Source organism: Microbacterium keratanolyticum, assembly GCF_016907255.1.
Lineage (GTDB): Bacteria > Actinomycetota > Actinomycetes > Actinomycetales > Microbacteriaceae > Microbacterium > Microbacterium keratanolyticum.
The window spans coordinates 1-56,278 of the sequence record NZ_JAFBBQ010000001.1; the positions used below are offsets into that span (position 1 = coordinate 1).

Here is a 56,278-nt window from a genome sequence, read left to right on the forward strand (position 1 = left end):
CTCATACTCATCAGCCAGCGTCACCAGGCGCGCGATGGACTGCTCATCCCGTGGCACCGTCTCGACAGGCACCGCGAGCATCCCATCGGGATCGCACCGTGCGACGCCGACGCGTGCCTTCCCGACGTCGATGCCGAGACGCACTCCGCGCCGGAAGTCACTCACGCGCGACGCAGCTCCGCTTCGATGGCCGAGAACGCGGCCGGCAGAGCCGAGGCATCCGCCCCGCCGCCCTGTGCGACATCGTCTCGTCCGCCACCGCCGCCGCCGAGAACACCCGCGGCGATCTTCGCGAGGGCGCCCGCCTTGGCACCGGCCGCCCGTGCCGCATCATTCGTCGCGATGACGACCATCGGCCGCCCGGCCGCGACACCTGCGACAGCCACGACAGCAGCATCCGATCCCAGACGCTCACGCACGGCAAGAGCCAGCTCGCGCACGTCATCCGCCGACCCGACCTCACCGACCGACTGCCCCACGAACTGGTGGGAGCCGACACGCGTGGCGGTCTCCGCGAGAGCCGGAACCTGTCCGGCGCGTTCCTTCGCTTCGAACTGGGCGATGCGCTTCTCTGCGGCTTTGAGCTGCGCGGCGAGCTCGGCGATGCGGTCAGGAAGCTGCTCACGCGGCGTCTTCAGCGACGAGGTCAGCTGCGACACGATCGCACGCTCGGCAGCCAGTTCACGGAAGGCGTCCTGACCGACAAGGGCTTCGATACGTCGGTTGGATGCGCCGACGGATGCTTCGCCGACGAGGTTGATGAGACCGATCTCCGCGCTCGTGCTGACGTGCGTTCCCGCACACAGCTCACGCGACCAGGGGCCGCCGATGTCGACCATGCGCACGACGGAGCCGTACTTCTCGCCGAACAGTGCCATCGCACCGGCTTCCTTCGCCTCATCGAGCGACATGACGCGCGTCGTGACCTCGAGCGACTCCTGAACGGCGCGGTTCGCGATCTCCTCGATCTCGGTGCGGGTCTCGGCGGACAGCGCCTGACCCCAGGAGAAGTCGAAGCGCAGGTATCCTGCGCGGTTCAGCGAGCCGGATTGCGTCGCCGTCTTACCGAGCGTGTCGCGAAGGGCCGCGTGCACGAGGTGGGTCGCCGAGTGCGCCTGACGCGCGGCACGGCGGTTCGCGGCATCCACGACGGTCGTGGCCGTATCGCCGACGGCGACGCGTCCCTGACGGACCTCCACCGTGTGGCTGATGAGCCCCGGAACCGGTCGCTGCACGTCCAGCACATCGAGCACGAAACCGGGTCCGACGATCGTGCCCTTGTCAGCCACCTGACCACCGGACTCCGCATACAGCGTCGTTTCGGCGAGAACGATCTCGACGACCTGACCTTCGCTCGCGCTCGTCGCGGCCTGGCCGTCGACGAGCAGCCCCAGCACGCGGGACTCAGTCTCAAGGTCGTTGTACCCGAGGAACTCCGTCTCGCCGAGTGCGCGCAGGTCACCGTAGACCGAGACGTCCGCCAGCTGGCGCTTGCGGCTCTTGGCGTCTGCCTTGGCGCGCGAACGCTGCTCCTGCATGAGCGAGTCGAAGGCGTCGCGGTCGACGCTGAGGCCGGCTTCCTCGGCAATCTCGAGCGTGAGGTCGATCGGGAACCCGTAGGTGTCGTGCAGCAGGAACGCCTCAGAGCCGGCGAGAGCCGTCGATCCCTGCTTCTTGGTGTCCTCGACCGCGAGGTCGAGAATCGTCGAGCCCTGCGCCAGTGTCCGAAGGAACGTGGCCTCTTCAGCGTTAGCCGCGGTCGAGATCTGATCCCAGTCCTGCTCGATCACGGGGTACGCCGACTTCATGGCGTCGCGGGATGCGCTGAACAGCTCGGGGAAGGTCGGAGCGTCCACGCCCAGCAGGCGCATGGAGCGCACGGTACGGCGCATCAGTCGTCGCAGGATGTACCCGCGACCCTCGTTGGAGGGGCGAACGCCGTCGGACAGCAGCATGAGCGAGGAGCGCACGTGGTCGGCGATGACGCGGAAGCGCACATCGTCTTCATGTGAAGCACCATAGGTGCGGCCCGAGATCTGCTCGGCGCGGTCGAGCACAGGACGCACCTGGTCGGTCTCGTACATGTTCTCGACGCCCTGCTTGAACATCGCGACGCGCTCGAGGCCCATACCCGTGTCGATGTTCTTGTTCGGCAGGAAGCCCGCGATGTCGAAGTCCACCTTCGAGCGCACGTCACTCAGCAGATCCTGCATGAAGACGAGGTTCCAGATCTCGGTGAAGCGGTTGTCGTCGACGATCGGACCGCCGTCCTTGCCATAGGCAGGACCACGGTCGATGTAGATCTCGGAGCAGGGTCCGCCCGGGCCCGGCTGACCCGTGTGCCAGTAGTTGTCTTCTTTGCCCATGCGCTGGATGCGCTCCGCAGGGAGACCGGCGATCTTCTGCCACAGCGCGGCAGCCTCGTCGTCCGTCTCGTAGACCGTGACCCAGATGTCACGCTCGGCGAATCCGAGACCGCCGTCGGCCTCGGACTTCGTCAGCAGGTCCCAGGCGTAGGTGATGGCGCCTTCTTTGAAGTAGTCACCGAACGACCAGTTGCCGAGCATCTGGAAGAACGTGCCGTGACGCGCCGTCTTGCCGACCTCTTCGATGTCATTGGTGCGGATGCACTTCTGCACGTCGGCGGCCCGCGGGAACGGCGCCGGTACGACACCCGTCAGGTACGGGACGAACGGGACCATGCCCGCGATCGTGAACATGACGGTCGGGTCATCGCTCACCAGCGACGCCGAGGGAACGATCGTGTGATCGTTCTGCTCGAAGTAGTTGAGGTAGCGCTGAGCGATCTCCGCGGTCTTCATGGGAGTAAAACGTGTCCTTCTGTCAGAACGATGCACCCCGCGGGGTGCGGGAAGCGGATGAAAGTCAGTTGCGATCGTCGTCGAGGGGCTGGGTGAGCCGCGCCTCTTGCTGACGGTAGGCATCTCCGAGGATGCCCGTGAATTCCGTGATCCGGGAATCGACCTCGGCCAGGAGGTCGTGACCGCGCGGATCCTTGTTCATGAAGTGCGCAGCCACGAAGCCACCGATCACGCCGATCAGGAACCACACCACGTTCTTCATATCGCCACCTTGCCTAGGAACCGCATTCTCACGGTGTCATCCATCGTATGCGGAAACGACAGAAGGCGTCGGGTCGCCCCGACGCCTTCTGCTGAGAATACGAGTGCTTAGCGCGCTGCGTAGTACTCGACGACGAGCTGCACTTCACAGGTCACGGGAACCTCGGCACGCTTCGGGCGACGCACGAGACGCGCCTGGAGCTTGTCGAGCTCGACCTCGAGGTAGCCGGGAACGGGCGGCAGAACCTCAGCGTGTCCACCAGCGGCGGCAACCTGGAACGGCTCGGTGCCTTCGCTCTTCGGCTTCACGTGAATGAGCTGACCCGGCTTCACGCGGAAGGACGGGCGGTCGACGAGCTGGCCGTCAACAAGGATGTGACGGTGCACGACGAGCTGGCGAGCCTGTGCGGTGGTGCGGGCGAAGCCGGCACGCAGCACAAGCGCGTCCAGACGCATCTCAAGGAGCTCGACCAGGTTCTCACCGGTCAGGCCGTCCTTGCGACGAGCCTCGTTGAACGCGATGCGCAGCTGCTTCTCGCGGATGCCGTACTGCTCGCGCAGACGCTGCTTCTCACGCAGACGGACAGCGTAGTCGCTGTCTGCCTTGCGCTTGGTGCGGCCGTGCTCACCCGGAGCGTAGGGACGCTTCTCGAGGTAGCGGGCTGCCTTGGGCGTCAGCGGGATGCCGAGGGCACGGGACAGGCGGACCTTGCGGCGGTCCTGGGACTTCGTAACCACGAAGCTTCCTTCCGATTACGCGGCCGTGTCTTTCACGGCTCGCGGACGTATCGCCTCGATTCCGCCTGCTCGATGCGCACGCCGGGGCACGTCGAGAAGTGGTTCAGGAAAAGAGGGATGCCCGAAAACACGGTTTCGAGCCGCATCAATCCTACCAGGCCGCTCGCGCCCCGCAGGCGTGCGGTGTGCGACGTGGATTCAGGAGCCCAGGATACGGCGGATCCGCTCCAGCCGCGCATGCACGTCGCGCTCTGCGCCGAGCTGCTTCGGCGCATAGTAGGTGCGTCCGCGCAGTTCGTCAGGCAGGTACTGCTGGGCAACGATCCCGGCGTCCGCGTCGTGCGGGTAGCGGTAGCCCTTGCCGTGCCCGAGACGCTTCGCTCCCGGATAGTGCGCATCGCGCAGATGCACAGGCACTCGGCCGAAGCCGCCGGCGCGAATGTCGGCGATAGCGGCGTCGATGCCGACGTAGGCGGCGTTCGATTTGGCGGTCGTCGCCAGGTAGATCGTCGCCTCGGCAAGCGGGATACGCCCTTCCGGCATCCCGATGAAGGCCACGGCGTCGGCCGCGGCGACCGCGATCCCCAGCGCCTGCGGATCGGCGAGGCCCACATCCTCGGCGGCCGAGATCACGAGCCGCCGCGCGATGAACCGCGGGTCTTCGCCTGCCTCGATCATCCGAGCGAGATAGTGCAGGGCGGCGTCGACATCGGAGCCGCGGATCGACTTGATGAACGCGCTCACCACGTCGTAGTGCTCATCCCCCTGCCGGTCGTAGCGCAGCAGGGCACGGTCGACGGCCTGCGCGACGTCATCGTCCGTGATGCGCGGCTTCTCCCCGTCCACGAGACGCTCAGGCGACGCCGCCACCGATGCCGCCGCTTCCAGCCCTGTCAGGGCACGCCGACCGTCACCGGATGCAAGGCGGATCAGCGCAGCACGGGCGGAGTCATCGACCTCGATCTGATCGTTCAAACCGCGCGCATCCGCCACCGCTCGATCGATCAGCACACCGATGTCGTCGTCGGTCAGCGGCTGCAGGGTGAGCAGCAGCGACCGCGAGAGGAGCGGAGAGATGACCGAGAACGAAGGATTCTCGGTGGTCGCCGCGATCAGGATCACCCAGCCGTTCTCGACACCGGGCAGAAGCGCATCCTGCTGCGCCTTCGTGAAGCGATGGATCTCGTCGAGGAACAGGATCGTGCTCTGGCCGTACAGATCGCGCTGGTTCAGCGCCTGCTGCATGACCTCACGAACGTCCTTCACGCCCGCCGTGATCGCGGAGAGCTCGACGAAGCGTCGTCCTGATGACCGCGCGATCGCCTGCGCGAGCGTCGTCTTGCCGGTTCCCGGCGGACCCCAGAGGATCATCGACACCGTGCCGGGTGCCGCCGCCGCGGGATCGGCAAGCGTCACGATCGGCGAACCGGGGCGAAGCAGATGCTGCTGGCCCGCCACTTCTGCCAGGGATGTCGGTCGCATGCGCACGGCCAACGGCGTCTGAGCCGAGAGCAGGGGCGCGGGAGAGGTCACCATCCCAGGCTAATGCGCCCGGCCGACATCGCTCGCGGTAGGCTCACACCTGCCCCGTCCCTCAGGAGATGACATGTCTGCACGACGCCCTTCGAAAGCCCGCGACCGCAGCGTTCGCGAAGCTCAGGAACGCGCCCGACTGCACGCCGCGCGCACGGAGTGGCACGCCTCGCGCATCCGTCGTCGCGTGCGCGACAACATCATCGTGGGCATCGTGGGCGGGCTGATCGTCGCGGGCGCTTTCGTGAGTCAGGCCGTGCACGCACAGGTGACACCACCAGCACCTGCGCCGAGTCCGTCGCCGACCTCGACGGTCGAGCCGACGCCGGAAGCACCCGCCGTCGAGACCCCCACGCCGACGCCTGCGCCCTAGGTGCGACAAGGCGGCCCACCATTCTCCGAGCGGCGTACTAGGCTGAAGACTGTCCTTTCCGCCTCCCGCGGCACAGTCGCGCAAGGAGTTCACCGTGTCTGCCAACGAGCCCACGAATACGCCCACCCCGGTCCCCGCGCCCCCGCGCATGCCACGTCCTACTCCCCCGGCGCCCACCGCCCCGGCCGCCGCACCCGCGTCGCCGGTCGCGTCCGCCGACTCGGCCGAATGGGGCCGCGTTGACGACGAAGGCACCGTCTCGGTCCGCGAGGGCGAAGACTGGCGCATCGTCGGGCAGTACCCCGACGGAACGCCCGCCGAGGCTCTCGCCTACTTCGTGCGCAAGTTCGATGACATCGCCTTCAAGGTCCACACGCTCGAACAGCGGCACCAGGCCGGCGGTGCATCGGCATCCGATCTGACGAAGCAGGCGCGTCACCTCCTCACCGAGGTGACCGATGCTGCCGCCGTCGGCAACCTCGCAGAACTGCGCGAACGCCTTGACACGCTCGTCACCTCGCTGGCTGAAGCCACTCGCCTCGAGTCGCAGCAGGCGAAGGCCGCGCTCGACGAGGCCATCGCGCACCGGACGTCCCTCGTCGAACGCGCCGAGGCGATCGCCGCACAGGACCTCTCGTCTGTGCAGTGGAAAAAGGTCACGGTCGAGATGACAGAGCTCTTCGAGGCCTGGCAGGCGCACCAGCAGTCCGGCCCGCACCTGCCGAAGGGCGTGGCTCAGCAGCTCTGGAAGCGTTTCCGCGATGCGCGCTCGACCGTCGATCGTCACCGCCGCGCCTTCTACGCCGAGCTCGACGAGAACCACAAGGCCGCCCGCGACCGCAAGGCACGCCTGGTCGAGCGCGCCGAAGCTCTGGCACCGCGCGGTCTCGACGGAATCCCGGCGTACCGCACGCTGCTCGATGAGTGGAAGGCTGCGGGGCGTGCCGGCCGTAAGGCCGACGACGCCCTGTGGGCCAAGTTCAAGGCCGCTGGCGACGCTCTCTACGCCGCGCGCGCAGAGCAGTCCGCCGCGGAAGAGGCCGAGTCCGCACCCCGTATCGAAGAGCGCACGGCGCTCCTCGAGGAGGCCAAGGCCGTGGCGGATGAGCCGAACATCGCCAAGGCCCGTGCCCTGCTCACGCGCATCCAGCGCCAGTGGGATGAGGTCGGGCGCATCTTCCCGCGCGACAAGGAGCGCGCGCTGGATGACAAGCTCCGCGTGATCGAGCAGGCTCTGAAGGCACGTGAAGATGTCGACTGGAAGCGCAACAACCCCGAGACGAAGGCGCGTGCCGGCGCGATGAGCAGCCAGCTCATCGATGCGATCGCCAAGCTCGAGGCTGAGCGGGACGCCGCCGAGAAGTCCGGCAACGCGAAGGCGCTCAAGGAGGCGACAGAGGCACTTGAAGCCCGTCGCGCCTGGCTCTCGGCACTCGAGGGCTAATCACCCGCCGTTTCGGCAGACTCTTTCCACAGGGGAGGCACGCACACGTGCCTCCCCTGTGCTGTTCCCGCAGACTGGTCGGGTGCATCCCGCCTTCCTCCTCATCCCCGGCGAACGTCTCTCGCAGGCGGAGCTGAGCGCCGCCCGTCTCGACGGCGACGTGGTCGAGCTCGGCGACGCGTACACGCCCACCGACCTCGTCGAAAGCGCCGTCACGCGTGCGCACGGCATCAGCATGCACCGACACGGACACACCGGCCTGGCGTTCGTGGGGCCGAGTGCCGCGTGGATTCTCGGCGCGGGCGATCAACCGCCGAACCATCATCACCTTCAGCGCGCAATCCCCCGCCGGGGCCGCCTCACCCCGACGCCGCGCGCGACGCTGCATGACACTCTGCTGCCGGAGGGCGACCAGTTGCTCATCGGAGATGTCCTCGTCTCGACTCCCGGGCGAACCCTCTGGGACCTTGCCCGGTGGGCGCGGCGGGATACAGTGTGCGTGATCTGGGCTCGCAGACTCGCACGTCTTCGTCCGGATTCTCTCGACGACGCCCTGGCGCGCCTTCCGCGCTTGAAGGGACAGCCTGGCTACCGCATGGCGATGGATCTCCTCGCCCAATTCAGCGAGGAGCGGGCGAGACCTTCCGTCTCTCCGCTCAGGAGGACGTGACGCGGTACACGTCGTACACGGCGTCGATGCGGCGCACCGCGTTGAGCACGCGATCCAGATGCACGGTGTCACCCATCTCGAACACGAAGCGACTCAAGGCGAGGCGATCGTTCGTCGTCGACACGGTGGCCGAGAGGATGTTGACGTGATGCTCGCTGAGGACACGCGTGACGTCGGAGAGTAGACCGGCACGGTCGAGCGCCTCGACCTGGATCTGCACCAGGAACACACTGCGCGTCGTGGGGGCCCACGAGACCTCCACGAGCCGCTCTGCGTCGGCGCCCAGCGCCTTCACATTCGGGCAGTCCGTCCGGTGCACCGAGACGCCGCTGCCGCGGGTCACGAAACCGACGATCTCATCGCCGGGCACGGGGGTGCAGCACTTGGCGAGCTTCACCAGGATGTCTGCCGCGCCGCGGACGAGCACGCCGCTGTCGCCCTCGCGAGGGGCACGCGCGCGGCCGATCGGGATATCGATCGCCCCGGTGTTCGTGTCGTTGTCGGCAACGAGGGCCGTGACCTTCTCGAGAACCGACTGCGTCGAGACGTGTCCTTCCCCGACAGCGGCGTAGAGCGCCGAGACGTCTTCGTAGCGCATCTGGTGCGCCACTTCCGTGAAGGAGTCCTGGCTCATCAGGCGCTGCAGCGGCAGGTTCTGTCGACGCATCGCGCGGGCGATCGCTTCCTTGCCCTGCTCGATGGCCTCTTCGCGGCGCTCCTTCGTGAACCAGCCACGGATCTTGTTGCGCGCACGGGTGCTCTTGACGAAGCTCAGCCAGTCCTGGCTGGGGCCGGCATCGGGATTCTTCGAGGTGAAGACCTCGACGACATCGCCGCTCTTGAGCGTCGTCTCAAGCGGCACCAGGCGACCGTTGACCTTGGCGCCCATCGTGCGGTGACCGATCTCGGTGTGCACGGCGTAGGCGAAGTCGACCGTCGTCGCCCCCGAGGGGAGACCGATGACACGACCCTTCGGCGTGAAGACGTAGACCTCCTTCGCGCCGATCTCGAAGCGCAGGGAGTCGAGGAACTCCCCCGGGTCGGCCGTCTCTGCCTGCCAGTCCGAGATGTGCGCGAGCCACGCCATATCGGTGTCGCTGACGCGCTGGGAACCCTTCGGGTCGCCCGCCATCCGCTCCTTGTACATCCAGTGAGCAGCGACACCGAACTCGGCCTGCTGGTGCATCTCGTGGGTGCGGATCTGAATCTCGACCGTGCGCCCACCCGGCCCGATGACGGTGGTGTGCAGCGACTGGTAGAGGTTGAACTTGGGCGTTGCGATGTAGTCCTTGAAGCGACCCGGCAGGGGTGTCCATCGTGCGTGGATCGCGCCGAGCACGGCATAGCAGTCGCGGACTGTCCCGACGAGCACCCGGATGCCGACCAGGTCGTAGATGTCGTCGAACTCGCGTCCTCGGATGACCATCTTCTGGTAGACCGAGTACATCTGCTTGGGTCGACCGCCGACCTTGCCGCGGACGCGAAGGTCTCGAAGGTCGGATTCGACGGCGGCGACGACTTCCTGGATGTACTTCTCACGCTGCGGAGTGCGCTGGCGGATCAGGCTGTCGATCTCGGCGTAGATCTTCGGGTGCAGAACAGCAAAAGAGAGATCTTCGAGTTCGGACTTGATGGCCTGGATACCAAGGCGGTGCGCCAGCGGAGCATAGATCTCAAGAGTCTCGGTGGCCTTCTTCGCCGCCTTCTCCGGCGGCACGAAGCCCCAGGTGCGGGCGTTGTGGAGGCGGTCGGCGAGCTTGATCAGGAGCACGCGGATGTCTTTGGACATCGCGACGATCATCTTGCGGACCGTCTCAGCCTGCGCGCTCTCGCCGTACTTGACCTTGTCGAGCTTGGTGACGCCGTCGACGAGCATCGCCACTTCGTCGCCGAAGGTCGCCGCGAGGTCAGTGAGCGGATATCCCGTGTCTTCGACGGTGTCGTGCAGCAGAGCGGCGGCGATCGCCCGAGGCCCGAGGCCCATCTCCGCAAGGATCTGCGCGACGGCGAGCGGATGAGTGATGTACGGCTCACCGCTCTGACGCTTCTGCCCCGCGTGCTTCTCCGACGCGACCTTGTACGCCTGTTCGATGATCGCAAGATCACCACGGGGGTGGTTGGTACGGGCGGTGCGGATGAGGTTGTCGAGGTCGTTGATCCGGGGCGCGCGCGAGAAGATGCGCGGCACGAGACGACGCAGGCTAGAGCCCTGAGCTGCTCCCGCTTCGGTCATCGTTCCACCTCCCCGAGAGTTCCCATCCTACGCGCGGATGAGAGTGCGCAACGTTCCGAACCACTCACGCCTGACGTCGTCTCCTGCTCTCTGATTACTCGCCGACGGCGGCGCGCTCACGCGCGGCACGAACCCGGGCGTCGCGCTCCATGATCTCCGGCTCCTTCTCGCGGAAGAGGGAGTACAGCGGGGCCGCGACGAACAACGTCGAGTACGTCGCCACGATGATTCCGACGAAGATCGACAGCGAGATGTCCGTCAGCGTCTCGGCGCCCAGCCAGATCGCACCGATGAACAGAATGGCACCGACCGGGAGGGCCGCCACGATCGAGGTGTTGATCGAACGCACCAGCGTCTGGTTCACCGCGAGGTTGACCGAGTCTCCGAAGAGACGGCCACTGCGTTCACCGTCCTCTGTCGTGTTCTCTCGGATCTTGTCGAACACGACCGTGGTGTCATACAGGGAGTACGCCAGGATCGTCAGGAAGCCGATGACCGCCGCCGGGGAGATCTCGAAGCCGGCGAGCGAGTAGATGCCCACCGTGATGATGAGCACATCGAGCAGACCGATGATCGCGGCCGCCGACATCTTCCACGTGCGGAAGTAGATGGCCAGGATCAGGAATGTGAGCGCGAGGAAGATCGCGAGGCCCCACAGCGACTGACGCGTGACGTTCTCACCCCAGCTCGGGCCGATGAACGAGGTAGTCACGGCCTCGGGCTCGACCTCGTAGGCATCGGCCAGGGCCGTAGCCACCGCACGCGTGTCCGCGTCGGTCATCTGATCGGCCTGCACGCGGATGTCGCGGCCGCCGACGGTCGTCACCTTGGTGGTTGCACCCGGGACGACAGAGCGCACAGCCTCCGTTGCCAGAGCCTGATCGGTCGATGCCGGAGCTTCCACGGTGAACTGCGAGCCGCCGGTGAACTCGATCGACAGCTGGATCGGCCGGAACAGCGGCACCAGCGCTGCGCCGACGACGAGCACGATCGCGATGATGAACCACAGGCGACGGCGAGCGACGAAGGGGAACGACGTCTTGCCGGTGTAGAGGTCGTTTCCGAACTCGTTCATGGAGCGCATCAGGCGTTCCCCTCGTTTCCGTTGCTGCCGGCGCTGTCGCTCGTGGCGATCGCTCGTTTGCGTTCCGCGATGGTCTGACGCCGCTCGGCCTCATTCCGTGACCGTGCCGTTCGCGCGGCCTTGCCCATCGATCCGGGCTCGACGACGCGGAACTTGGTGCGCTCCGTGTAGACGGCCCCCAGGGCGGCCGGGTCCATGCCCGAGAGCGGGTGTCCCTGGCCGAAGAAGCGGGTGCGAGCAAGCAGCTGCATGACCGGGTGCGTGAAGATGACGAAGATGAACACGTCGATCAGTGTCGTGAGACCCAGGGTGAAGGCGAAGCCCTTCACCGTCGCGTCCGCGAGGATGTACAGCACGACGGCGGCGAGCACGTTGATCGACTTCGAGATGTAGATCGTGCGCTTGGCACGTGCCCATCCGTCTTCGACAGCGCCGGTGATGGACTTGCCATCACGCAGTTCATCTCTTATTCGCTCGAAGTACACGATGAACGAGTCGGCCGTGAATCCGATCGAGACGATGAGACCGGCAACGCCGGCGAGCGAGAGCCGGAAGCCCATGCGCCACGCGAGGATGCAGATGATGATGTAGGTCAGCACCGCCATCACACCGATGGAGGCGATGATCACGAAGCCGAGCGCCCGATAGCTGAACAGCGAGTAGATCGCGACGAGCGCGAGACCGATGAGTCCCGTCAGCAGACCGATCTGCAGCTGCTGGGAGCCGAGCGTCGCAGAGATCGTGTCAGAGCTGACGACCTCGAAGCTGAGCGGCAGGGCACCGTACTTGAGCTGGTCTGCCAGCGTCTTCGACGTCTCCTGATCGAAGGTGCCGCTGATGCTGGGCTTGCCGTTGAGGATCACACCCTGCATCTGCGGTGCCGAGATGACGGAGCCGTCGAGGACGAAGGCGAACTGGTCACGCGGGGACTCGAGTCCGAAGAGGCGCTGGCTCACACCGCCGAAGACCTCGGTGCCGTGCTGATCGAACGTGATGTTCACGACCCAGCGGCCGCTCGTCTGCTCGCGACCGCTCGTCGCGTCGGTGATCGAGCCGCCGTCGAGCTCGACCGGGCCGAGCAGGTACTTCGCACTGTTGGTGGGGTCACAGGCGATCAGCGGCTCACCGGCCGGAGCCTCCGCGGGGTTCTTCTGCGGGTTCGCGCAGTCGAAGGCGAGAAACTCTGCCTGAAGCTTGGGCGTCGCCCATGCGATGTCGCTGCCGTCGGTCGGCTCGGGCGACGGCGTGGACTGCAGCGTCGGATCCGGGCTCGGGAACGGAGTCTCATTGCCGTCTTCGCCGACGAACGACGTCGCAGCCTGGGTCGTCGCGATCACGGCACGAAGCTCGAGCTTCGCGCTGGCCTCGATGCGGTTGCGCGTCTCCTCGTCGGCCTTGCCGGGGATCTGGACGACGATGTTGCGTCCGCCCTCGGTGGTGATGTCAGCTTCACCGACACCGGAGGCGTCGACACGCTGACGGATGATCGCCGCGGCCTGCTCCATCTGCTCCTGCGACGGGTCAGCGCCGTCCTCCGTGTTTGCGGCCAGAATGATCTGGGTGCCGCCCTGCAGGTCGAGCGCCAGTTCGGGAGTCCATGAGCTCTTGCCGAAAACGTAGACGCCGAGGGCGTTGATGCCGAACAGCACACCCGTCACGACGAGCAGGCTGAGAAGGACCCGCCAGGCGTGACGAGTCGGAGAAGATGAAGCCACGAAAGATCAGCTTTCTGTCAGCGAAGGAAAGTGCGCGTTACTTCTGGTCGTCGTCGCGCTCGAGACGTGCCCGAGTCTCTTCTGCGGACTCGACGCGGGGCTCGTCCACGACAGGCTGGTCATCCAGCGGCGCGGGCTCGTCAGCGACAGCAGAGGTGTCGACAATGCGCAGGATCGCCTGCGAGTGCACGTCGATGACCGTTCCGGGCGCGATCTCGACACGCGCCGGCTTATCGAGGTCTTCGCTGTCGAACTCGACGATCGTGCCGTAGAGCCCGCCCTGCAGCAGCACGCGCGCGCCGGGAACGGTGTCACGCTGCTTCTGCTCCTGCTCCTGCTTCATCTTGGCCGTGCGCTTGCGGGTGTTCAGGATCATGAAGACCAGGAGCACCGCCAGGATGAGGAAGAGGCCGTACTGAGCGAAGAACGTCGCGAAATCCATGTGGAGAAGGTGCCTTTCAGGGAACACGCGCGCACCGTCGATGGCAACCGCATGTGATGGGGGAAATCTTTAGCGATTATAGGTCATCGAACAATGGCGAACCCGTCGCCTGTGGAAGACCGAGATGCTGGTATGCCTCGGGCATGGCGATGCGGCCACGCGGAGTGCGTCCCATGAAGCCGATCCGCACGAGGTAGGGCTCGACGACACTCTCGACGGTCTCGGGCTCTTCGCCGACCGCCACTGCAAGCGTGGAGAGCCCCACGGGCCCGCCGCGGAACTTGCGCACCAGCGCCTCCAGGACGGCACGGTCCAGACGATCGAGGCCGATACGGTCGACGTCATACAGGTCGAGCGCAGCGTGCACATCCCCGGCGGATGCCGCGGATCCTTCGCCATGAACGAGCGCGTAGTCCCGCACCCGCCGCAGGAGGCGGTTCGCGATGCGGGGTGTCCCGCGCGAGCGGCGGGCGATCTCATCACGTGCGATCGACGGGACCTGCACGCCCAGCACGAGTGCCGAGCGGGCGACCACGCGCTCCAGCTCTTCGGACTCGTAGTACTCGAGGTGCGCCGTGAATCCGAACCGATCACGCAGCGGGTTGGGCAGCAGACCCGAGCGGGTGGTCGCCCCGACGAGCGTGAAAGGCGCCAGCTCCAGGGGGATGCTGGTCGCACCGGCGCCCTTGCCCACCATGATGTCGATGCGGAAGTCTTCCATCGCGAGGTAGAGCATCTCTTCTGCGGAGCGCGCCATACGGTGGATCTCGTCGATGAAGAGAACCTCGCCGGGCGTGAGGCTCGACAGCAGCGCCGCCAGATCACCGGCGTGCTGAATCGCCGGACCGCTGGAGAGGCGCAGCGGACGTTCGCTCTCGTGCGCCACGATCATCGCGAGTGTCGTCTTGCCGAGCCCGGGTGGGCCCGACAGCAGGATGTGATCGGCCGGACGCCCCTGGATGCGCGCTGCATCCAGAAGCAGCTTCAGCTGACCACGCACCTTCTGCTGGCCGACGAACTCGTCGAGACTGTGCGGGCGCAGCGCACCTTCGATCGCCAGCTCCGCCTCATCGGCGACCTCACCGGCGTCGTGAAATTCAGGCACGGGCACTTCCCTGACCAGGGCCGAGGGTCGAGAGCGTGCGGCGCAGCAGCAGCGCGACGGACTGCCGCTCGGTTTCACTCGCGTCGGCGGCGCTCTGCTCCGCAGCCTCGGACGCGACCTTCTCAGACCACCCGAGGCCGACCAGAGCGGCAACCAGCTGCTCCGTGATCGCCGTGGTGGCCGTCTGCGCTGGCGCGGCGGCAGCAGGCGGCTTCAGCTTGCCCGCGAGTTGCAGCACGATGAGCTTGGCGGTCTTCGGTCCGATTCCCGACACCCGACGGAACGGCGCATCGTCATCCGCAGCCACGGCCGTCGCGATCTGGTCGACCGACAGGTGCGAGAGCACGCCGAGCGCGGATTTCGGCCCCACGCCGGTCACTCCGATCAGGTGTCCGAAGACCTCGAGCTCAGCCGTGTCGGCGAAGCCGTACAGCGAGAGCGCATCTTCGCGGACGATCAGCGACGTGTGCAGCAGAATCGTCTCGCCGACGTGCGCCGTGTGGGCGACATCTCCGGGAACCGCGACCGAGAAGCCCACGCCTCCTACTTCGACGATCACCGAATCGGCACCCGTGGAAAGCACGACGCCACGAAGGGAGGAGATCATGCTCTCACCCTATGCGAAATCATCGTATATATGTTCGAGCGACACGCTCGGCGTCGGCCCAGGCCTTCTGCGCCGGCGTGAGCGCACCCGCGGCCGCAGATGCGGCGCCGCGACGCCAGGCATGACAGATGGCGATGGCCAGCGCATCCGCAGCATCCGCGGGTTGGGGCGGAGAATCCAGCCGGAGGATCCGCGCGATCATCGCCTGCACCTGCCGCTTGTCCGCACTGCCGTAGCCCGTGACCGCGGCCTTCACCTCACTGGGGGTATGGGTCGCCGCGGGGAGCCCCGCCTCGGCCGCGACGAGCAGCGCAACGCCACTCGCCTGCGCCGTGCCCATCACGGTCTGCAGATTCTGCTGCGCGAAAACTCGCTCCACCGCGACCGCATCCGGCTCATGCTCGCCGAGGACCGCACGCAGTCCCGCCGCAACGCCCGCGAGACGCTCGCCGATCGGTGCATCCACAGGGGTGCGGATGACACCGACATGCACGAGCGTCGCTCTACGGGCCCCGTCGACGTCGACAACACCTACACCGCAGCGGGTGAGGCCGGGGTCAATGCCGAGGACGCGAATGCTTCGTGCTGTCACTCCCCCAGGCTACGCACCGCTTCGGACCCGAACGCGACGGCGCGCCCGCCGCCCGTCTTCCGACGCGGCGACGGGCGCACCGTCGTGATGGTTCTACTCGTCGTTCTCGAGCTCGGCCTGCACCTCGGGGGTGAGGTCGAAATTGCTGAAGACGTTCTGCACGTCGTCGCTGTCTTCGAGCGCATCGATCAGACGGAAGATCTTCCGCGCGGTCGCGGCGTCGACCTCGACCTTGAGGTTCGGAACGAACTCGACGTCAGCCGACTCGTAGTCGATGCCAGCCTCTTGCAGCGCCGTACGCACAGCGACGAGGTCGGTCGCCTCGGTGATGACGGCATAGCCCTCACCGTGCGGCTCGATCTCCTCGGCACCGGCTTCGAGTGCAGCCATCATGACGTCGTCTTCTGTCGTCCCTTCCGCACCGACGACGATGACACCCTTGCGGCTGAAGTTGTACGCGACCGAGCCCGGGTCGGCGAGCGTGCCGCCGTTGCGGCTGAGCGCCGTGCGCACCTCGGCTGCGGCGCGGTTCTTGTTGTCGGTCAGACACTCGATCATCAAAGCGACGCCGTTGGGACCGTAACCTTCGTACATGATCGAGGCGTACTCCACGGCCTCGCCACCGATGCCGGCACCGCGCTTGACGGCCCGGTCGATGTTGTCCTTGGGGACCGACATCTTCTTCGCCTTGAAGACCGCATCGAAGAGGGTCGGGTTGCCTGCCTGATCGGGTCCGCCGAGCTTCGCAGCGACCTCGATGTTCTTGATGAGCTTTGCCCACGACTTGGCACGGCGCGAATCGATGATCGCCTTCTTGTGCTTGGTCGTCGCCCACTTGGAATGCCCGGACATATGTCTCCGCTCGTGTGATCAGCCCCGAGGCAGCGCCCAGGGCGTCGTTCAGTCTAACAAAACGCTTTCCGTCGCTGTCAGTGCTCCATGAGACCGCGGCCACGACGCGCACGCGCAGCCTGGACAGAGGCGGTCGTCGGCAACCTGAGCGGCTCATCCATGTCGGAATCGGGGGTCCACCGATCCCATCCGCCGTCCAGCGGCCATCGAGCGCCGCTGATGAAGGCATCTGCAGCATGGTCAGCGAGAGCGCGAACCGCGTCGGCTTCCGCGTGGGTGAATCTGCCCTGCTCCACCAAAGCCGCCAACTCGTCCGCGTCCTTGAGCCAGACATCCTCGCTGCCGGCGTGCTCCGCGTCGATCCAGAGATCCAACACGAGATCACGGGAGAAGACCTCATCACTCGAGCGCCAGTGCGGGAGTTCGAGGTTCACATAGGCACCGCTGGGCGTGCCGTCCGCGGTGCGAAAGAACCACACGGACCACGGAGCGCCCGTCGGCGCGACTCGCACGACTCCCGGTCCGGTCCACGTCGACTCACGCACGACCCATGGCACCTGGAATCGCTCGTCCAGCGGCACGTCGCGCGAACGGCGACCGTCAGCCGAAACCGCCTCGAGGCGAGCGGATCCGCTCGGAATCCATACGATCAGCGCGTCCTCGTCATCGCGGACGACACGAGCCGTCTCCACGAAACGACCGTACCGCCAGAGGATGGTCTGCCCTTCGACGAACCTCGGCGCGTCCGGAGCATCCGAAGGCACGGCCTCGGCGAGATCTTCTGGGCGGTGTGCGCCGTCCTGGCGCTGGGGCGCGAGAGTGGCGAGCGAAGTGGCCAGGCTGACACCCGGCCGACCAACCGGAGTCCAGTCGCTGTCCGTCCTCCCGACGAGAGTGACGACGCCGCCGCTTGCACTGAGACTGGTGGATCCGAGAGGCAGGCGCATCCCCGCACCCTACCGTGCGCGTATGTTCACTCGCCCACGACGTGGGCGAGGAAGCGCGCGTGAAAGCGCGTCTCCCCCGTGATCTCCGGGTGGAAGCTGAGCCCCAGGATGCGCCCTTGCTCGACCGCGACCACACGTCCGTCCGCCAGCGCGGCAAGCGACCTCGCGTCACTGCCGACAGACTCGACCACCGGTCCGCGGATGAACGCGGCTCGTACGGGCCTCTCCCCCAATTCGCGGACGACCAACTCCGCTTCGAACGATTCCGTCTGCCGGCCGAACGCGTTGCGGCGGACGGTCACATCGAGTCCACCGAATGACTCCTGCCCTTCGATCGCGTCGACGACGCGGTCGGCGAGCATGATGAGTCCGGCACAGGTGCCCAGCATCGGCATCCCATCGGCAATCGCTTCGCGGATCGGCTGCTGCATGCCGAAGATCCGCGACAGCTTGTCGATCGTCGTGGACTCGCCGCCGGGAATCACCAGCCCGCCGACTGCGGCGAGCTCGGCGGGTCGACGCACAAGGGTGACCTCGGCGCCGAGACCCTCGAGCAGGGCGGCGTGCTCGCGCACGTCGCCCTGCAGCGCGAGCACTCCGACGTGTGGCTTACCAGCCACGCTCGGCGAGACGGTGCGGTGCCGGCAGATCAGCGACGTTGATGCCGACCATCGCTTCGCCGAGTCCGCGAGAGACCTCGGCGATGACCTTGGCATCGTCGTAGAAGGTCGTGGCCTTGACGACCGCAGCAGCACGGGCGGCCGGGTTGCCGGACTTGAAGATGCCCGATCCGACGAACACGCCGTCAGCGCCGAGCTGCATCATCATCGCGGCGTCCGCGGGAGTCGCCACTCCACCAGCGACGAAGAGCACGACAGGGAGCTTTCCGGTCTCGGCGACCTCGGCGACGAGCTCGTAGGGCGCCTGCAGCTCCTTGGCCGCGACGAACAGCTCGTCCCTGGTCATGGAACGCAGCACGTTGATCTCGGAGCGGATCTTGCGGATGTGCTTGGTGGCCTCGGAGACGTCGCCGGTGCCGGCCTCGCCCTTCGAGCGGATCATCGCCGCGCCCTCATTGATGCGACGCAGTGCCTCGCCGAGGTTGGTGGCGCCGCACACGAAGGGCACCGTGAAGCCGAACTTGTCGATGTGGTTGACGTAGTCCGCCGGCGAGAGCACCTCGGACTCATCGATGTAGTCGACGCCGAGCTCCTGCAGCACCTGCGCTTCGACGAAGTGGCCGATGCGCGCCTTCGCCATCACCGGGATCGATACGGCCTCGATGATGCTGTCGATCATGTCGGGGTCGCTCATGCGGGAGACCCCGCCCTCGGCACGGATGTCCGCCGGGACGCGTTCCAGCGCCATGACGGCGACGGCGCCGGCATCCTCTGCGATCTTCGCCTGCTCGGCGTTGACGACGTCCATGATGACGCCGCCCTTGAGCATCTCTGCAAGCCCGCGCTTGACGCGGCCGGTACCGGTAGCTGTTTCTGTCATAGGACGAAGCATAGCTTGTCTGGATTCTTCTTTGATCCGTCTGCGACATTCCGCGAAATGCGCATCAGCAGCTCTGCGCGGATGTCAGGATTGCAGCATGAAGATCCTCTCGATCCAGTCCGCCGTCGCCTACGGACACGTCGGAAACTCCGCCGCCGTGTTCCCCATGCAGCGCATCGGCGTCGACGTGCTGCCGGTGTACACGGTGAACTTCTCGAACCACACCGGCTATGGCGCCTGGCGGGGTCCGCTCATCTCCCCCGACGACGTGCGCGAAGTGATCACCGGCATTGAAGAGCGAGAGGTCTTCCCACAGATCGATGCGATCCTCTCCGGCTATCAGGGCGGCGAGGGCATCGCGGATGTCATCATCGATGCCGTCGCGCGCGTCAAGGCCGCCAACCCTGATGCGGTCTACGCCTGTGATCCGGTGATGGGAAATGCGAAATCCGGATGCTTCGTCGCACCCGCGATTCCTGTTCTGCTGCGCGATCGCGTCGTGCCCGTCGCCGACATCATCACGCCCAACCAGTTCGAGCTCGGCTTCCTGACCGACACCTCGCCTGACACCCTCGAGTCCACGCTCGCGTCCGTCGACCTCGCACGTGCCATGGGCCCGAAGGTCGTGCTCGTCACCAGCGTCGAGCGTCCGGACCGCGAAGAGGGAACGATCGAGATGCTCGCCGTCGACGACAGCGGCGCGTGGATCGTGCAGACGCCGCGGCTCCCGATGAAGGCCAACGGATCCGGCGATGTCACGGCGGCGCTCTTCACGGCGCACTACGTCCGCAGCGGCAGCATCGCCGAGGCGCTGCGCAAGACCGTGTCGAGCGTCTTCGACCTGCTCCAGCTCACGCTCGAATCCGGGGAGCGCGAACTGCAGCTCATTGAGGCACAGGAGTTCTACGCCCACCCGCGCGAACAGTTCGACGTTCGCCAGGTGCGCTGAGCGGTGCGCCCGGGCTCCCTCAACGGTGCCCGGGCGCTCTCACGTCATTCGGCGGGTGGCCACGCCGCGGCGATCGTGTGCCGCACGTCGCCCAGCAGCTGCGGCAGGGCCTTCGTCTTCGCGATGATCGGGAAGAAGTTCGCATCCGACGACCATCGCGGCACGATGTGCTGGTGCAGGTGCGCGTCGACGCCCGCGCCGGCGACAGCCCCCTGGTTCATGCCCAGGTTGAAGCCGTCACACCGCGATACCTCGCGCAGCACCCGCATCCCGATCTGCGTCAGCTCACCGATTTCGGCGACCTCTTCTGCCGTGGCCTGATCGTAGGTCGCGATGTGGCGATACGGGCAGACCAGCAGGTGTCCGGAGTTGTACGGGAACAGGTTCAGCAGGACGTAGGCCGTCTTTCCGCGAGCGACGATGAGCGTCTCCGCATCATCATGCTCGGGCGCGGCGCAAAAGGGACAGGTCTCCCGCAGGGGCTCCGGTCCCGCTTGGATGTACGCCATCCGGTGGGGAGTCCACAGACGCTGGAACTCGTCCGGGACCCCCGCCAGGTGAGAGGCGTCTTCTGCTGACGGCGGGATCACGCCAGGTCTTCCGCCGTCTGCACGAGGGTGTGCTCCGCGATCGCACGGCGCACCCGCTCGACAGCATCCGCAAGCGGGACGCCGTTCTCCTGCGTGCCGTCGCGGAAGCGGAACGACACGGTACCCGCCGCGCGGTCCTGCTCGCCCGCGATGAGAATGAGCGGCACCTTGCCGGTCGTGTGGTTGCGGATCTTCTTCTGCATCCGCTCGTCCGAGTGGTCCACGTCGGCGCGGACACCGGCGGCACGCAGCGCGGCGACAGCGTCGTCCAGGTAGTCGGCGAAGGTGTCAGCGACCGGGATGCCCACAACCTGCACGGGCGCAAGCCAGAGCGGGAAGTCGCCGGCATAGTGCTCGAGCAGGATCGCGAAGAAGCGCTCCACAGAACCCAGCAGAGCGCGGTGGATCATCACCGGACGGTGTTTCTGTCCGTCTGAGCCGATGTACTCGAGCTCGAAGCGCTCCGGCTGGTTGAAATCGAGCTGAATCGTCGACATCTGCCAGGTACGACCGATCGCGTCACGCGCCTGAACCGAGATCTTGGGGCCGTAGAAGGCGGCGCCGCCCGGATCGGCGACGACCTCCAGCCCCGAGGCCTCTGCGACTTCACGCAGCGTCTCGATCGCGGTCGTCCACTGCTCGGGCTCGCCCAGGAACTTGGGGTTGCCCTCTTCGTTGGTCGACAGCTCCAGGTAGAAGTCGTTGAGGCCGTAGTCGCGCAGCAGATCGAGGACGAGCGTCAGGTTGGTCGTGAGCTCCTCCCGCACCTGCTCCTGCGTCACGTAGATGTGCGCGTCGTCCTGGGTGAGGCCGCGCACACGGGTGAGTCCCGAGAGGGTGCCGCTCTTCTCGTAGCGGTACACCGTGCCGAACTCGGCCAGACGCAGCGGGAGCTCACGGTAGGAGCGGCTGCGCGAGCGGTAGATGAGGTTGTGGAACGGGCAGTTCATCGGCTTCAGGTAGTAGTCCTGGCCGTGCTTCGTGATGTTGCCGTCCTCGTCGACGACCTCATCGAGGTGCATCGGGGGGAACATGCCGTCGGCGTAGGTCTGCAGGTGACCCGAGGTCTGGAACAGATCCTTCTTCGTGATGTGCGGAGAGTTCACGACGTCGTAGCCGTTGCGGAGCAGGTGACGGCGAAGGTTCTCTTCGATCTCGTAGCGGATGATTCCACCGCGCGGGTGGAAGACCGCGAGGCCGGAGCCGATCTCATCCGGGAAGGAGAACAGGTCGAGGTCTTTGCCGAGGCGACGGTGGTCGCGTTTGGCAGCTTCCTCGAGTCGCACCTGGTAGGCGCGCAGCTCGTCCTTGGTCGGCCACGCGGTGCCGTAGATGCGCTGCAGCTGCGGGTTCTTCTCGCTGCCACGCCAGTAGGCCGCGGCGATGCGGGTGAGGTCCCAGCCGTTGCCGATCATGCGGGTGTTGGGAAGGTGCGGGCCGCGGCAGAGGTCCTTCCAGACGACCTCGCCGTCCTTCGTGGTGTTGTCGTAGATCGTGAGTTCGCCCTCGCCGACCTCCACGCTCGCCCCCTCGGCAGCTTCCTTGCCACCCTTGAGTCCGATGAGTTCGAGCTTGAAAGGCTCGTCGGCAAGCTCTGCGCGCGCCTCCTCGTCGGTGACGACGCGACGCACGAAGCGCTGGCCCTCACGGACGATGCGCTGCATCTCCTTCGTGATCGCCTTGATGTCTTCGGGCGTGAATGGGGTGTCGACGCCGAAGTCGTAGTAGAAGCCGTCGGTGATCGGCGGGCCGATACCGAGGTTCGCCTGCGGGTTGATGCGCTGCACGGCCTGCGCGAGGACATGGGCCGCCGAGTGACGGAGAATCGTCAGTCCGTCGGCGCTGTCGATCGTGACCGCTTCGACCTCATCGGAGTCTGTGACCGTGGCGGCGAGGTCTTTCAACTCGCCGTTGACGCGCATCGCGACAACAGAACGGTCAGAGAACAGGGCGAAGCCGTCTTTCGGCTGGGCGTTTTCAGGCACAGGAACACTCCATCTAGGGTCGCCTCTAGGCTACTCGCCCGCGGCGTTCATGCCGAACGGACAAGCCACGGGATCACGCGCACGTAGACCACCATTCCGAGCAGCTCGACGAGCGTCTGCGTCACGACGACCACGGCGGCAAGCCCGGAGAACCGCAACGACACGCTCCGCGAGCAACTGGGTCAGCGCTGCGAGGTCCAGCGGAACCAGGATCAGGAGCAGAAATGCCTCCACGAACGGAACAGGATCGATCGTCGACGCGGCATCCGCACCCAGGAAGCGCGCCAGCAGGATCGGCAGCAGCAGAATCTGCAGCAGCATGAGCAGCGGCGACGAAGCGAGAGGGCGATCGGATGCTCCGCCCGCCAGCCGTGTGAACACGATGACGTAGTCCACACAGGGCGTGAGCAGAACACGCAGCACACCGACGAGCAGTGCCCTGAACGGGACAGCCAGGAACGTCACGGTGAGCAGCGCGCCCAGCACGGACGTGATCGCGCCCTCCCACACCGGAGCGGTGGCCGGCGCGAGAAGACCAACCACCGCGGCCATACCCAGCGCAAGGAGATAAAGCGGCACCTGGCGCCGCTCCAACCACAGACTCATCGTCAGTCGTCGGCGTTCTCGTCCAGCAGGGCGCGGAAGCTCCCCGCCAGGACCGTGACGGCGCCCGCTCGATCGTGATCCACCAGCTGCACGGGGCCGCCAGGCGACACCCAGATCGGGTTTCCCGCGCCATCGTCGGCGAACACGACCCCGTCGATGAGATCTCCGTAGGCTTCCCGCGCCGAGGCAGTCAGCTCCAGGCACGTGGTTGTCCCCAGCAGCGGGCTCTGATCCCACGCATGGACGGCGATCCCGGCGAAGCATCCGCCCCACCGGCCGATGAACTCGAGGTAGTCCGCGTCAGGCACGATGCCGGTGTCCGCAAACACGGTGCGCGCCTCGTCTTCGGGAATCGGTCGACCCGAACCATAGCTCGAGCGCATTCGGTCGATCCGATCGATGAGTTCGGCAGAGAGGGGCATCCGGCCAGGCTAGTCAGTCCGAAAACAAGAAAACCCCCGGTCTCCCGGGGGTTTGTCTGTGCGCGATACTGGGATCGAACCAGTGACCTCTTCCGTGTCAGGGAAGCGCGCTACCGCTGCGCCAATCGCGCCCAAGTGGGCTATTAAGTTCTACCGTGAGGTGGCGACGGGATTCGAACCCGTGTAAACGGCTTTGCAGGCCGGTGCCTAGCCGCTCGGCCACGCCACCGTGTGGATTGACCCCACGTGCCGCAGATCTTCTAAAGAGGATCTCCTGCACTTGAGCGGATGACGAGACTCGAACTCGCGACCCCAACCTTGGCAAGGTTGTGCGCTACCAACTGCGCTACATCCGCGTTTTGTGTCCGGCGCGCCGGGCACTTGATAAACATTAGCCCAAGATCTGGATCACGCCAAACCGGACGCGAATCTCGCGCGTGTCTTCTCTTCTGGCATAAACCACCCCTCGGCATCAGGTAGTGTTGGTCATCGACCGCTTGCGGTCATGGGCGATTGGCGCAGTTGGTAGCGCGCTTCCTTCACACGGAAGAGGTCATCGGTTCGAGTCCGGTATCGCCCACAAGAGAAGCCCGGTCAGGTGTGAACCTGACCGGGCTTCGTTGTTCCTCCGGTCGCCGATCCCCCGTGTCCAGTGCCGCGGAGGCTATTGCGGATCCGCCTCTTCCTCACCGAACGGCGGGTCCGTCACTCCGATTCCGACCGCCTGGTGGCTCGGCTCAGGATCGTCCGGCTTCGGCGCGCGGGGGGCCTCCGCAGGCTCCTTCTCGGTACTCGGCTCCTCAAGGTCCTCCGGCGACGGCGCGGGCTCACCCTCAGGCGACACCTCACCTGCGGACGGAGCCTCTTCTGCGGGGGCCTGATCCGCGGGCTGCGGGTCTGCTGGGTCCGACATCTGGTCCTCCTTCGATCGGAGCCCAGTGAACCCGGCATCGAATGCGTGTACCAGTCCGTTGACTCTGCGGTCGCGGGAGGCTAGGAACACAGCAAAAAGGACGTCGCCGGCGGATGCTAGGCCCGAGGGAACACGAGCTCAAACCGCTCGCAGAGCACCGGCATGTCCGGGGCGAAACCGCGGGGGCTTTCGGAGTGGTTCGTCCAGTACCACTCATGGATCCGGCGCCACGATGCGAGCGTGCGGTCGTCTTCACCCTCGGAGTGCGCATGCTCCTCTCCGACTTCGTTGAACGGCACGACGTCGAGCACGGTCGTGCGGATGATCACCTGAGGAGCGCCTTCGCCATCCAGGATGATGCTGTACTCCCCGACCTCAGGCAGCGGATCACCGGCGTGCTCATAGTCCCAGATCGACGATGCGGTACCGGTCTTGATGCCGTCGCGCACGAGAGCCAGAAGCTCATCCGCGTGCGCGACGGTCGCGCCGAAAGCCCACGCCTCGGGAATCTCTTCCGGAGCGTCGATCAGCGCGCCGCGCGCCTGGTTCCAGAACTCCGCGATCACTCCTGGATCACCTGTCACAGTCATTTCGAAACCCTCCATCCGTAGCGCTGCACCAGCGCCTGCGCCACACGACCGTAGCGCTTCGCGTCGAGCACCGCGGCCTCGCGGCGCAAGCCCCTCTCGTGCACGCTGTACAGCTGCTCGATGTCCACCCAGGACTCTCGTCCCTGCGAATCCCACGCGCCGGTCCCGATCGACAGATAGTCGCGATCGCGCTCGTGCGCCTTGCTCGTCATCCGTACCGCGTAGACCCGGTCTGCGGACTGGCGTCCGATCACAAGCACCGGACGATCCTTGCCCCGTCCATCGTTCTCCTCATAGGGAACCCAGGTCCAGACGACTTCGCCGGCATCCGGTGCACCGTCGCGATCCGGCGCATAGCCGATCACGACGTCTCTGACGCGCTCGGCGGACACACGCACTGTTTCTGTACCCGCAGAGCGCCCCGGCTCCCGCTGCTCGGAATCAGGTAACCGAGACGGCGTGGAGCGCGAGGCGCTCTGGGGGCGGAGGGTGGCTCGCGGGCGACGCTGACCCGAGCTGTTCGACGATGTGCGTTTCGGTGTCAGCAGACTCGTGAGGAGTTCGATGAGCTGCGACACGGTGCTTTTGGAACTCACATCGACACCCTATCCGCGCTCAGGTGGTCAGCGCGTAGCCCTCCTCGCCATGCACGACCACGTCCACACCGGCGATCTCGTCGGCGTTCTCGATGCGGAATCCGATGGTCTTCTCGATCACGGTGCCGATGACCCAGGCGACAGCGAAGGAGTAGAGCAGCACGCCGCCTGATGCGAGAAGCTGCACGACCAGCAGGCGCCAGTCTCCGCCCGTGAACAGGCCGACCTCCGTCGCGAAGAAGCCGAGGTAGACGGTGCCGAGAAGTCCGCCGACGAGGTGGATGCCCACGACGTCCAGAGAGTCATCGAAACCGAGGCGGAACTTCAGCTCGACCGCCAGTGCGCACAGCGCACCCGACGCGAGACCGAGGACGAGCGCCCACCCCGGAGTCAGGTTCGCGCACGCCGGCGTGATCGCGACGAGGCCGGCGACCGCACCGGATGCTGCGCCGACAGACGTGGGCTTGCCGCCGCGGACCCGCTCGATCACGATCCAGCCGAGGATGGCCGCCGCGGTCGCACCGAGCGTGTTGATCGCGATGAGACCGACACCGCCCATGTCCTCCGACAGCCATTCCGCGCCGGCGTTGAAGCCGAACCAGCCGAACCACAGCAGCGCGGCACCCAGCAGCGTGAGGGGCACGTTGTGAGGCTTGAGGATGCCCTTCTCAAAGCCGATCCGCTTTCCGAGCACAAGCGCCAGAGCCAGCGCCGCCGCACCCGCATTGATGTGCACGGCCGTGCCGCCGGCGTAGTCGATGACGTGCACGCCGGAGTCCGGGCCGAACAGCAGATCACCGAGGTTCATGATCCATCCGCCACCCCACACCCACGCGGCGATCGGGAAGTAGCCGACCGTCGCGAAGACTCCGGCGAAGATCATCCATGACCCGAACTTCGCGCGGTCCGCGATCGAGCCGGAGATGAGCGCCACCGTGATGATCGCGAATGTCGCACCGTAGGCGATGGAGATGAGTCCGACGTTGGCGTCCGGTGAAGCCGCGAGACCCGAGAGTCCGAAATCGGCGAACGGGTTGCCCGCGAACTGATCCGGAGACGTCACCGCGCTCATCGAGGAGCCGTAGAGGATCCACAGCACGGCGACGAGGCCGATCGCACCGAAGCTCATCATCATCATGCTGATGACGCTCTTCGCCTTGACCAGTCCTCCGTAGAAGAACGCCACACCCGGCGTCATCAGCAGCACGAGCGCCGTCGCTGTGACGGCCCACGAAATGTTTCCCGGAGCATCCATGTGCCCACCTCACTTCCCTTAGGAAGTTCAGTGTGCGGATGCTGCGTTTCGAGAAGTCGCTTCGCGTGTTTCGGGGCGGTTACGCAGGAGCGCCCCGCGTAACCATCTGATTACACGGGGCGCCTCGACGTTCAGGAGTGCGTGAGGGCGACCAGACGTGAGATCGCGCGAAGGTACTTCTTCCGGTACCCGCCGCCGAGCATCTCGTCGGCGAACACCTCGTGCAGCGGGATTCCGGATGCCACGATGGGCAGCTGCTCGTCATAGGCGCGATCGACGAAGGCGACGAAGCGCAGCGCTTCGGACTGGTCGGTGAGCTGGTGCACGTCGCGGAGTCCCAGCACGTCCACGCCGTCGATCAGACGCAGATAGCGCGAGGGGTGCACGCGCGCGAGATGCCGCACGACATCGTCGAAGGAGTCATCCGACACCGTCTTCTCCCCCGAAAGCCGTGCGATCGCGGCTGCGTACTCATCGGGGGTGTGCACCTTCGCGAGGCCATCGAGCGATCGCTGGCGGAAGTCCACGCCATCGATGCGGTGGGTTTCGAAGCTGTCGGACATCGCGTGGATCTCGCGGAGGAAGTCCTGTGCCGCGAACCGCCCCTCACCCAGCGCGTTCGGAGGCGTGTTCGAGGTCGCCGCGAGACGCGTGCCCGAGTTCACGAGTTCGCCGAGCAGGCGCGTCATCACCATCGTGTCGCCGGGATCGTCGAGCTCGAACTCGTCGATGCAGAGCAGATCAGAGCCCCGCAGCAGGTCGACGGTGTTCTTGTAGCCGAGCGCGCCGACGAGGGCCGTGTACTCGATGAACGAGCCGAAGTACTTCCGACGTGCAGGCATCGCGTGGTAGATCGACGCGAGCAGGTGCGTCTTGCCGACGCCGAACCCACCGTCGAGGTAGACGCCCGGCTTCTGCGGTGCCTCCTTCTTCGCGCGGCTGAAGAGACCGGCACGCTTCGTCGGTGCGCTCTGGCCGGAGAACCGCTGCAGGATCTGCTTCGTCTCCTCCTGCGAGGGGTAGGCGTCATCAGCGCGGTACGTCTCGAAGGTCGCGTTGTCGAACTGCGGCGGCGGAACCAGGCTCGCAAGCATCTCGGCACCGGTCACCTGGGGCTGGCGGTCGATAAGGTGGACAGTGCCGGCGTGGGCCGTCGAGTCGGTCATGCGAGTCCTGTGTCGAAGTCTTACTGAATGGATGCGCAGGCACGCGCAGCGATCTATCGTCGAATGTGACGGCTCAACACTACGCCGTCCTCTCACGCACTCATCCCCACCCCCCTTGAGGAGCACACCCGTGGCCATCGAATTCGACACGTCCGACCCCAAGTTCGCCGACTACGCGGAGCCCGGTCGGCTCGTGTCGACCGAGTGGCTGGCATCGCGGCTGAACGAGCCCGGTCTTGTCGTCGTCGAGTCCGACGAAGACGTGCTGCTCTATGAGGTCGGACACATCCCCGGCGCGGTGAAGATCGACTGGCACACCGACCTCAACGACCCCGTCGTCCGCGACTACGTCGACGGAAAGGGCTTTGCCGAGCTCCTCTCCCGCAAGGGCATCTCCCGCGACGACACGATCGTGATCTACGGCGACAAGAACAACTGGTGGGCCGCGTACGCCCTCTGGGTGTTCTCCCTCTTCGGCCACGAAGACGTCCGCCTGCTCGACGGCGGTCGTGACCGCTGGATCTCCGAAGGCCGCGAGCTGACGCGCGAGATCACCGAACGTCCTGCGACTGAGTACCCGATCGTCGACCGCGACGACTCCACGCTGCGCGCCTACAAGGATGACGTCCTCGCCTTCATCGGCAACGGGCCCCTGATCGATGTGCGCTCCCCTGAGGAGTACTCGGGCGAGCGCACCCACATGCCTGCCTACCCCGAAGAGGGTGCTCTCCGCGGTGGACACATTCCCACCGCACAGAGCGTGCCGTGGGCGCGCGCCGTCGCGGAAGACGGCGGTTTCAAGACCCGCGCGGAGCTGGAGGCGATCTACATCGACGGAGCGGGCCTCACCCCCGGCGACGACGTCATCGCCTACTGCCGTATCGGCGAGCGTTCGGCCCACTCGTGGTTCGCGCTGAACCACCTGCTCGGCTTCACGAACGTGCGCAACTACGACGGCTCCTGGACCGAATGGGGCAGCGCCGTGCGCGTGCCGATCGCCACCGGAACCGAGCCCGGCTCCGTCTGAACGTGGGAGAATGGCGGGGATGACTGACACGCACCTCCCCGACGCCCTCGCCGAGTTCCGCGACGACTTCCTGGACACTCCGGAAGCCGACCGCCTGCTCCTGCTGCTGGAGTTCGCGGACGAGCTTCCCGACGTGCCCGCCGAGATCGCCGCGCACCCCGAGATGTACGAGCGCGTCGCCGAGTGCCAGTCCCCCGTCTACATTCACGTGACCGTCACGGACGGTGTCGTCGCCATGCACGCGACGGCACCGCCCGAGTCTCCGACGACCCGGGGTTTCGCGAGCATTCTCGCCCAGGGGATCACTGGCCTCACCCCCGAAGAGGTCCTAGCGATCCCTGATGACTACCCGCACACGATCGGCCTCACGAAGCTCGTGTCCGCGCTGCGCATCGGCGGCATGACGGGGATGCTCATGCGCACGAAGCGCCAGGTGCGCGAGCGTCTCGGGATGCTCCCGCCGCAGCGCTAGCCTGCCCGGCTGACCCTCGTCAGCGCGCGCTGGCGCCGATGATGCCCCGCGCCGTCAGCCAATCGGTGATCGCAGCCACCCAGCGAGTCTGGTCGTAGTTCCACAGCTTCGTGTGGCGGGCTCCGGTGAACACCGACAGCGTCACCAGATCTGGTCGTGCGGCGGCAAGGGCGTGTGAACCGTCCGACGGCACGAAACCGTCGTCGTCGCTGTGCAGGATCAGGATCGGCTCGGTGAGTTCACCTGCCCGGGCGACCATGTCGAGCGTGTCGAACGGAATGGCCTGCTCGGCCCCACTCAGACGGGCAGACCAGGGCGTGCTGAGCGCGTCCATGGCGAGCCGCGGGAGCGGATCGCGCATTCCGGAGATCTGCGCCTGGAAACGCAGCACGCTGCGCCACTCGACAACGGGCGACTCCAGAACAACCCCGACGATCGCCGCCCGATTGGTCGTCGACACAACCGTCTGCAGGGCGATCGCGCCACCCATCGACCAGCCCATCAGGACGACCTTCTCCGCGCCGTGGCGAAGCGCGTACGTCAGCGCGGCATCCACGTCCTGCCACTCCGCGGCGCCCAGCGCGTAGGCACCACCGCGTGTGCGCGGGGCGTCGCCGTCGTTGCGATAGGACACGACAAGGACGGGCATGCCCGCCGCGTGGAACACCGGCACCGCGCGGAGCGTCTCGCTACGCGTCGTTCCGCGCCCATGCACCTGAATCACCCAAGTCGTCGACGCTGCGGCATCCGCCTTCGCCGGGAAGAACCACGCCGGGGCGGGGCCCGCCGGCGTTCCGATCAGCACCGACTCGTAGTCGATGTGCAGCTCAGCCGGCGACGAGTAGTACCAGCCGCTGAAGACCGCCTGACGATCAAGCTGCGCTCCCGGCGCAATCTGAGTGAGAAGCTTCCGCCGCACCCTATCGTCGGTGGTGCTGAGCACCGCTCCGAGCTTCACGTACCCCGGGGTGCCGATCGTCTGCAGACCGTACTGGCCGGGCAGTTCCGTGTCGGGTGTTCGGGTGAGTTCGATGGTCTGCGCACCCGTATCGACGGCAAGCACCTCCGTATCCGCAACGCGGACCGCAGGCGTGACGACACGCCGGGCGATCTGCAGGATCACCGCTGCACCGGCCACGGCAGCGACAGCCGCGGCCCCGATTGCTGCAACGCCCAACAATGTCGCGGCGTGCCTGAGACTCTTCATCGCTTCCCGACTCTAGCCTGTCGCTGTGAGTGATGAACCCGGGGCTGACAGCGCGTTCGCGCGCGCGGCCGCCCACCTGCGCGGGCTGACGTTCCGCAATGACATCGTGGTGCGCGAGATCCCCGCCCCCCAAGGGCTTGCGCCGGAGACCATCGCGCTCGCCGCCGACGTCCGCCCCGATGAGGACGGCGATTCCATCTACGGCACCGGCCGCTTCATCCTGCTGCACGATCCGCAAGAGCCGTCGGCGTGGGGTGGCCCATGGCGCATCGTGTGCTTCGCGCAGGCGCCGCTCGAGCCCGAGATCGGCACCGATCCCCTGCTGTCAGACGTTGCCTGGTCGTGGCTCGTCGACGCCCTCGACTCGCGCGAGGCCGAGTACCATTCCCCCTCGGGCACCTCGACGAAAACGCTCTCCAAAGGCTTCGGAGGGCTTGCATCCGAAGGCGATGGAGCGCAGATTGAACTGCGAGCGTCCTGGTCACCCGCCGGAACGCTCACCCCCCACGTGGAAGCGTGGGTCGAACTGGTCGGGATGCTGGCAGGCCTCCCGCCCGGATCCGAGAACATCGCCGTGTTCGGCGCCAGGAGAACTTCGCGTGACTGACTACGAGGTAATCGACACCCTCGATGCTTTCCTTGCGGCGTGTGCCGCCCTCGCCGACGGCGATGGGCCCGCCGCGGTGGATGTCGAACGAGCATCCGGATTCCGCTATTCACAGCGCGCCTATCTCATTCAGGTGTTCCGTCGCGGTTCGGGTGTGTTCCTCTTCGATCCGATCGCGATCGACGACATCTCCCCCCTGCGGGAGGCGCTCGACGGGATCGAATGGGTGTTCCACGCGGCCAGTCAGGATCTGCCGTCGCTTCGTGAACTGGATCTCGTCCCCACGGAGATCTTCGACACCGAACTCGCCGGCCGCCTGCTCGGATTCGAACGCGTGGGTCTGAGTGCGGTCGTCGAGCGCACCCTCGGCATCACTCTCGCGAAAGAGCACTCGGCGGCCGATTGGTCGACCCGGCCGCTGCCCGAGCCGTGGCTCGAGTACGCGGCGCTCGACGTCCTACATCTCATCGACGTACGCGATGCTCTGGCCGCCGAGTTGGAGGAGCAGGGCAAGACCCGTTTCGCCGCAGAGGAGTTCGAAGCCACCCGCGTGCGCCTGCCCAAGCCCGCACGGGAAGAGCCCTGGCGGCGGATGGGCGGACTGCACCAGGTGCGTGGCGCCCGCAACCTCGCGGTGGCGCGAGAGCTGTGGAACGCGCGCGAGGCCTACGCACAGGAGGTCGACGTCTCCCCCGGGCGTCTTGTGCCGGATCGCTCCATGGTCGCCGCAATCCTCGCCCAGCCGACGTCCAAGAACGCGCTCGCCGCGGTGAGCGCATTCACGGGGCGCGCGAGCAGAACCCAGCTTGATCGCTGGTGGGCTGCGTTCGAGCGCGGTCGCGCGACGGAGGACCTGCCGCGTGAGCGGGTTCCCAGCGATGCCCTTCCGCCTCCTCGCGCATGGGCCGACCGCAACCCTGAGGCGGACGCACGGCTGAAGCTCGCCCGCCCCGCCGTGGAGAAGCTCGCCGAAGAGCTGCACATGCCCACGGAGAACCTGTTGACGCCGGAGATGCTGCGCCGCGTCGCATGGAATCCTCCTGGCACGACGCCAGAGGCCATCGGCGCCGCGCTCGCTGACCTCGGTGCGCGCCGTTGGCAGATTGAGCAGACTGCACAGACAATCGCTGCGTCTTTTGTGGAAGCTGTTCAATCCAGCGAAGAGGCGTCCGCCGACGCTTCGTAGGTTCGATCCAAGCGATTCCTCTCCCCCCATCGCCCCTCCTAGGCTGGTCTCAACCTGATACCTGGAGGCAAAGTGGCCGAGATCTCGGACGTCTACTTCGTCGATGGCGTGCGTACCCCGTTTGGACGCGCCGGCGAAAAAGGCATGTACTGGAACACCCGCGCCGATGACCTGGCGGTCAAGGCGACGATCGGGCTGATGGAGCGCAACTCCTCCGTCCCCGCGGACCGGATCGACGACGTGGCGATCGCCGCGACTTCGCAGACCGGAGACCAGGGACTCACGCTGGGACGTTCGGTGGCGATCCTCGCCGGACTTCCCAACACCGTGCCCGGCCTTGCCGTGGAGCGCATGTGCGCGGGTGCCATGACGAGCGTCACCACGATGGGCGCATCAATCGGTGTCGGCATGTACGACTTCGCCGTCGCGGGCGGTGTGGAGCACATGGGTCACCACCCGATCGGCGGCAACGCCGACCCCAACCCGCGCTTCGTCGCAGAGAAGATGGTCGACCCGGGCGCCCTCAACATGGGTGTCACGGCCGAGCGCATCTTCGACCGCTTCCCGCACCTCACCAAGGAGCGTTCGGACCGGTTCGGCATGCTGAGCCAGCACAAGGTGCAGGCCGCCTACGACGCCGGCAAGATCCAGCCTGACCTCGTGCCTGTCGCGATCAAGGGCGCAGATGGCGCCTGGGGTCTCGCCACCGAAGACGAGGGCCGTCGTCCGCAGACGACCATGGAAGACCTCGCAGCTCTGAAGACGCCGTTCCGCCCGCACGGTCGTGTCACCGCCGGCACCTCCTCGCCCCTGACCGATGGCGCGACGATGTCGCTGCTCGCCGGTGGCGGCGCAGTGAAGGAATTCGGCCTCGCCCCCAAGATGCGCATGGTGTCGTTCGCCTTCGCTGGGGTGCAGCCGGAGATCATGGGCATCGGACCGATCCCGTCGACCGAGAAGGCGCTGAAGAAGGCCGGACTCGACATCTCCGACATCGGCCTGTTCGAGCTCAACGAGGCGTTCGCGATCCAGGTGATCTCGCTGCTCGATCACTTCGGCATCGCCGACGACGACCCGCGTGTGAACGCCTGGGGCGGTGCGATCGCGCTCGGCCACCCCCTCGCCGCATCCGGCGTGCGCCTGATGATCCAGCTCGCGGCACAGTTCGCGGAGCGACCCGACGTGCGCTACGGCCTGACCGCGATGTGCGTCGGACTCGGCCAGGGCGGCAGCGTCATCTGGGAGAACCCTCACTACGACGGCAAGAAGAAGAAGTAGGCCACCGATATGACCAACTACGACGCGATCGACTTCTCCCCTATTCAGGCACTCACGGAGGGCGAAGTCGTCACGCACTCGCCGACGCGTGACATCCGCCTCGCATCGGGCAAGACACTCGCCCTCATCACCCTTGACAACGGTCGCGACCACACGCGTCCGAACACCCTGGGCCCTGCGACTCTGACCGAGCTCGGAGAGACGCTGGATGGGTTGAAGGCGCGCGCGGCAGCGGGTGAGATCCAGGCCGTGGCGATCACGGGCAAGCAGTACATCCTCGCCGCGGGCGCCGACCTCTCGGACATCTCGAAGGTGGGCTCGCGGGACAACGCGCGCCTCATCGCGCAGCTCGGGCACAAGGTGCTCGGCAAGCTCGGAGACCTGGGTGTGCCGTCGTTCGCCTTCGTGAACGGACTCGCACTCGGCGGTGGCCTCGAGATCGCACTGAACTCGACTTATCGAACGGTGGATGCGTCGGCAGCGGCGATCGCACTGCCCGAGGTGTTCCTCGGAATCATCCCGGGTTGGGGTGGCGCCTATCTGCTGCCGAACCTCATCGGCATCGAGAACGCCCTCGAGGTCGTGATCTCCAACCCGCTCAAGCAGAACCGCATGCTCAAGCCACAGCAGGCGTTCGATCTGGGCATCATGGACGCGATCTTCCCGGCGGCGAACTACCTGGAGAACTCCCTCGCGTGGGCGGATGCGGTCCTCGGCGGTAAGAAGGTCGAGCGCAAGAACGAGCCCGGCAAGATCGAGCGCCTGACCAAGTGGCCCATCGCCATCAAGATGGCTCGCGGCATGCTGGAATCAAAGATCGGCACCGTTCCTCGCTCGCCGTACGTCGCCCTCGACCTGCTCGACAAGGCGAAGAGCGGCACGAAGGCGGAGGGCTTCGCTCGCGAAGATGAGGCACTGGCTGACCTCGTGGTCGGCGACCAGTTCGCCGCGTCGATGTACGCCTTCGACCTGGTGCAGAAGCGCGCGAAACGTCCTGTCGGCGCACCCGACAAGGATCTCGCGCGGAAGGTCACGAAGGTCGGCATCATCGGTGCGGGCCTGATGGCCAGCCAGTTCGCGCTGCTGTTCGTGCGCAAACTGCAGGTTCCCGTGCTGATCACAGACCTCGACCAGGCGCGCGTCGACAAGGGCGTGGCATACATCCATGAGGAGATCGGCAAGCTCGAGGCGAAGGGCCGCCTCGACGCCGACACCGCCAGCAAGCTGCGTGGACTCGTTCGCGGCACGGTCGACAAGAGCGAGTACGCGGACTGCGATTTCGTGATCGAGGCCGTCTTCGAGGAGGTCGGCGTCAAGCAGGCCGTCTTCCGTGAGATCGAGCAGCACATCGCGCCGGACGCCATCCTCGCGACGAACACCTCCTCGCTGTCGGTCGAAGAGATCGGTTCGGCGCTGACGAATCCCGAGCGTCTCGTGGGCTTCCACTTCTTCAACCCGGTGGCTGTCATGCCGCTGATCGAGATCGTGAAGACCCCGGTCACCAACCAGCAGAGCCTATCGACGGCGTTCGTGGTTGCGAAGGGGCTCGGCAAGAACGCTGTGCTCACGGCGGATGCCCCGGGCTTCGTCGTGAACCGCCTGCTCGCCAAGGTGATGGGCGAGGCGGCACGCGCCGTCTACGAAGGCACCCCGATCACGACGGTCGAGAAGGCGTTCGCGCCGCTCGGCCTCCCGATGGGCCCGTTCCAGCTGATCGACCTCGTCGGATGGAAGGTCGCTGCTCACGTGCAGGACACGATGGTGCGCGCCTTCCCCGATCGCTTCTACGCGAACGCGAACTTCCACCGTCTCGCTGAGCTGGAAGCTGTGATCGAGAAGGACAAGGGCGGACGCGTGACCGGCTGGACGAAGGCCGCGCAGAAGATCCTTGAGACGGAGTCCTCACCCGTGGACGAGGCGACGATTCTGCGCCGTGTGCAGGACGGCCTGGCCCAGGAGATCAAGATCATGCTCGACGAGCATGTCGTGCCGGAGGTCGAAGACATCGATCTCTGTCTGATCCTCGGCGCAGGCTGGCCCTTCATCGACGGTGGGGCATCACCCTATCTCGACCGTGAGGGAGCGTCTGAGCGCGCCTTCGGCGGATCGTTCCACACCCCGATGATCCGGGGCGTGGAAGCGCGCTGAGCCAGGGCAGAGAGGGCGGGGTCGCGTCGGCAGATGCGACCCCGCCTTCGTCACTGTCCGGGACGGGTGTCCGGTTCGCCCGCCCGCGGCCAGTACGACAACGCGCGCTCCGCGAGAGCGGTGATCGTCAGCGAGGGATTGACGCCGGGGTTCGCGGGCACCGCGGCGCCGTCGATGACGAAGAGTCCCGGATGCCCCCATACGCGATGGTAGGAATCGATGACGCCCTCCTCGGGCGTCGCAGAGATCACCGCCCCTCCGAGGAAGTGGGCAGTCAGCGGGATGCCGAAGACCTCGGGCCACGAACCTCGGGCTTCAGCAGGAACACCGCCCTCCTCTTCCATGCGGGCGGCGATCGCCGTGGCGGCGCGATGGGCTTCGGGGAGCGAGCTCGGATTCGGCGCGCCATGCCCCTGGGCGCTTGTCAGGACGTACCGGCCGAAGCGCTTCTTCACCGAGAGGGTGAGCGAGTTGTCCGCTGTCTGCATGACGAGCGCGATGATGCCGCGCTCACTCCACCGCCGAAGAGAGCCGAGCTTCGCCTGGCGCAGCGGGGCGCGCAGCATCCGCCCGATCAGCAGGCCCAGCCTGCGGGCGAGGGAGATGTCTCCGGGAACCATGATCGTCGCCAGCGCACCCATGAGGTTGGAGCCGGGCCCGTAGCGGACGTTCTCGACGTGGGTGCGCTCATCGACGTGGAATGAGGTCGTGATCGCGACGCCGCTCGCCAGGCCCAGCGATTCGGGCACAGCCACCGCGACGGCCCCGTCGAGCGCTTCCGAGTTCGTGCGGGTCAGGCTGCCGATGCGATCGGAGATACGCGACAGCGCGCCGCTCTGCTTCATGCGGTGCAGCAGCTGCTGGGTGCCCCAGGTCCCTGCGGCGAAGACCACCTGCGCGGCGGTCGTCGTGCGGCGATCCCGCCCCATCCAGGCACCACTGCGCTCTGACGTCACGACATAGCCGCTTCCTGGCCGTTCCCGTACCTCGGTGACGGTGCGCATCGCCTCGACGACGACGCCTCGTCGCTCGGCGAGGGCAAGGTAGTTCTTGACCAGGGTGTTCTTCGCGCCGACACGGCAGCCGACCATGCAGTTTCCGCACAGTGTGCATCCGGTGCGCGCCGGGCCCTGCCCTTCGAAGAAGGGGTCCGCAACATGCTCCCCCGGCGTGCCGAAGTAGACGCCGACGGGTGCGCGACAGAAGGTGCCTCCGACCCCGAGATCTTCCGCGGCTCCCTGCATGATGCGTTCCACCGGGCCGAAATGCGGGTAGTGCTCGACGACGCCGAGCATCCGCTTCGCCTCGGCGTAGTGCGGGGCGAGTTCTGTGTCCCAGTCGGCGATGCCCTCCCACTGCGGATCACGGAAGAACTCTGCTCCCGGCTGATACAGCGTGTTGGCATAGTTCAGGGAGCCGCCCCCGACACCCGCACCCGCCAGGATCATCACATGAGGGAGCCGGTGGATCCGCTGGATCCCGAAGCATCCGAAGGTGGGCGCCCAGAGATATCGCCGCAGGTTCCACGAGGTCTTCGCGAAGTCGTCGTCTTCGTATCGGCGCCCTGCTTCGAGGACGCGAACACGGTAGCCCTTCTCGGCGGCACGCAGCGCGGTGACCGAGCCGCCGAACCCCGAGCCGATGACGATGACGTCTTCATCGAACTCAGTCATGCTGCCCTCCCTCCGCCACGGGAACCATGACGCGAAGGGCGCTCGGGCGCTGCGTGATCCGGCAGGACACCGCCCCCACGCGCTCGCCGTCGGCATAGACCACGAGGTCCGGCGCCGAAACCTCGACTTCATGCACCTGTCGATGCACGACCTCGGGACGCCTCAGATGATTGCCCGTCAGCAAGAGCGGGAACAGGCGAATGAGGCGCAGTCGCCCGAGAGGCGCGACGTGCACAGCATCCAGCCAGCCGTCATCGGGGCGCGCCCCGGCGCAGACCGGCATGCCCCCGCCATAGCTGGCGGTGTTGCCGACGGCAACGAGAGTGCCGGGCATTTCAACGCCTTCCGAGCCGTCGAACGAGATGCGAAATGCCGTCGGTCGCAGGCGTGCCACCTCGATCAACAGCGCGAGGTAGTAGCGCAGCGCGCCCTTCGGCCAACGCAGGCGGTTTGTGCGGTCACTCACCTTCGCATCGAATCCGAGGGCGGCGACCGTCAGGAACAGCGTGGAACGTCCGCCGCTGTGAACCTCACCGATGTCCATGGGTCGGGCGACGCCGTGCAGCGCGAGCTCCACCGCGGCCGCAGGATCGTCACGAGGCAGTCCGAGCGCGCGCGCCAGGTCGTTGCCGGTGCCCGCGGGGACGAGCACGAGCGGAACGTCAGACGCGCAGAGCACGTCAAGCGCTCCGGTCACGGTGCCGTCCCCGCCGACGATGACAAGAGCCGCCGGATGCTCCGCCAGCGCTTCGGATGTCAGACGATGCGTGTCATCGGCGGAAGAGCCCTCGTAGGCGCGCACCTCCGCCCCGAGCGCGCGCAGATGCGCCAGAGCGACCTCGGCCGCCGTGCCGCCGCGACCGCGACCGGCGTAAGGATTGGAGACCACCGCGATGTGGCCGGACATATCAGGAGCCTCTCGTGCTCGCGTACGGGTCCGCGATGACCGCGCCCGGGTTGAGGATACCGGTCGGATCAAGCTCACGCTTCACCGCGGCGATGATCCGCACGCCCGTCTCGCCGATCTCCTCGGCCAGCCACGGCGCGTGGTCGCGGCCCACCGCATGATGATGACTGATCGTGCCGTCTGCGGCGATGATCGCGTCGTTGACGCGGCTCTTCACGCCCTCCCAGATGGCGAGCTGGTCGCCGCGGACACCCGCGAGAATCGTGAAGTACAGCGACGCCCCCGTCGGATACACGTGCGAGACATGGCACATGATGAAGCTCTTCGCACCTGCGTCCGCGAAGCCTTCTTTGAGCGCGCTGGTCACGGCGTCCCGCAGCGCGTGCAGGTTCGACCACGTCGTCGCGGTCTCCAGGGTCTCGCAGAAGACGCCGGCGTCAAGCAGCGAGTCGCGCAGATACGGACCGTCGAAGCGCCCCTCCAGCCACTCTTCTGCCGCGCTCTCACCCGTGCTGGTGCCCCCTGCCTCCCTCAGCAGAGCGGAGACCCGCGCACGGCGTTCCTCGATGTTCGCGCCCTCGTAGACCGTGATCGCGCTGGCCCCCTTCGCCATCGCCTTGCCGATCTTTCCGATCTGGGCGAGGCTCACACTCGTCTCCGCCTCATCCGAGAGACGAAGCACGGTCGCGCCGCCGCCTTGCTGGGTGACGAGGCGCAGCCCCTCCGCGCCGGCTTCGAAGCTCGGAAACGTCCAGGATTCGAACAGACGCTGCTCCGGAAGCGGATGAACTCGGAGGCGCACCTCGGTGATGACGCCGAAGATCCCCTCGGAGCCGAGGAACAGCCGCATAAGATCAGGACCCGCTGCTGTTCCTGGGGAACGACCCAGCTCGATCTCCCCCGTCGGCGTGACCACGCGAAGCCCCACGACCATGGTCTCGAAGCGCCCGAAGCCCGCGGAATTCTGCCCCGAGGAGCGCGCAGCCGCAAACCCGCCGATGGTGGCGTAGCGGAAGCTCTGCGGGTAGTGGCCCAGTTCAAAGCCGTGCTCGGCCAGCAGACGCTCCGCCTCGGGGCCGGTAGTCCCGGCTCGCAGCACCGCCTCGCCGGCGACCGGGTCGATGCGCACGAGCCCGCTGAGACGCGTGAGATCAAGGCTGAGGACAGCCCGGTGGGTTCCTCGCTCCGGATCGAGGGCGCCCACGACACTCGTGCCCCCGGAGAAAGGGATGACGGCGAGGTCGAGATCAACGGCCATGGCGAGACAGGCAGCGACCTCGTCGTGCGTGGTGGGCAGGAGCACCGCATCCGGCGCTTCCTGCTCTTGGCGTCGTCGACGCAGCAGATCCGGCGTCGATCGGCCGCCCGCGTGACGAAGACGGCTCTCCGCATCGGTACGTACGCGATCGGCGCTGAGAGCGCCACGGAATGCCACCAGATCAGCGTCAGTGAGGGCAGAATCCGCGATGCGCACGTCGGCGAGTTCCACCGGCGCGGGGGGCTTGGGCACCCGTCCGAGCAGCACAGGCAGAAGCGCGCGAACCGCGAAGGGAAGCTCCTTCGCCTTGGCGGGATCGCCCCAGCCGTTCCACCGCATCGGGGTGACACCGTCTCGCTGCGTTGCGGGATGCACATCGTTCATGCGTTACAGTGTGACACATCATGGAAAACCGTCACGCATCCTCGTCGGGAACGGAAACCGACTGGGACGCCACCGAGCATCGCATTCTCGATGCGGCAGCGCAGCTGATCCGCACCCGCGGCGTGAACGCCGTGACAATCGCCGATATCGCGCGCGGCGCGGAGGTCAGCCGCCCCACGATCTACCGTCGCTGGCCCGGCGCAGACGAGATCACTCGCGCCGTGCTGTTGCGCGCGGCCCTGCGCATCCTCGAACAGTTCGATGCGCTCGCCACGACACGTGCGGCGATCGTCGATGACGTGCTGCGCTTCTCCGAGCTCTTCCGCGCCGACGAGCTCTACGGCGCGCTCCTCGAATCGCACCCGGAGGTCTTCACCCGCTACACCCTCCACCGCATCGGTGCGAGCCAGCGAGCGATCCTTCGGTGGCTCTCGGATGCGATTGCGCAGGCGCAGCGGAACGGCAGTGTCCGCGCCGGAGCTCCGGACCAGATTGCCGTCATGCTGCTGCTCATCGCGCAGTCGGCGATCCTGTCGCACAACACCGTGGCTTCCCTCATCGACGAGGCGAACTGGAGAACAGAACTATGGCACGCCCTCGACGGACATCTGCGCCCCTGAGCACCGCTTCCCACTCGGCTGCGCTCAATGCCGCACGGCGCACGCGCGAACTCGACGAGCTCGGCACCTCGGCGCATCCGCTCGATGTGCTCGTGATCGGAGGTGGCGTGACGGGGGCAGGCGTCGCCCTCGACGCCGCCTCCCGCGGACTGCGCGTCGCGCTCGTCGAAGCGCATGATCTCGCCTTCGGCACGAGTCGGTGGAGCTCCAAGCTCGTCCACGGGGGGCTGCGTTACCTGGCCACCGGTGACATCGCGACCGCTCGAGAAAGCGCGCGCGAACGACACCTGCTGCTCACGACGATCGCCCCACACCTGATCCGATCTCTCCCCCAGGTGCTGCCGTTCACGCCTGCGGTAAGCGGACGTCAGCGCTTCTTCGGCACCCTCGGCATGGGCCTCGGCGATGGACTGCGGATGCTGGCGGGCACCCGCGCCGCGACCTTGGCCCCGCCTCGCCTGATCAGCGCGCAGCGTGCGTATGAACTCGCACCGGCCCTCAACGCGGACGGCCTGCGCGGCGGTGTCGTCTCTCATGACGGACAGCTCGTGGACGATGCGCGGCTCGTGGTCGTGATCGCGCGCACGGCCGCCGCCTTCGGAGCACGCATTCTCACGCGGGTGCGCGCGACCCACATCGCCGGCGACGGCGCGACCGTCGAAGACACCCTCACCGGCGAGACGCTGCAGCTTCGCGCACGGTCTGTCATCAATGCAACCGGGGTCTGGGCCGGAACACTCGACGATGGCATTCGCGTCCGGCCCAGCCGCGGCACCCACATCGTGCTCGACGCCGCGCGCCTGGGCTCCCCTTCCTCCGCACTCATGGTCCCGCATCCCGGATCCATCAGTCGCTTCGTCTTCGCGCTGCCACAGCAGCTCGGACGGGTGATCGTCGGGCTCACCGACGAGGATGCGCCAGGCCCCGTCCCCGATGTCGCGCTACCCACCGAGGCGGAGATCGACTTCCTCCTCACCACACTCTCATCCGTGCTCGAGTCCCCCCTCGACCGCACTGATGTGCGCGGCACCTTCGCCGGGCTCCGACCTCTCGTAGAGACCACGGAGTCTGCGGCATCCGGCTCCAGCGCCGATGTGTCTCGCCGCCACCTCACCCGCGTGGGCGACGACGGCGTCATCGCGATCCTCGGCGGGAAGCTCACGACGTATCGGGCCATGGCCCAGGACGCCATCGATCGCGCGTGCGCTGAGTACGACCTTCCGGCGCAGCCGTGCGTGACGCCGCGACTCCCCCTCGTCGGTGCCCCAGGCTCGCCGATCAGGGTGAGCCAGAGCACAGCGACAGCCCTCCCTCCCTCCCTCGTCGCGCGCTTCGGAACCGAGGCCGCGGCGGTGTTCGCCACCGCGTCGTGCGCACGTCCGACGGACGCGATTGTCGACGGCCTCGACATCACTCGAGCGGAGATCGACTTCGCGGTGAGCCACGAGGGTGCGCTCGATGCCGGTGATGTGCTCGACCGACGAACTCGCATCGGTCTCGTCCGGGATGACCGGGGGCGTGCCGAAGACACGGTGTCCTCGCTCGTGGACGAGGCGCTAGCGAAGTGGGGCTGAGCGGACGCTCGTCCCGTCAACGAGCGCGGTGAATGCTCCAGCGGACGTGCTGCTCGGCGTCGTGATCACGCGCCGCAGCGATCATCGTCTCCACAGCCACCGAGTTCTTCGAGGTGGCGCGCAGCGCCCGCGCGGAACCGCTCGCACTGATCAGATGCCGCAGCGCGCCCCGTAGGCCGCGAAACGCCTCCGCCGCGACCATCGCCTCTGGCGAGGTATGGTCGATCCCCCGAGCGATGAGCGCCTCGATGATGGCACCGGCCGCGAGCGAATCCTCGAGCGCGAAGCGGGGACCCGCGTCGTCGCTGTCACCAACCGCGATGAGTGACACACTCGTGCGGCGATCGCGCCGCACCTGTTCCTGCAGAATGGCCTCCGCCACCGCGCTCGCATTTCGGAGCGAGCCTTCGCACACGAGAGCGGAACTCTCCTCGGCGAGGGCCCGCAGGGCCGCAGCATCCGCATCTGCCTGCACCTCAAGAACATCCACCAGCACGACGATGTCCGCCGATGCCAGACGACGAAAACCCGCACTGCCCCAGTCGAAGCGAACCTGATAGGTCGATTGATCCATGGGGCTGCTGTTCACCCCACGAGTCTATGCACCTCTGCGCATGCGATAGCGTGAGCCCATGAGTCTGCGGACCGAGAGCCCGACCGGCATCCGCACCGAGCAACGGCCGATGGCGTTCAGTCGGCGCGAGTTCTGGCGCGGAGTCCGCGCGGCATGGGGCAGCGCGATGATTCTGCTCACCGGGGCGCTGGTATACGCAGGGGTCGTGAGTTCCGGGCCGCCATGGGGGCCACCGCACTCTATGATCATCATCTCGCTGCTGTACGGCCTCCCCCTCGGCGCCTTCGCGATCACCGTCGCGTCGCTGGCGGGAGCGCCGCTGGCCTGGCTGATCGGTGCCTTCCTCGCACGCGTGCGGCGAGTCTGGATCCACCTCACGGTCTTCGCCGTCTACGGCGCACTGTGGACGGTTGCGCTGTCGGTCGCGTATCTCGCCTTCTTCGGCACGCCGATCAGCACCGCTCTGACATCGCCGTACCTTGCGGTGATCGCGGTGGGCTCAGCCCTCGTCGTCGCAGCCGGTTGGGGGTGGACCGTGCGTCAGTCGCGGCGGGAAGCGGAGTTCGCGCCGCGCTAGCGCTACCGTCGCCTCAGTGACGTTCGTGCAGCGGCAGGTCGATGGCACCCGTCTCGCCCGCGGGGCGTGCGATGGGGATGCGCGTCCCGAGCACCTGGGCGACGACGTCATGCGCGATCTTCGACGCAGTGAGTCCCGCGTCCTCCAAGATCTCCTCGCGGCTCGCGTGGTCGATGTAGGCATCGGGAAGACCCAGCTCGTCCACGGCCGTGTCAACGCCTGCCTCACGCAGCACCTGACGCACTCGGGTGCCGATGCCTCCCACCCGGATGCCGTCCTCCAGCGTGATCACGAGGCGATGACGCGCAGCCAATTCCACAACGGACGGCTGCACCGGAATCACCCAGCGCGGGTCGATGACTGTTGCGCCGATGCCCTGCGCTCGCAGTCGCGCAGCAACATCCAGCGCGAGGCTCGCGAACGGGCCGATGCCGACCAGCAGAACGTCTTCGCCCTCGCCGCGCGACAGCACGTCGACACCGTCACCCAGCCGTTCGATGGCGGGGATCTCGGCGCTCACCGCCCCCTTCGGGAACCGGATCACGGTCGGCGCATCGTCCACCGCGACGGCCTCGTCGAGTGTCTCCGCGAGCCGGGCTGCATCACGCGGCGCGGCGATGCGGATGCTCGGCACGATCTGCAGCATCGAGAGATCCCAGATGCCGTGATGACTCGGGCCATCCGGGCCTGTCACGCCTGCCCGGTCGAGCACGAAGGTCACACCGGCCCTGTGCAGGCCGACGTCCATCAGAACCTGATCGAACGAGCGACCCATGAACGTCGCGTACATGGCGACGACGGGGTGCAGGCCGCCGTAGGCGAGACCCGCAGCGGATGCCACGGCATGCTGCTCGGCGATGCCGACGTCGTAGACACGATCCGGGAACCGCTCCGCGAACGGCGCCAGCCCGGTGGGACGCAGCATCGCAGCGGTCATCGCGATGACCTTCGGGTCACGTGCCCCCACATCCACGAGCGCATCGGCGAAGACGTCGGTCCAACCTCGCGTATCAGAGGACAGCGCACCGCCGGTCTTCGGGTCGATTCGTCCCACCGCGTGGAACTGGTCTGCCTCATCGTCGAGCGCCGGCTGGTAGCCGCGCCCCTTCTCGGTGATGACGTGGACGATCACGGGTGCCCCGTACGACTTCGCGAGAGCGAGGGTCTCCAGCAGCGCAGGAAGGTCATGGCCGTCGACGGGGCCGAGGTACTTGATGTCGAGGTTCGAGTACAACGCCGCGTTGTTCGTGAAGCGCGACAGGAACCCGTGGGTGCCGCCGCGCACCCCGCGGAAGACAGCACGCCCGAAGGGACCGAACGCCCGGAAGAGACGGTCGGACTTCCGGTGCAGGTCTTTGTAGGCACCGGCGGTCCGCACCCGGTTCAGATAGCGGGACATCCCACCGATCGTCGGGGCGTAGGAGCGCCCGTTGTCATTGACGACGATCACGAGGTTGCGGTCGTTGTCGTCGGTGATGTTGTTGAGCGCTTCCCAGGTCATCCCCCCGGTGAGCGCGCCGTCACCCACGACGGCGACGACGTGTCGATCTGCGCGGCCGGTCGCCGTGAACGCGCGAGAGATGCCATCCGCCCAGCTCAGCGAGCTTGAGGCGTGGGAGGACTCCACGACATCGTGGGCGCTCTCGGAGCGCTGCGGGTAGCCGGCGAGGCCGCCCCGCGAACGCAGCGCCGAGAAGTCCTGTCGACCGGTCAGGATCTTGTGCACGTACGACTGGTGTCCGGTGTCGAAGATGATCGGATCGTCCGGCGACGAGAACGTACGATGCAGGGCGATGGTGAGCTCGACCACACCCAGATTCGGGCCGAGGTGCCCTCCCGTGCGTGCGACGTTCTCGACGAGGAATCCGCGGATCTCCTCTGCGAGCTGCGTCAGTTGCTGTGGAGTCAGACGGTCGAGATCTCGCGGTCCGGTGATGCTCGGCAGAATCGGCATCGACGCTCCTCTTCGACTCGGCGATCGCGTCACGCGGCTGCGTGATCGAACCTGAAGTCTACCGCGCAGAGCCGAGAGCTCACCGAGTTCGGCCCGCGTGGCACGCACCGGCATACGACGCCGGAAGGCCCGGATGCCGAAGCATCCGGGCCTTCCTCATGCGTGTTGTACGCGACTCAGACGAGCGAGCGCAGCACGTACTGCAGGATGCCGCCGTTGCGGTAGTAGTCCGCCTCACCGGGGGTGTCGATGCGAACCACGGCGTCGAACTCGATGGGCTGCTTGCCGGCCGGCGAGTGCTCGCTCGGAACAGCGGTGACCCGAACCGTCTTCGGTGTGATGCCCTCGTTCAGCTGCGTCAGACCCTCGATCGAGATGATCTCGGTGCCGTCGAGGCCGAGCGATGCCCAGCTCTCGCCTGCGGGGAACTGCAGCGGGACGACACCCATTCCGATGAGGTTCGAGCGGTGAATACGCTCGAAGCTCTCGGTGATGACGGCCTTGACACCCAGCAGGCTCGTGCCCTTGGCTGCCCAGTCACGCGACGAGCCGGAGCCGTACTCCTTGCCACCGAAGACGACGAGCGGGGTGCCCTCGGCCTGGTAGTTCTGGCAGGCGTCGTAGATGTACGACTGCGGGCCCTCGGGCTGCGTGAAGTCGCGGGTGAAGCCACCCTCGACGACCTGGCCGTCGTTGACGGCACGGACGAGCTCGTTCTTGAGACGGATGTTCGCGAACGTGCCGCGAATCATGACCTCGTGGTTTCCACGACGCGAGCCGTAGGAGTTGAAGTCACGCTGTCCGACACCGTGCTCGGTGAGGTACTGCGCCGCCGGGGTGCCCGCCTTGATGTTTCCGGCAGGGCTGATGTGGTCGGTCGTGACCGAGTCACCCAGTGCCGCCATGACGCGCGCACCCGTGATGTCGGAGACCGGGGTGAGCTCCATGGTCATGCCGTCGAAGTACGGTGCCTTGCGCACGTACGTCGAGTCCGCATCCCATTCGAAGATCGGGCCGGTCGGCGTGGGCAGGTTGCGCCAGCGGTCGTCACCGTCGAAGACGGTGGCGTACTGCTTGATGAACTGCTCGCGCGAGATCGAGGAGTCGACGATCGCCTGCACCTCTTCCGGCGCGGGCCAGATGTCCTTGAGGAAGACATCGTTGCCGTCGTGATCCTTACCCAGCGCGTCGACCTCGAAGTCGAAGTTCATCGAGCCGGCAAGCGCGTAGGCGATGACCAGCGGCGGGCTGGCCAGGTAGTTCATCTTCACGTCGGGGCTGATGCGACCCTCGAAGTTGCGGTTACCCGAGAGGACTGCCGTCACGGCGAGGTCGTTCTCGTTGATCGCGGCCGAGACCTCTTCGATCAGCGGTCCGGAGTTGCCGATGCAGATCGTGCAGCCGTAGCCGACCGTGTAGAAGCCGAGACCCTCGAGGTCCTTGTCGAGACCGGACTTCTCGTAGTAATCGGTGACGACCTTCGAGCCCGGGCCGAGCGTGGTCTTGACCCACGGCTTCTGCTTCAGGCCCTTCTCCAGCGCCTTGCGTGCCACGAGGCCAGCGGCGATCATGACCGACGGGTTCGAGGTGTTGGTGCAGGAGGTGATGGCTGCGAGCGTGACCGCACCGTGGTCGAGCGTGTAGTCGACACCGGCAGGCGTGTGCACGTGCACCGGCTTGGATGCCGAGATCGGCGCGCCGCTGTTGATGTGCACGGGACGCGTCGTCGGCTCTTCCTCACCGGGAACCGAACCGGGGTCGGAGGCCGGGAAGGAGTGCTTCGACTCGAGGTCGACGATGTCGTCGGTGGTCGACGGCTCGGCGTAGTTGAGGATGTCCTTCTCGAACTGCGACTTGGCGTCGGAGAGGAGGATGCGGTCCTGCGGACGCTTCGGGCCGGCGATCGAGGGAACGACGGTGCCGAGGTCGAGCTCCATGTACTCGCTGTACACGGCCTCCTTCGACGGGTCGTGCCAGAGCGACTGCGTCTTGGCGTAGGCCTCGACGAGCGCGACGGTCTCTTCGCTGCGGCCCGTGAGGCGCAGGTAGTCGAGGGTGACGTCATCGACGGGGAACATCGCAGCCGTCGAGCCGAACTCGGGGCTCATGTTGCCGATCGTGGCGCGGTTCGCGAGCGGCACGGAGCCGACACCGGCGCCGTAGAACTCGACGAACTTGCCGACCACACCGTGCTGACGCAGCATGTCGGTGATCGTCAGGACGACGTCGGTCGCGGTGACGCCCGCCGGGATCTCGCCCGTCAGCTTGAAGCCGACAACGCGCGGAATGAGCATCGAGACGGGCTGGCCGAGCATGGCTGCCTCTGCCTCGATACCGCCGACGCCCCAGCCGAGCACGCCCAGGCCGTTGACCATGGTGGTGTGCGAGTCCGTGCCGACGCAGGTGTCGGGGTAGGCCTGCAGGACGCCGCCGTTGGTGCGGTCGTAGATGACCTTCGCCAGGTGCTCGATGTTGACCTGGTGCACGATTCCGGTGCCAGGGGGAACGACCTTGAAGTCGTCGAATGCCGTCTGGCCCCAGCGGAGGAACTGGTAGCGCTCACCGTTGCGCTCGTACTCGATCTCGACGTTGCGCTCGAGAGCGTTCTCGGTGCCGAAGAGGTCGGCGATGACCGAGTGGTCGATGACCATCTCAGCGGGCGAGAGCGGATTGATTCGCTTCGGGTCGCCGCCGAGAGCGGTCACCGCCTCGCGCATCGTGGCGAGGTCGACGATGCAGGGCACACCGGTGAAGTCCTGCATGACCACACGGGCGGGCGTGAACTGGATCTCGGTGTCGGGCTCTGCCGCAGCATCCCAGGAACCGAGGGCCTCGATCTGGGCCTTCGTCACGTTCGCACCGTCTTCGGTGCGGAGAAGGTTCTCCAGCAGGACCTTGAGGCTGAAGGGCAGCTTGTCGTAGCCCTCCACCGCGTCCAAACGGAAGATCTCATAGTCGGTACTGCCGACCTTCAGGGTGCTCTTGGCACCAAAGCTGTTCACCGTGGACACGATTCCGTCTCCTTCTGGGTCTGATGGCGGCGCTCGACGCCCTCAATATTGCTCGCCGTGGCGAGCGACGGCTAGCAAGGCGTACCTAACCAGTGTGCGCTGACCCAGCGAAGAGCAAAAGGCGTCAATTTATCTTGATGTCAAGATAAATCTAGCACGCTGTCAGGACGAAGACTCCTGCGCCGGGGCGTGGCGTGGATAAAGTGCACGCACCACAAGCCAGGTCACCGCAACCATGGGCGCGAACAGCGGAAGGCCCATGGCGATCTTCAGAGTTCCAAGCGTCGTCACATCTCCGGCGAAGTACAGCGGAAGCTGGACACCGAGGCGCAGGAAGAACAGCGACGCCCAGGCGATCGTGAGCCAGAAGAACGCACGCCGCTTGCGACGATCCGCGCGCCACGCGGTGCCCTCCTGCATCAGGAAGCCCACCGCGAGCCCGATGAGCGACCAGCCGACGAGGGCGGAGATCAGAAGCGCTGCGCCGTAGATCGAGTTCGTGAAGAAGCCAGGGACGAAGGTCTCCTGCCCGCGTCCGGTCCACAGCGCGAGAGCGGCGGCGCCGCCCGCGGCGACCAGCCCGCCGAGGGCCGCGGAGGGCGGAGACTTCTGCAGGATGCGCACGAGCGAGAAGAGCGCGGCGATGCCCACCGAGACACCGAGCGAGAGCCACAGCGGCTCGGGGACGATCGTGTACAGCACGACGAAAGCCAGGCTGGGGAGTACCGACTCCAGCACGCCGCGCCATCCACCCATCGCCTTCCAGACGACGTGCCCCGTGCTCTCCTGCGCCGCCGGGTCGATGCCGAGACGCTGCGCAGCGCTGCCGAGCGCCGCGCCCAGCACGGCACTCGTCGAGGGTGCGTCCTGCGTGGTCTCGTCCGGCTCGTGCGCCGGCTCCTGGGGCGCGGTGCTCACGCCGAGCCGGGCGTCGCGGGCATTCGCAGCGGAATCAGGTCGCGCGGCGGCATCGGAGTGCCACCGCGAACGACCACGATGGACCGGAAGAGGTCTTCGACCTGTGCGGCGGCGTCGAGATCGGATGCTGCTGCTCCCCCGATCACGCCGCGCAGGAACCACCGTGGTCCGTCGACGCCGATGAAGCGCGCCAGACGCGTGGCGGAGCCGTCAGCGCCTGCGACCGTGGGCACCTCGGCCAGGAGCTCCGGTCCGAGGGGGCCTTCACGCTCCTCGACGCGACCGCCCTGCTGCGTGACCTGCTCACGGATCTGCGCGCGTGTCTCCTCCCACAGCCCTGTGGAGCGCGGTGCCGCGAACGGCTGCACCTGCAGCGAGGAGTCCGCGTAGTCCAGGCTCACCGCGACGATGCGCTTGGTCTGCTCCTCGACCTCGAGACGCAGGTTCAGCCCCTCGCGCGGAAGGATCTTGATGCCACCGAGGTCGATGTAGGGACGGACCGGATTGGCCTCGGCCTCGTCGAAGGGTCCTGCGGTGGCGCGATCGGCCAGGCCATCCGAAGTCAGATCGTCAGTCATGCTCATCTCTCCGCATCCGCCGCGACTGCGGCTGTGCTCTGGTGCTGATAGCCGGTGGAACCGAATCCGCCGGCACCCCGGTCGCTGTCGTCGAGCGAATCGACCGGGAGGAAACGTGCCCGCGTGACCGGCATGACGATGAGCTGGGCGATCCGATCGCCGACAGCGATCTCGTATGGCTCACGCAGGTCGGTGTTGAGCAGGGTCACCTTGATCTCGCCGCGGTAGCCGGCGTCGACGGTGCCGGGCGAGTTGACGATCGTGATGCCGTGTCTCGTCGCCAGACCGCTGCGCGGAACGACGAATGCGGCGTAGCCGAGCGGGAGCTGGATGCGCACACCGGTTCCGACGAGAGCGCGCTCACCGGGCTGAAGCACGAGGGCTTCCGCGGCGACGAGGTCGGCTCCGGCGTCACCCTCGTGGGCATACGCGGGCACGACGGGCGCGATAATAGGAACATCGACGATTTCGGTCACGAGAAAGAGGCTAATGCAGAACGCCGCCCCCGACACGCGCCCGATCTATCGAGAGCGCCTCGCACCCAGCCTCTGGGTGTTCCTTGCCGCCGCCGTCGGCGGCCCGATGATCGCCCTGACGTTCACCCCGCTGAACTCCACGCTGGCTCTGATCCTGGGCGCGTTGGGCACGGCCGCGATCCTGGGCCTGCTCATCCTGCTGTCCCCGCAGGTGCGGGTGGAAGGGCGGATGTTGTATGCCGGCCGTGCGCGCATCGATGCGCAGTGGCTCGGCGAACCCGAAGCGTTCACGGGTGAAGACGCACGCGCCGCACGCGGCCCGAAGCTGCCCGCCCGCGGGTGGCACCTGATCCGGGGCGGAATCAACGGTGTGCTCGTCGTCCCGATCACCGATCCCGACGATCCGGCGCCCTCGTGGACGATCTCCACCCGCACCCCCGACCGGCTCGCCGCAGCGATCCGTCTCGCGCGCGAGAACGCGGTCACGCCGGCCAGCTGAGTGGCGACGTCCTCTCGGGTTGTCTCCGGCTGGCCCGAGAACGCGAAACGCGCCTTGCTCCATCGCTCATGCGACGGGATCAAGGCGCGTTATGCGTATGAGGTCAGGCTGCGCATTCCTTGCAGATCGCGCCGGATGCCTCTTCGTGGTCGAGCTGCGAGCGGTGCTTCACGAGGAAGCAGCTCATGCAGGTGAACTCGTCGTCCTGCGGGGGCAGCACAACGACATCGAGTTCGAGGTCGGAAAGGTCAGCGCCGGGGAGCTCGAAACCGGAGGGGTTGTCAGAGTCTTCGACGTCGACGGATCCCGACAGCTTGTCGGGGACGCGCTCCTTCAGTGCCTCGATCGACTCGCTGTCGTCTTCGCTCTTGCGGGGTGCGTCGTAATCGGTTGCCATGCGGAAAATCTCCACTTTCATCGTGCGAGTGGCGGGTAGTGCCTGTGGGTATCGGCGGCGACAGTTTGCATGAACCGGAAGCGTTTCGCAAATGCCTTCTGTCGCACCCGGAGAAACTCGCGGCGCGCCCAGAGTATTCCCGGCTGTCGTGCACCCGTCATGACACCATATGTGAACACCCATCCAGAGGGGCATCGCATGGAACACGTCACAATCGTCGGCACAGAGGACAACCTTCTCGTGCTCGCGACGGAGTCTGGTGCGCGCTTCGCGCTCCCCATCGACGACGTCCTGCGCGCTGAGATCCGCCGCGCGTCTGCTCCGCGTACTCCGGCCGCGCCCGCGCTCGCCGCAAGCCCGCGTGAAATCCAGACCCACATCCGTGCCGGCCTGTCTGCCGCGGAGGTCTCAGAGCTCCTCGGTGTGCGACTGGAAGACGTCACCCGCTTCGAAGGTCCGGTCCTCGCGGAGCGCGAGCACATCGTCGATCAGGCCCTGGCCGTGCCGGTGCTGATCGGCAGCGAGGTCGAGCCAGATGCACAGCCGACGTTCGGCGTCGCCATCCGCGCCAAGCTCGCCGACCTCGTCGCAACAGGTGAGCGCTGGGCAAGCTGGAAAGAGCAGTCCGGCTGGATCATCAAACTCGAGTTCACCGCGAACGACGTCGACCACGACGCCCGATGGAGCTTCGACCCGCGCCGGAGCGCCCTCGCCCCCCTGAACCAGGATGCGACGCAGCTCTCCCGCCAGGGCGCACTGCCCGAGGGGTTGATCCCCCGACTCCGCGCGCTCGACAAGGACCGGCCGGCATCGCCGTACAAGGACGACACGCGCTTCGACTCCGGAGCGTTCGGCCCGCGCCTGGTCGCCGCTCCCCCGGCTGAACCCGAGGTCGAGGAGCGACCCGCACCACGCTCGGCTCCGTCCGTGCAGGAGGCCGCGACGAACCGGGCTCCCGCCGCATCCGCGACGAACGCGGAGACCGCCGATCTCCTTGAGGCACTGCGTCGTCGTCGCGGTCAGCGGGAAGCCGCGCCCACGATCAAAGAGACTCCTGTGCCGAGCGAAGGAAACAGCCCGATCGCGCTCTTCGATGGTTTCGGGTCCGCCCCGTCGGAGAACGATCCCGAGGCGCTCGAAGAGGTTGAGGCTCCCGCCGAACCCGCCCACCGCCCGGTTCGCCCGTTCGAGCACAAGAAGCCCGCGCCAGCCACAGCATCCGCCCCGGCACCCTCTGAGTCAGAGGGTTCGGCACGCCGCAAGCGCCGCACAGAGATGCCGTCCTGGGACGAGATCGTCTTCGGCGCGCGCACCGACGACTGACCAGCAGCTACTGCGCGAACGCCCCGAAGCGCAGGTACGGCACCTGACGCTCTTCGGGAGTGAGAGAGCCGTGCTGTCCGACCATGGTCTGCGCTCGCTGATCCTCTGCGGTGCCGTCATAGAGCGCCCAGATGCCGCGTGCCGGGATCACGAGATCCCCGATCCGCTCTCGCACTCCCGGCGCAAGCACCGTCCCGAACAGACCCGCAGCGACGGCCTCGTCGCCCGTCAGCACGTCGGCGATCTTCTCCGTACCCACGCGCCAGGCATCGCGCACGGCCTCAACGGACGCATCCGGCTCCAGGTAGACGTGCAGCATGCGTGGCTCTCCCCCGAAGTGCCGCACGCCGTCGAGCATCCGGTCACCCTGGTCGATGACGAGATGGCGATGCCGCGGCACATCGATCATCCCGTGGTCGGCGGTGACGAGCACGCCCACGCCGGGAGGCACCGCCTGGGCGAAGGCCGAATCGAGGTCTTCCAGTGCATGCAGCCACTCGGTGGAGTCGACGCCATGCCTGTGTCCGGCTTTGTCGACCTCCGGCAGATAGCAGTAGACGAGCGCGCCCTCATGCTCGGCAGCCAGCTGGTACGCCTGGGCGACGCGGTCGCGTGTGTTCCACTGCCCGAAGAAGGTCGCGCCCCGGAGCGTGGCCTGGGTGAATCCCGTGGTGGCGTAGACAGGCAGACCCACGGCGAACACCGGATGCCCGGCCTCTGCCGCTGTCTCGAAAACGGTCGGAACCGGCTGCCAGACGCGCGCATCGAGCTTGTCGCTCTCCCAGCCGCTGAGCATGTTGACGAGGCGGTCCCTCTCGCGGTCCAGCACGCGATAGCCGACGAGCCCGTGCTCACCGGGCTCGACCCCGGTGAGCAGCGTCGTGAGGGCGGAGGCCGTCGTGGAAGGGAAGACGGAGTACGCGACGTCCTTCTTCCCCATGCCCGCCGTGAGACGTCGCGCATGACCGGCGTGGGCGCGCAACTGCAGCATTCCCAGCCCATCGATGACGATGAGAACCGTCGAACGCACGCGCGGCAGAGCGCTGGGCAGACCGGCGATCGCACCGCGCAGGTCGGCCGCCACCCCGGAGATTTGCCGGGCAGAGGGGGGCTCGGCCGGTAGCATGAAAGACATCTGAGCCAGTTTCGCACACGCGAGGCGGCTCGGAGCCTGGCGTCGAGGGACCCCCTCCGCACGGCCCGCCCATCCGAACTCTGGCGAGCAGGAAGCACATGCCCCGCACCCCCGCACCCGAACCGGTTGACGAGCGCATTCAAGACATCGACCTGTCGACCGAGATGCAGGGCTCGTTCCTTGAGTACGCGTACTCGGTCATCTACTCGCGGGCGCTGCCCGATGCCCGCGACGGGCTCAAGCCGGTGCAGCGTCGCATCCTGTTCCAGATGGCGGAGATGGGTCTGCGACCCGACAAGGGCCACGTGAAGAGCGCCCGCGTCGTCGGTGAGGTCATGGGAAAGCTGCACCCGCACGGCGACTCCGCGATCTACGACGCACTGGTGCGCCTGTCGCAGGACTTCGCGCTGCGTGTCCCCCTCGTCGACGGACACGGAAACTTCGGTTCACTCGATGACGGCCCAGCCGCCTCCCGCTACACCGAGGCGCGCCTCGCCGCCTCCGCTCTCGCGCTCACCGAGAGCCTCGACGAAGACGTCGTCGACTTCATCCCCAACTACGACGGTCAGTTCCAGCAGCCCGCTGTTCTCCCCGCCGCCTTCCCGAACCTCCTCGTCAACGGCGCCAGCGGAATCGCCGTCGGCATGGCGACCAACATGGCACCGCACAACCTCATCGAGGTCGTCGCCGCCGCCATTCATCTGCTCGAGAACCCGGATGCCACGACGGAAGAGCTCATGGAGTTCGTGCCCGGCCCGGACTTCCCCTCCGGCGGCATCCTGATGGGTCTCGACGGCGTCAAAGACGCGTACGCCAACGGACGCGGGGCGCTCAAGGTGCGCGGCAAGGTCTCTGTCGAACCGCTCGGACCGCGCCGCACCGGCATCGTCGTCACCGAGCTGCCGTACAACGTCGGCCCCGAGCGTCTGATCGAGAAGATCCGCGATGCCGTGCAGGCGAAGAAGTTGCAGGGCATCAGCGATGTCACCGATCTGACCGACCGTCACCACGGACTGCGCATTCAGATCGGCATCAAGACCGGCTTCGATGCCAATGCCGTCCTGGAGCAGCTCTACCGGCTCACGCCGTTGGAGGACTCCTTCAGCATCAACAACGTCGCGCTCGTCGAAGGGCAGCCGCGCACGCTCGGACTGCGCGATCTGCTCGCGGTGTACATCAAGCACCGTCTCGAGGTCATCACCCGCCGCAGCCGCTACCGTCTGGCACGACGCGAAGAACGATTGCACCTCGTCGAAGGTCTCCTGCTCGCGATCCTCGACATCGACGAGGTCATCCAGCTCATCCGCTCCTCCGATGATTCGGAGCAGGCCCGCACCCGGCTGCGCGAGGTCTTCGAGCTCAGTGAGGTGCAGGCGGAGTACATCCTCGAACTGCGTCTGCGACGCCTGACGAAGTTCTCCCGTATCGAGCTCGAGGCTGAGCGCGACAAGCTGCAGGCCGAGATCGCCGCCCTGAAGGAGCTTCTCGGCAGCGACGCGCTGCTGCGCGCGCAGGTCGCCACCGAACTCGACGCCGCGGCGGAGGCCTACGGGACCCCCCGCCGCACGCTTCTGCTGAACGCTGCGCCTCCAAAGCCGCGCGCGACGAAGGGCGCCGTCGATCTGCAGATCGCCGACACCCCCACGGTCGTCGTGCTCTCCACGACGGGTCGCGCAGTGCGCGTCGACCTCGCCGATGGCCAGGAGCTCACTGCGGCAGGTCGGCGCAGCAAGCACGACGCCGTGCTCTCGACGCTCGAGACCACGACCCGCAGCGAGATCGGTGCCGTCACCTCCGCGGGTCGTGTGCTGCGCTTCTCCCCTGTCGACCTGCCCTCCGTGCCGCCCGCGTCGGTGCATCTCGCCGCCGGCGTCGCGTTGCGTGACTACATCGGGCTGCTCGACAAGAGCGAGCGGATCATCGCGCTCATGCGCTTCGATGACGAGACTCCGCTCGCTCTCGGTACGCGTAGCGGCATCGTCAAGCGCATCGTGCCGTCGACGCTTCCGAGCAACAAGGCCGAGCTCGAGATCATCGGCATGAAGCCCGGCGACGTCGTCGTCGGCGCCGGATCCGCTCCGGACGATGCGGAGCTCGTCTTCGTCACCTCGGACGCGCAGCTCCTGCACTTCGCGGCATCCGCCGTCCGGCCGCAGGGCGCGCCCGCGGGTGGCATGGCGGGCGTCAAGCTCGCTGCGAAAGCCGAGGTCATCACGTTCTCGGTCGTCACCGACGCCGATCAGGCCGTTGTCGTCACGATCTCCGGTGCCGACGATGTGCTGCTGGGCGCGGATGCCGGACGAGCGAAAGTCTCCGAGTTCGCAGAGTTCCCGGGCAAGGGACGCGCCACCGGCGGCGTCCGCGCCCATGCTCTCCTCAAGGGCGAAACGGGTCTGCGTCTCGCCTGGGTCGGGCAGTCCCCTGCCCTCGCGGTCGGCAGCGACGGCGCCGCACGTGCGCTACCCGAGTCGGGAGCCAAGCGCGACGCCTCCGGTCAGGCGCTCG

The 56,278-nt window shown here is 66.8% G+C and carries 53 protein-coding genes and 4 tRNA genes (1 of these 57 cut by a window edge); 17 read left to right on the plus strand and 40 right to left on the minus strand.

Features of this window, described 5'->3' with window-relative positions; genetic code table 11:
* From ruvX to JOD62_RS00025, 5 genes are all read right to left on the minus strand, one after another.
* Positions 1-165: Holliday junction resolvase RuvX (gene ruvX, locus JOD62_RS00005; protein ID WP_204939987.1), on the minus strand; the 165-nt coding region annotated here is incomplete at its 3' end.
* Positions 162-2,822 carry an alanine--tRNA ligase gene (gene alaS / locus JOD62_RS00010; protein WP_204937312.1) on the minus strand — a complete coding sequence of 887 codons (2,661 nt, stop codon included), beginning with the start codon at positions 2,820-2,822 and terminating at the stop codon, positions 162-164. The genes ruvX and alaS, both read right to left, overlap by 4 nt.
* Before the next feature lie 64 nt (positions 2,823-2,886).
* The gene (locus tag JOD62_RS00015; RefSeq protein ID WP_204937313.1) at positions 2,887-3,084 is read right to left on the minus strand and encodes a hypothetical protein; all 198 of its coding nucleotides are present in this window, start codon (positions 3,082-3,084) and stop codon (positions 2,887-2,889) included.
* Between the two features lie 107 nt (positions 3,085-3,191).
* Positions 3,192-3,821 (minus strand): 30S ribosomal protein S4, encoded by a 630-nt coding sequence (gene rpsD, locus JOD62_RS00020; protein ID WP_204937314.1) that lies wholly within the window; start codon positions 3,819-3,821, stop codon positions 3,192-3,194.
* Positions 3,822-4,019: 198 nt separating this feature from the next.
* The gene (locus JOD62_RS00025; protein WP_204937315.1) at positions 4,020-5,357 is read right to left on the minus strand and encodes a replication-associated recombination protein A; all 1,338 of its coding nucleotides are present in this window, start codon (positions 5,355-5,357) and stop codon (positions 4,020-4,022) included.
* Positions 5,358-5,427: 70 nt separating this feature from the next.
* Here JOD62_RS00025 and JOD62_RS00030 point away from each other — a divergent pair, with 70 nt between their 5' ends.
* The 3 genes from JOD62_RS00030 (at position 5,428) to JOD62_RS00040 (ending at position 7,841) form a co-directional block, all read left to right on the plus strand.
* On the plus strand, positions 5,428-5,727 hold the full coding sequence (locus JOD62_RS00030) for a hypothetical protein (protein ID WP_204937316.1): 300 nt from the start codon (positions 5,428-5,430) through the stop codon (positions 5,725-5,727).
* A 94-nt stretch (positions 5,728-5,821) separates the two neighbouring features.
* Positions 5,822-7,171, plus strand: coding sequence for a DUF349 domain-containing protein (locus tag JOD62_RS00035; RefSeq protein ID WP_271171566.1), 1,350 nt, complete (start codon positions 5,822-5,824; stop codon positions 7,169-7,171).
* 82 nt (positions 7,172-7,253) lie between these two features.
* On the plus strand, positions 7,254-7,841 hold the full coding sequence (locus tag JOD62_RS00040; protein WP_204937317.1) for a hypothetical protein: 588 nt from the start codon (positions 7,254-7,256) through the stop codon (positions 7,839-7,841).
* On the opposite strand, the gene JOD62_RS00045 is transcribed toward JOD62_RS00040, so the two are convergent.
* From JOD62_RS00045 to pdxS, 11 genes are all read right to left on the minus strand, one after another.
* Positions 7,828-10,074, minus strand: a complete 2,247-nt coding sequence (locus JOD62_RS00045) for a RelA/SpoT family protein (RefSeq protein ID WP_204937318.1) — start codon at positions 10,072-10,074, stop codon at positions 7,828-7,830. The two genes, JOD62_RS00040 and JOD62_RS00045, sit on opposite strands and share 14 nt — an antisense overlap.
* A gap of 94 nt (positions 10,075-10,168) precedes the next feature.
* Entirely contained in the window at positions 10,169-11,158 is a 990-nt protein-coding gene (secF, locus tag JOD62_RS00050; RefSeq protein ID WP_204937319.1) for a protein translocase subunit SecF, read from the minus strand.
* Positions 11,158-12,873, minus strand: coding sequence for a protein translocase subunit SecD (gene secD / locus JOD62_RS00055; protein WP_204937320.1), 1,716 nt, complete (start codon positions 12,871-12,873; stop codon positions 11,158-11,160). The genes secF and secD overlap by 1 nt, the downstream gene beginning before the upstream one ends.
* A gap of 37 nt (positions 12,874-12,910) precedes the next feature.
* Positions 12,911-13,315 (minus strand): preprotein translocase subunit YajC, encoded by a 405-nt coding sequence (locus JOD62_RS00060; protein WP_204937321.1) that lies wholly within the window; start codon positions 13,313-13,315, stop codon positions 12,911-12,913.
* Between the two features lie 76 nt (positions 13,316-13,391).
* Positions 13,392-14,420, minus strand: coding sequence for a Holliday junction branch migration DNA helicase RuvB (gene ruvB / locus JOD62_RS00065; RefSeq protein ID WP_204937322.1), 1,029 nt, complete (start codon positions 14,418-14,420; stop codon positions 13,392-13,394).
* On the minus strand, positions 14,413-15,027 hold the full coding sequence (ruvA, locus tag JOD62_RS00070; protein WP_204937323.1) for a Holliday junction branch migration protein RuvA: 615 nt from the start codon (positions 15,025-15,027) through the stop codon (positions 14,413-14,415). Before ruvA ends, ruvB begins: the two co-directional genes overlap by 8 nt.
* 19 nt (positions 15,028-15,046) lie before the next feature.
* Complete coding sequence (ruvC, locus tag JOD62_RS00075; RefSeq protein WP_204937324.1) at positions 15,047-15,619, minus strand: crossover junction endodeoxyribonuclease RuvC; 573 nt, start codon at positions 15,617-15,619, stop codon at positions 15,047-15,049.
* A gap of 93 nt (positions 15,620-15,712) precedes the next feature.
* The gene (locus tag JOD62_RS00080; protein ID WP_204937325.1) at positions 15,713-16,471 is read right to left on the minus strand and encodes a YebC/PmpR family DNA-binding transcriptional regulator; all 759 of its coding nucleotides are present in this window, start codon (positions 16,469-16,471) and stop codon (positions 15,713-15,715) included.
* 77 nt (positions 16,472-16,548) lie between these two features.
* Positions 16,549-17,418 carry a DUF402 domain-containing protein gene (locus JOD62_RS00085; RefSeq protein WP_204937326.1) on the minus strand — a complete coding sequence of 290 codons (870 nt, stop codon included), beginning with the start codon at positions 17,416-17,418 and terminating at the stop codon, positions 16,549-16,551.
* Positions 17,419-17,444: 26 nt separating this feature from the next.
* Complete coding sequence (pdxT, locus tag JOD62_RS00090) at positions 17,445-18,038, minus strand: pyridoxal 5'-phosphate synthase glutaminase subunit PdxT (protein WP_271171567.1); 594 nt, start codon at positions 18,036-18,038, stop codon at positions 17,445-17,447.
* Positions 18,028-18,918: a pyridoxal 5'-phosphate synthase lyase subunit PdxS gene (gene pdxS, locus JOD62_RS00095; protein ID WP_204937328.1), complete on the minus strand. Its 891-nt coding sequence runs from the start codon at positions 18,916-18,918 to the stop codon at positions 18,028-18,030. The genes pdxT and pdxS overlap by 11 nt, the downstream gene beginning before the upstream one ends.
* Before the next feature lie 97 nt (positions 18,919-19,015).
* Between pdxS and pdxY the strand changes: the two genes are divergently transcribed.
* Positions 19,016-19,867: a pyridoxal kinase PdxY gene (gene pdxY / locus JOD62_RS00100; RefSeq protein WP_204937329.1), complete on the plus strand. Its 852-nt coding sequence runs from the start codon at positions 19,016-19,018 to the stop codon at positions 19,865-19,867.
* Positions 19,868-19,911: 44 nt separating this feature from the next.
* Here pdxY and JOD62_RS00105 read toward each other — a convergent pair whose 3' ends face one another.
* From JOD62_RS00105 to JOD62_RS00135, 7 genes are all read right to left on the minus strand, one after another.
* Positions 19,912-20,457, minus strand: coding sequence for an HIT family protein (locus tag JOD62_RS00105; protein ID WP_204937330.1), 546 nt, complete (start codon positions 20,455-20,457; stop codon positions 19,912-19,914).
* Complete coding sequence (gene thrS, locus JOD62_RS00110) at positions 20,454-22,379, minus strand: threonine--tRNA ligase (RefSeq protein WP_239526741.1); 1,926 nt, start codon at positions 22,377-22,379, stop codon at positions 20,454-20,456. Before thrS ends, JOD62_RS00105 begins: the two co-directional genes overlap by 4 nt.
* Positions 22,380-22,472: 93 nt before the next feature.
* Positions 22,473-23,048 (minus strand): hypothetical protein, encoded by a 576-nt coding sequence (locus tag JOD62_RS00115; RefSeq protein WP_239526488.1) that lies wholly within the window; start codon positions 23,046-23,048, stop codon positions 22,473-22,475.
* A 2-nt stretch (positions 23,049-23,050) separates the two neighbouring features.
* Positions 23,051-23,470 (minus strand): SMI1/KNR4 family protein, encoded by a 420-nt coding sequence (locus tag JOD62_RS00120; RefSeq protein ID WP_204937332.1) that lies wholly within the window; start codon positions 23,468-23,470, stop codon positions 23,051-23,053.
* A gap of 59 nt (positions 23,471-23,529) precedes the next feature.
* Positions 23,530-23,601: transfer RNA gene (locus JOD62_RS00125), tRNA-Val, on the minus strand.
* Positions 23,602-23,628: 27 nt separating this feature from the next.
* Positions 23,629-23,699, minus strand: a tRNA-Cys gene (locus JOD62_RS00130).
* A gap of 54 nt (positions 23,700-23,753) precedes the next feature.
* Positions 23,754-23,826, minus strand: a tRNA-Gly gene (locus JOD62_RS00135).
* Positions 23,827-23,977: 151 nt separating this feature from the next.
* On the opposite strand from JOD62_RS00135, the gene JOD62_RS00140 reads away from it, so the two are divergent.
* Positions 23,978-24,050, plus strand: a tRNA-Val gene (locus JOD62_RS00140).
* 84 nt (positions 24,051-24,134) lie between these two features.
* On the opposite strand, the gene JOD62_RS00145 is transcribed toward JOD62_RS00140, so the two are convergent.
* The 5 genes from JOD62_RS00145 to zapE form a co-directional block, all read right to left on the minus strand.
* Positions 24,135-24,383, minus strand: a complete 249-nt coding sequence (locus JOD62_RS00145) for a hypothetical protein (RefSeq protein ID WP_239526490.1) — start codon at positions 24,381-24,383, stop codon at positions 24,135-24,137.
* A gap of 116 nt (positions 24,384-24,499) precedes the next feature.
* Positions 24,500-24,973 carry an ASCH domain-containing protein gene (locus JOD62_RS00150; RefSeq protein ID WP_204937333.1) on the minus strand — a complete coding sequence of 158 codons (474 nt, stop codon included), beginning with the start codon at positions 24,971-24,973 and terminating at the stop codon, positions 24,500-24,502.
* Positions 24,970-25,365 (minus strand): type II toxin-antitoxin system PemK/MazF family toxin, encoded by a 396-nt coding sequence (locus tag JOD62_RS00155; RefSeq protein ID WP_307818778.1) that lies wholly within the window; start codon positions 25,363-25,365, stop codon positions 24,970-24,972. The genes JOD62_RS00150 and JOD62_RS00155 overlap by 4 nt, the downstream gene beginning before the upstream one ends.
* 223 nt (positions 25,366-25,588) lie before the next feature.
* Positions 25,589-26,824: an ammonium transporter gene (locus tag JOD62_RS00160; RefSeq protein ID WP_204937334.1), complete on the minus strand. Its 1,236-nt coding sequence runs from the start codon at positions 26,822-26,824 to the stop codon at positions 25,589-25,591.
* Positions 26,825-26,955: 131 nt separating this feature from the next.
* Entirely contained in the window at positions 26,956-27,990 is a 1,035-nt protein-coding gene (gene zapE / locus JOD62_RS00165) for a cell division protein ZapE (protein WP_204937335.1), read from the minus strand.
* A 130-nt stretch (positions 27,991-28,120) separates the two neighbouring features.
* Here zapE and JOD62_RS00170 point away from each other — a divergent pair, with 130 nt between their 5' ends.
* Entirely contained in the window at positions 28,121-29,017 is an 897-nt protein-coding gene (locus JOD62_RS00170) for a sulfurtransferase (protein WP_204937336.1), read from the plus strand.
* Positions 29,018-29,036: 19 nt separating this feature from the next.
* A complete protein-coding gene (locus JOD62_RS00175; RefSeq protein ID WP_204937337.1) occupies positions 29,037-29,489 on the plus strand; it encodes a SufE family protein in 453 nt (150 codons plus the stop codon).
* Positions 29,490-29,508: 19 nt separating this feature from the next.
* On the opposite strand, the gene JOD62_RS00180 is transcribed toward JOD62_RS00175, so the two are convergent.
* Positions 29,509-30,696, minus strand: coding sequence for an alpha/beta hydrolase family protein (locus tag JOD62_RS00180; protein WP_204937338.1), 1,188 nt, complete (start codon positions 30,694-30,696; stop codon positions 29,509-29,511).
* A gap of 25 nt (positions 30,697-30,721) precedes the next feature.
* Between JOD62_RS00180 and JOD62_RS14770 the strand changes: the two genes are divergently transcribed.
* From JOD62_RS14770 to JOD62_RS00195, 4 genes are all read left to right on the plus strand, one after another.
* Entirely contained in the window at positions 30,722-31,303 is a 582-nt protein-coding gene (locus JOD62_RS14770) for a DUF3000 domain-containing protein (RefSeq protein ID WP_271171568.1), read from the plus strand.
* Positions 31,296-32,489 carry a ribonuclease D gene (locus tag JOD62_RS00185; RefSeq protein ID WP_271171569.1) on the plus strand — a complete coding sequence of 398 codons (1,194 nt, stop codon included), beginning with the start codon at positions 31,296-31,298 and terminating at the stop codon, positions 32,487-32,489. Before JOD62_RS14770 ends, JOD62_RS00185 begins: the two co-directional genes overlap by 8 nt.
* 72 nt (positions 32,490-32,561) lie before the next feature.
* Positions 32,562-33,767 carry a thiolase family protein gene (locus JOD62_RS00190; RefSeq protein WP_204937340.1) on the plus strand — a complete coding sequence of 402 codons (1,206 nt, stop codon included), beginning with the start codon at positions 32,562-32,564 and terminating at the stop codon, positions 33,765-33,767.
* Positions 33,768-33,776: 9 nt separating this feature from the next.
* Positions 33,777-35,915 carry a 3-hydroxyacyl-CoA dehydrogenase NAD-binding domain-containing protein gene (locus JOD62_RS00195; protein WP_204937341.1) on the plus strand — a complete coding sequence of 713 codons (2,139 nt, stop codon included), beginning with the start codon at positions 33,777-33,779 and terminating at the stop codon, positions 35,913-35,915.
* 50 nt (positions 35,916-35,965) lie between these two features.
* Here the strand turns inward: JOD62_RS00195 and JOD62_RS00200 are convergent, their stop codons facing one another.
* From JOD62_RS00200 to JOD62_RS00210, 3 genes are read right to left on the minus strand one after another with little or no spacing between them, the layout of a single operon-like run.
* Positions 35,966-37,588: a GMC oxidoreductase gene (locus tag JOD62_RS00200; protein WP_204937342.1), complete on the minus strand. Its 1,623-nt coding sequence runs from the start codon at positions 37,586-37,588 to the stop codon at positions 35,966-35,968.
* The gene (locus JOD62_RS00205; RefSeq protein ID WP_204937343.1) at positions 37,581-38,495 is read right to left on the minus strand and encodes a diacylglycerol/lipid kinase family protein; all 915 of its coding nucleotides are present in this window, start codon (positions 38,493-38,495) and stop codon (positions 37,581-37,583) included. The genes JOD62_RS00200 and JOD62_RS00205 overlap by 8 nt, the downstream gene beginning before the upstream one ends.
* 1 nt (position 38,496) lies before the next feature.
* Positions 38,497-40,137, minus strand: coding sequence for an FAD-binding oxidoreductase (locus JOD62_RS00210; protein ID WP_239526494.1), 1,641 nt, complete (start codon positions 40,135-40,137; stop codon positions 38,497-38,499).
* Positions 40,138-40,157: 20 nt separating this feature from the next.
* Between JOD62_RS00210 and JOD62_RS00215 the strand changes: the two genes are divergently transcribed.
* Both JOD62_RS00215 and JOD62_RS00220 read left to right on the plus strand, forming a co-directional pair.
* The gene (locus tag JOD62_RS00215; protein WP_204937344.1) at positions 40,158-40,757 is read left to right on the plus strand and encodes a TetR/AcrR family transcriptional regulator; all 600 of its coding nucleotides are present in this window, start codon (positions 40,158-40,160) and stop codon (positions 40,755-40,757) included.
* Entirely contained in the window at positions 40,724-42,331 is a 1,608-nt protein-coding gene (locus JOD62_RS00220) for a glycerol-3-phosphate dehydrogenase/oxidase (RefSeq protein WP_204937345.1), read from the plus strand. The genes JOD62_RS00215 and JOD62_RS00220 overlap by 34 nt, the downstream gene beginning before the upstream one ends.
* Positions 42,332-42,347: 16 nt before the next feature.
* Here the strand turns inward: JOD62_RS00220 and JOD62_RS00225 are convergent, their stop codons facing one another.
* The gene (locus JOD62_RS00225) at positions 42,348-42,920 is read right to left on the minus strand and encodes a 2-phosphosulfolactate phosphatase (RefSeq protein WP_204937346.1); all 573 of its coding nucleotides are present in this window, start codon (positions 42,918-42,920) and stop codon (positions 42,348-42,350) included.
* A gap of 43 nt (positions 42,921-42,963) precedes the next feature.
* Here JOD62_RS00225 and JOD62_RS00230 point away from each other — a divergent pair, with 43 nt between their 5' ends.
* Positions 42,964-43,482, plus strand: coding sequence for a hypothetical protein (locus JOD62_RS00230; RefSeq protein ID WP_204937347.1), 519 nt, complete (start codon positions 42,964-42,966; stop codon positions 43,480-43,482).
* 13 nt (positions 43,483-43,495) lie between these two features.
* On the opposite strand, the gene dxs is transcribed toward JOD62_RS00230, so the two are convergent.
* The 5 genes from dxs to dut all read right to left on the minus strand — a co-directional run bounded on the left by dxs (position 43,496) and on the right by dut (position 50,419).
* Complete coding sequence (gene dxs / locus JOD62_RS00235) at positions 43,496-45,436, minus strand: 1-deoxy-D-xylulose-5-phosphate synthase (protein ID WP_204937348.1); 1,941 nt, start codon at positions 45,434-45,436, stop codon at positions 43,496-43,498.
* A gap of 176 nt (positions 45,437-45,612) precedes the next feature.
* Positions 45,613-48,447 (minus strand): aconitate hydratase, encoded by a 2,835-nt coding sequence (locus JOD62_RS00240; protein ID WP_407666017.1) that lies wholly within the window; start codon positions 48,445-48,447, stop codon positions 45,613-45,615.
* A gap of 162 nt (positions 48,448-48,609) precedes the next feature.
* Entirely contained in the window at positions 48,610-49,365 is a 756-nt protein-coding gene (locus tag JOD62_RS00245; protein ID WP_204937349.1) for a DUF3159 domain-containing protein, read from the minus strand.
* The gene (locus JOD62_RS00250) at positions 49,362-49,943 is read right to left on the minus strand and encodes a DUF3710 domain-containing protein (RefSeq protein WP_204937350.1); all 582 of its coding nucleotides are present in this window, start codon (positions 49,941-49,943) and stop codon (positions 49,362-49,364) included. Before JOD62_RS00250 ends, JOD62_RS00245 begins: the two co-directional genes overlap by 4 nt.
* 2 nt (positions 49,944-49,945) lie before the next feature.
* Positions 49,946-50,419: a dUTP diphosphatase gene (dut, locus tag JOD62_RS00255; protein WP_204937351.1), complete on the minus strand. Its 474-nt coding sequence runs from the start codon at positions 50,417-50,419 to the stop codon at positions 49,946-49,948.
* A gap of 13 nt (positions 50,420-50,432) precedes the next feature.
* On the opposite strand from dut, the gene JOD62_RS00260 reads away from it, so the two are divergent.
* Positions 50,433-50,918 (plus strand): DUF3093 domain-containing protein, encoded by a 486-nt coding sequence (locus JOD62_RS00260; RefSeq protein WP_204937352.1) that lies wholly within the window; start codon positions 50,433-50,435, stop codon positions 50,916-50,918.
* 103 nt (positions 50,919-51,021) lie between these two features.
* Here JOD62_RS00260 and JOD62_RS00265 read toward each other — a convergent pair whose 3' ends face one another.
* Positions 51,022-51,315: a DUF4193 domain-containing protein gene (locus tag JOD62_RS00265; RefSeq protein ID WP_204937353.1), complete on the minus strand. Its 294-nt coding sequence runs from the start codon at positions 51,313-51,315 to the stop codon at positions 51,022-51,024.
* A 198-nt stretch (positions 51,316-51,513) separates the two neighbouring features.
* Here JOD62_RS00265 and sepH point away from each other — a divergent pair, with 198 nt between their 5' ends.
* Complete coding sequence (sepH, locus tag JOD62_RS00270; protein WP_204937354.1) at positions 51,514-52,638, plus strand: septation protein SepH; 1,125 nt, start codon at positions 51,514-51,516, stop codon at positions 52,636-52,638.
* A 7-nt stretch (positions 52,639-52,645) separates the two neighbouring features.
* Here sepH and JOD62_RS00275 read toward each other — a convergent pair whose 3' ends face one another.
* A complete protein-coding gene (locus tag JOD62_RS00275) occupies positions 52,646-53,773 on the minus strand; it encodes an alkaline phosphatase family protein (RefSeq protein ID WP_204937355.1) in 1,128 nt (375 codons plus the stop codon).
* Between the two features lie 98 nt (positions 53,774-53,871).
* Between JOD62_RS00275 and JOD62_RS00280 the strand changes: the two genes are divergently transcribed.
* Positions 53,872-56,278 carry the 5' portion of a DNA gyrase/topoisomerase IV subunit A gene (locus JOD62_RS00280; RefSeq protein ID WP_204937356.1) on the plus strand. The gene runs 38 nt beyond the window's last position, so 2,407 of the gene's 2,445 nt are visible here — the first part of the coding sequence; its start codon is at positions 53,872-53,874; its stop codon lies beyond the right edge, outside the window.

Excerpts from the sequence above, each read along its gene's own strand:
- JOD62_RS00200 (WP_204937342.1), bottom strand. The coding sequence starts at position 37,588 with ATGACTGAGTTCGATGAAGACGTCATCGTCATCGGCTCGGGGTTCGGC.
- alaS (WP_204937312.1), bottom strand. The coding sequence starts at position 2,822 with ATGAAGACCGCGGAGATCGCTCAGCGCTACCTCAACTACTTCGAGCAG.
- ruvA (WP_204937323.1), bottom strand. The coding sequence starts at position 15,027 with ATGATCTCCTCCCTTCGTGGCGTCGTGCTTTCCACGGGTGCCGATTCG.
- JOD62_RS00230 (WP_204937347.1), top strand. The coding sequence starts at position 42,964 with ATGAGTCTGCGGACCGAGAGCCCGACCGGCATCCGCACCGAGCAACGG.
- JOD62_RS00160 (WP_204937334.1), bottom strand. The coding sequence starts at position 26,824 with ATGGATGCTCCGGGAAACATTTCGTGGGCCGTCACAGCGACGGCGCTC.
- JOD62_RS00080 (WP_204937325.1), bottom strand. The coding sequence starts at position 16,471 with ATGTCCGGGCATTCCAAGTGGGCGACGACCAAGCACAAGAAGGCGATC.
- JOD62_RS00220 (WP_204937345.1), top strand. The coding sequence starts at position 40,724 with ATGGCACGCCCTCGACGGACATCTGCGCCCCTGAGCACCGCTTCCCAC.
- dxs (WP_204937348.1), bottom strand. The coding sequence starts at position 45,436 with ATGCCGATTCTGCCGAGCATCACCGGACCGCGAGATCTCGACCGTCTG.
- JOD62_RS00260 (WP_204937352.1), top strand. The coding sequence starts at position 50,433 with ATGCAGAACGCCGCCCCCGACACGCGCCCGATCTATCGAGAGCGCCTC.
- pdxS (WP_204937328.1), bottom strand. The coding sequence starts at position 18,918 with ATGACAGAAACAGCTACCGGTACCGGCCGCGTCAAGCGCGGGCTTGCA.
- JOD62_RS00045 (WP_204937318.1), bottom strand. The coding sequence starts at position 10,074 with ATGACCGAAGCGGGAGCAGCTCAGGGCTCTAGCCTGCGTCGTCTCGTG.
- secF (WP_204937319.1), bottom strand. The coding sequence starts at position 11,158 with ATGCGCTCCATGAACGAGTTCGGAAACGACCTCTACACCGGCAAGACG.
- JOD62_RS00015 (WP_204937313.1), bottom strand. The coding sequence starts at position 3,084 with ATGAAGAACGTGGTGTGGTTCCTGATCGGCGTGATCGGTGGCTTCGTG.
- JOD62_RS00180 (WP_204937338.1), bottom strand. The coding sequence starts at position 30,696 with ATGAAGAGTCTCAGGCACGCCGCGACATTGTTGGGCGTTGCAGCAATC.
- JOD62_RS00120 (WP_204937332.1), bottom strand. The coding sequence starts at position 23,470 with ATGCCCCTCTCTGCCGAACTCATCGATCGGATCGACCGAATGCGCTCG.
- zapE (WP_204937335.1), bottom strand. The coding sequence starts at position 27,990 with ATGACCGACTCGACGGCCCACGCCGGCACTGTCCACCTTATCGACCGC.
- JOD62_RS00060 (WP_204937321.1), bottom strand. The coding sequence starts at position 13,315 with ATGGATTTCGCGACGTTCTTCGCTCAGTACGGCCTCTTCCTCATCCTG.
- JOD62_RS00150 (WP_204937333.1), bottom strand. The coding sequence starts at position 24,973 with ATGACTGTGACAGGTGATCCAGGAGTGATCGCGGAGTTCTGGAACCAG.
- JOD62_RS00195 (WP_204937341.1), top strand. The coding sequence starts at position 33,777 with ATGACCAACTACGACGCGATCGACTTCTCCCCTATTCAGGCACTCACG.
- JOD62_RS00145 (WP_239526490.1), bottom strand. The coding sequence starts at position 24,383 with ATGTCGGACCCAGCAGACCCGCAGCCCGCGGATCAGGCCCCCGCAGAA.
- JOD62_RS00205 (WP_204937343.1), bottom strand. The coding sequence starts at position 38,495 with ATGTCCGGCCACATCGCGGTGGTCTCCAATCCTTACGCCGGTCGCGGT.
- JOD62_RS00215 (WP_204937344.1), top strand. The coding sequence starts at position 40,158 with ATGGAAAACCGTCACGCATCCTCGTCGGGAACGGAAACCGACTGGGAC.
- JOD62_RS00025 (WP_204937315.1), bottom strand. The coding sequence starts at position 5,357 with ATGGTGACCTCTCCCGCGCCCCTGCTCTCGGCTCAGACGCCGTTGGCC.
- sepH (WP_204937354.1), top strand. The coding sequence starts at position 51,514 with ATGGAACACGTCACAATCGTCGGCACAGAGGACAACCTTCTCGTGCTC.
- JOD62_RS00210 (WP_239526494.1), bottom strand. The coding sequence starts at position 40,137 with ATGAACGATGTGCATCCCGCAACGCAGCGAGACGGTGTCACCCCGATG.
- JOD62_RS00085 (WP_204937326.1), bottom strand. The coding sequence starts at position 17,418 with ATGCGCCTGCCTCTCGGATCCACCAGTCTCAGTGCAAGCGGCGGCGTC.
- JOD62_RS00265 (WP_204937353.1), bottom strand. The coding sequence starts at position 51,315 with ATGGCAACCGATTACGACGCACCCCGCAAGAGCGAAGACGACAGCGAG.
- pdxY (WP_204937329.1), top strand. The coding sequence starts at position 19,016 with ATGAAGATCCTCTCGATCCAGTCCGCCGTCGCCTACGGACACGTCGGA.
- JOD62_RS00250 (WP_204937350.1), bottom strand. The coding sequence starts at position 49,943 with ATGACTGACGATCTGACTTCGGATGGCCTGGCCGATCGCGCCACCGCA.
- JOD62_RS00175 (WP_204937337.1), top strand. The coding sequence starts at position 29,037 with ATGACTGACACGCACCTCCCCGACGCCCTCGCCGAGTTCCGCGACGAC.
- JOD62_RS00115 (WP_239526488.1), bottom strand. The coding sequence starts at position 23,048 with ATGAGTCTGTGGTTGGAGCGGCGCCAGGTGCCGCTTTATCTCCTTGCG.
- JOD62_RS00275 (WP_204937355.1), bottom strand. The coding sequence starts at position 53,773 with ATGTCTTTCATGCTACCGGCCGAGCCCCCCTCTGCCCGGCAAATCTCC.
- JOD62_RS00030 (WP_204937316.1), top strand. The coding sequence starts at position 5,428 with ATGTCTGCACGACGCCCTTCGAAAGCCCGCGACCGCAGCGTTCGCGAA.
- thrS (WP_239526741.1), bottom strand. The coding sequence starts at position 22,379 with ATGCGCGTCAACGGCGAGTTGAAAGACCTCGCCGCCACGGTCACAGAC.